Origin of the sequence: Curtobacterium sp. BH-2-1-1 (genome assembly GCF_001806325.1) — a bacterium.
Classification (GTDB): domain Bacteria; phylum Actinomycetota; class Actinomycetes; order Actinomycetales; family Microbacteriaceae; genus Curtobacterium.
The window spans coordinates 1,924,879-1,982,549 of the sequence record NZ_CP017580.1; the positions used below are offsets into that span (position 1 = coordinate 1,924,879).

General features: G+C 70.5%; 48 protein-coding genes (1 of these 48 running past the window's edge). 34 read left to right on the forward strand and 14 right to left on the reverse strand.

What is annotated here, in order from left to right; translation table 11 throughout:
* Window positions 1-180, forward strand: partial view of an NUDIX hydrolase family protein gene (locus BJK06_RS09155; protein ID WP_070417646.1) — the 3' portion only. The gene continues 363 nt to the left of window position 1, outside the view; only the last 180 of its 543 coding nucleotides appear in the window; the start codon falls outside the window, past its left edge; the stop codon is at window positions 178-180.
* An 80-nt stretch (window positions 181-260) separates the two neighbouring features.
* Here BJK06_RS09155 and BJK06_RS09160 read toward each other — a convergent pair whose 3' ends face one another.
* Both BJK06_RS09160 and BJK06_RS09165 read right to left on the reverse strand, forming a co-directional pair.
* Complete coding sequence (locus BJK06_RS09160) at window positions 261-464, reverse strand: CsbD family protein (protein ID WP_070417647.1); 204 nt, start codon at window positions 462-464, stop codon at window positions 261-263.
* 182 nt (window positions 465-646) lie between these two features.
* A complete protein-coding gene (locus BJK06_RS09165; RefSeq protein ID WP_070417648.1) occupies window positions 647-2,254 on the reverse strand; it encodes a DEAD/DEAH box helicase in 1,608 nt (535 codons plus the stop codon).
* A 273-nt stretch (window positions 2,255-2,527) separates the two neighbouring features.
* On the opposite strand from BJK06_RS09165, the gene BJK06_RS09170 reads away from it, so the two are divergent.
* Entirely contained in the window at window positions 2,528-3,352 is an 825-nt protein-coding gene (locus BJK06_RS09170; protein ID WP_070419346.1) for an endo alpha-1,4 polygalactosaminidase, read from the forward strand.
* A gap of 12 nt (window positions 3,353-3,364) precedes the next feature.
* Here BJK06_RS09170 and BJK06_RS19110 read toward each other — a convergent pair whose 3' ends face one another.
* The 4 genes from BJK06_RS19110 to BJK06_RS09190 all read right to left on the reverse strand — a co-directional run bounded on the left by BJK06_RS19110 (window position 3,365) and on the right by BJK06_RS09190 (window position 5,617).
* Window positions 3,365-3,724: a GntR family transcriptional regulator gene (locus BJK06_RS19110; RefSeq protein WP_070419345.1), complete on the reverse strand. Its 360-nt coding sequence runs from the start codon at window positions 3,722-3,724 to the stop codon at window positions 3,365-3,367.
* 10 nt (window positions 3,725-3,734) lie between these two features.
* Window positions 3,735-4,304, reverse strand: a complete 570-nt coding sequence (locus tag BJK06_RS09180) for a DUF1684 domain-containing protein (protein WP_070419347.1) — start codon at window positions 4,302-4,304, stop codon at window positions 3,735-3,737.
* A gap of 118 nt (window positions 4,305-4,422) precedes the next feature.
* A complete protein-coding gene (locus BJK06_RS09185; RefSeq protein WP_070417649.1) occupies window positions 4,423-4,914 on the reverse strand; it encodes a hypothetical protein in 492 nt (163 codons plus the stop codon).
* Between the two features lie 70 nt (window positions 4,915-4,984).
* Window positions 4,985-5,617, reverse strand: a complete 633-nt coding sequence (locus BJK06_RS09190) for a GNAT family N-acetyltransferase (protein ID WP_070417650.1) — start codon at window positions 5,615-5,617, stop codon at window positions 4,985-4,987.
* 96 nt (window positions 5,618-5,713) lie between these two features.
* Here BJK06_RS09190 and BJK06_RS09195 point away from each other — a divergent pair, with 96 nt between their 5' ends.
* Together BJK06_RS09195 and BJK06_RS09200 are read left to right on the forward strand one after the other, a co-directional pair.
* On the forward strand, window positions 5,714-6,322 hold the full coding sequence (locus BJK06_RS09195) for a 2-phosphosulfolactate phosphatase (protein WP_139201898.1): 609 nt from the start codon (window positions 5,714-5,716) through the stop codon (window positions 6,320-6,322).
* Window positions 6,323-6,376: 54 nt separating this feature from the next.
* On the forward strand, window positions 6,377-6,679 hold the full coding sequence (locus tag BJK06_RS09200) for a DUF427 domain-containing protein (protein WP_070417652.1): 303 nt from the start codon (window positions 6,377-6,379) through the stop codon (window positions 6,677-6,679).
* Window positions 6,680-6,694: 15 nt separating this feature from the next.
* Here BJK06_RS09200 and BJK06_RS09205 read toward each other — a convergent pair whose 3' ends face one another.
* From BJK06_RS09205 to BJK06_RS09230, 6 genes are all read right to left on the reverse strand, one after another.
* Entirely contained in the window at window positions 6,695-7,945 is a 1,251-nt protein-coding gene (locus tag BJK06_RS09205) for an Nramp family divalent metal transporter (RefSeq protein WP_070417653.1), read from the reverse strand.
* A gap of 105 nt (window positions 7,946-8,050) precedes the next feature.
* Entirely contained in the window at window positions 8,051-8,746 is a 696-nt protein-coding gene (locus tag BJK06_RS09210) for a CGNR zinc finger domain-containing protein (RefSeq protein ID WP_070417654.1), read from the reverse strand.
* 47 nt (window positions 8,747-8,793) lie between these two features.
* Window positions 8,794-9,270 carry a SprT-like domain-containing protein gene (locus BJK06_RS09215; RefSeq protein ID WP_156794820.1) on the reverse strand — a complete coding sequence of 159 codons (477 nt, stop codon included), beginning with the start codon at window positions 9,268-9,270 and terminating at the stop codon, window positions 8,794-8,796.
* Window positions 9,267-10,109 carry a hypothetical protein gene (locus tag BJK06_RS09220; RefSeq protein ID WP_070417655.1) on the reverse strand — a complete coding sequence of 281 codons (843 nt, stop codon included), beginning with the start codon at window positions 10,107-10,109 and terminating at the stop codon, window positions 9,267-9,269. The genes BJK06_RS09215 and BJK06_RS09220 overlap by 4 nt, the downstream gene beginning before the upstream one ends.
* A gap of 135 nt (window positions 10,110-10,244) precedes the next feature.
* On the reverse strand, window positions 10,245-11,000 hold the full coding sequence (locus BJK06_RS09225; protein ID WP_070417656.1) for a hypothetical protein: 756 nt from the start codon (window positions 10,998-11,000) through the stop codon (window positions 10,245-10,247).
* A gap of 126 nt (window positions 11,001-11,126) precedes the next feature.
* Window positions 11,127-11,969 (reverse strand): spermidine synthase, encoded by an 843-nt coding sequence (locus tag BJK06_RS09230; protein WP_070417657.1) that lies wholly within the window; start codon window positions 11,967-11,969, stop codon window positions 11,127-11,129.
* 133 nt (window positions 11,970-12,102) lie between these two features.
* Between BJK06_RS09230 and BJK06_RS09235 the strand changes: the two genes are divergently transcribed.
* From BJK06_RS09235 to BJK06_RS09265, 7 genes are all read left to right on the forward strand, one after another.
* On the forward strand, window positions 12,103-12,612 hold the full coding sequence (locus tag BJK06_RS09235) for a hypothetical protein (protein ID WP_070417658.1): 510 nt from the start codon (window positions 12,103-12,105) through the stop codon (window positions 12,610-12,612).
* Window positions 12,609-13,814 carry a sensor histidine kinase gene (locus BJK06_RS09240; protein WP_070417659.1) on the forward strand — a complete coding sequence of 402 codons (1,206 nt, stop codon included), beginning with the start codon at window positions 12,609-12,611 and terminating at the stop codon, window positions 13,812-13,814. The genes BJK06_RS09235 and BJK06_RS09240 overlap by 4 nt, the downstream gene beginning before the upstream one ends.
* Window positions 13,811-14,470 carry a response regulator transcription factor gene (locus BJK06_RS09245; protein ID WP_070417660.1) on the forward strand — a complete coding sequence of 220 codons (660 nt, stop codon included), beginning with the start codon at window positions 13,811-13,813 and terminating at the stop codon, window positions 14,468-14,470. The genes BJK06_RS09240 and BJK06_RS09245 overlap by 4 nt, the downstream gene beginning before the upstream one ends.
* Before the next feature lie 349 nt (window positions 14,471-14,819).
* Window positions 14,820-15,347 carry a hypothetical protein gene (locus BJK06_RS09250; RefSeq protein ID WP_070417661.1) on the forward strand — a complete coding sequence of 176 codons (528 nt, stop codon included), beginning with the start codon at window positions 14,820-14,822 and terminating at the stop codon, window positions 15,345-15,347.
* Between the two features lie 390 nt (window positions 15,348-15,737).
* Window positions 15,738-19,226, forward strand: coding sequence for a DNA-directed RNA polymerase subunit beta (gene rpoB, locus BJK06_RS09255; RefSeq protein WP_070417662.1), 3,489 nt, complete (start codon window positions 15,738-15,740; stop codon window positions 19,224-19,226).
* Between the two features lie 42 nt (window positions 19,227-19,268).
* On the forward strand, window positions 19,269-23,150 hold the full coding sequence (rpoC, locus tag BJK06_RS09260) for a DNA-directed RNA polymerase subunit beta' (protein ID WP_070417663.1): 3,882 nt from the start codon (window positions 19,269-19,271) through the stop codon (window positions 23,148-23,150).
* A 127-nt stretch (window positions 23,151-23,277) separates the two neighbouring features.
* Window positions 23,278-23,529 carry a hypothetical protein gene (locus BJK06_RS09265; protein WP_070417664.1) on the forward strand — a complete coding sequence of 84 codons (252 nt, stop codon included), beginning with the start codon at window positions 23,278-23,280 and terminating at the stop codon, window positions 23,527-23,529.
* Between the two features lie 160 nt (window positions 23,530-23,689).
* On the opposite strand, the gene BJK06_RS18580 is transcribed toward BJK06_RS09265, so the two are convergent.
* The gene (locus tag BJK06_RS18580) at window positions 23,690-24,085 is read right to left on the reverse strand and encodes a VOC family protein (protein ID WP_070417665.1); all 396 of its coding nucleotides are present in this window, start codon (window positions 24,083-24,085) and stop codon (window positions 23,690-23,692) included.
* Window positions 24,086-24,164: 79 nt separating this feature from the next.
* On the opposite strand from BJK06_RS18580, the gene BJK06_RS09275 reads away from it, so the two are divergent.
* The 20 genes from BJK06_RS09275 (at window position 24,165) to BJK06_RS09370 (ending at window position 45,864) form a co-directional block, all read left to right on the forward strand.
* Complete coding sequence (locus BJK06_RS09275; protein WP_070417666.1) at window positions 24,165-25,187, forward strand: GNAT family N-acetyltransferase; 1,023 nt, start codon at window positions 24,165-24,167, stop codon at window positions 25,185-25,187.
* Between the two features lie 208 nt (window positions 25,188-25,395).
* On the forward strand, window positions 25,396-27,066 hold the full coding sequence (locus BJK06_RS09280) for a GspE/PulE family protein (RefSeq protein WP_070417667.1): 1,671 nt from the start codon (window positions 25,396-25,398) through the stop codon (window positions 27,064-27,066).
* 16 nt (window positions 27,067-27,082) lie between these two features.
* Entirely contained in the window at window positions 27,083-28,753 is a 1,671-nt protein-coding gene (locus BJK06_RS18240; protein WP_083295162.1) for a PilT/PilU family type 4a pilus ATPase, read from the forward strand.
* On the forward strand, window positions 28,753-29,976 hold the full coding sequence (locus BJK06_RS09290; protein ID WP_083295163.1) for a type II secretion system F family protein: 1,224 nt from the start codon (window positions 28,753-28,755) through the stop codon (window positions 29,974-29,976). Before BJK06_RS18240 ends, BJK06_RS09290 begins: the two co-directional genes overlap by 1 nt.
* Before the next feature lie 192 nt (window positions 29,977-30,168).
* Window positions 30,169-30,600, forward strand: a complete 432-nt coding sequence (locus BJK06_RS19115; RefSeq protein WP_070417668.1) for a type II secretion system protein — start codon at window positions 30,169-30,171, stop codon at window positions 30,598-30,600.
* Between the two features lie 80 nt (window positions 30,601-30,680).
* On the forward strand, window positions 30,681-32,144 hold the full coding sequence (locus BJK06_RS09300; RefSeq protein WP_156794821.1) for a prepilin-type N-terminal cleavage/methylation domain-containing protein: 1,464 nt from the start codon (window positions 30,681-30,683) through the stop codon (window positions 32,142-32,144).
* Window positions 32,141-32,845 carry a type II secretion system protein J gene (locus tag BJK06_RS09305; protein WP_070417670.1) on the forward strand — a complete coding sequence of 235 codons (705 nt, stop codon included), beginning with the start codon at window positions 32,141-32,143 and terminating at the stop codon, window positions 32,843-32,845. Before BJK06_RS09300 ends, BJK06_RS09305 begins: the two co-directional genes overlap by 4 nt.
* 47 nt (window positions 32,846-32,892) lie before the next feature.
* On the forward strand, window positions 32,893-34,722 hold the full coding sequence (locus BJK06_RS09310; RefSeq protein WP_156794822.1) for a hypothetical protein: 1,830 nt from the start codon (window positions 32,893-32,895) through the stop codon (window positions 34,720-34,722).
* Window positions 34,689-35,564 (forward strand): A24 family peptidase, encoded by an 876-nt coding sequence (locus BJK06_RS09315; RefSeq protein WP_258027609.1) that lies wholly within the window; start codon window positions 34,689-34,691, stop codon window positions 35,562-35,564. Before BJK06_RS09310 ends, BJK06_RS09315 begins: the two co-directional genes overlap by 34 nt.
* A 39-nt stretch (window positions 35,565-35,603) precedes the next feature.
* Entirely contained in the window at window positions 35,604-36,656 is a 1,053-nt protein-coding gene (gene pilM, locus BJK06_RS09320) for a type IV pilus assembly protein PilM (RefSeq protein ID WP_070417672.1), read from the forward strand.
* Window positions 36,653-37,390, forward strand: coding sequence for a hypothetical protein (locus BJK06_RS18830; protein WP_083295164.1), 738 nt, complete (start codon window positions 36,653-36,655; stop codon window positions 37,388-37,390). Before pilM ends, BJK06_RS18830 begins: the two co-directional genes overlap by 4 nt.
* Window positions 37,387-38,079 (forward strand): type 4a pilus biogenesis protein PilO, encoded by a 693-nt coding sequence (gene pilO / locus BJK06_RS18835; protein ID WP_070417673.1) that lies wholly within the window; start codon window positions 37,387-37,389, stop codon window positions 38,077-38,079. Before BJK06_RS18830 ends, pilO begins: the two co-directional genes overlap by 4 nt.
* A gap of 176 nt (window positions 38,080-38,255) precedes the next feature.
* Window positions 38,256-38,987: a hypothetical protein gene (locus tag BJK06_RS18840; protein ID WP_181015085.1), complete on the forward strand. Its 732-nt coding sequence runs from the start codon at window positions 38,256-38,258 to the stop codon at window positions 38,985-38,987.
* 25 nt (window positions 38,988-39,012) lie between these two features.
* Complete coding sequence (locus tag BJK06_RS09340; protein WP_070417675.1) at window positions 39,013-39,471, forward strand: DUF6121 family protein; 459 nt, start codon at window positions 39,013-39,015, stop codon at window positions 39,469-39,471.
* A 34-nt stretch (window positions 39,472-39,505) separates the two neighbouring features.
* A complete protein-coding gene (locus BJK06_RS09345; RefSeq protein ID WP_070417676.1) occupies window positions 39,506-40,642 on the forward strand; it encodes a hypothetical protein in 1,137 nt (378 codons plus the stop codon).
* A 419-nt stretch (window positions 40,643-41,061) separates the two neighbouring features.
* Window positions 41,062-41,430 (forward strand): 30S ribosomal protein S12, encoded by a 369-nt coding sequence (gene rpsL / locus BJK06_RS09350; protein WP_017885540.1) that lies wholly within the window; start codon window positions 41,062-41,064, stop codon window positions 41,428-41,430.
* Between the two features lie 4 nt (window positions 41,431-41,434).
* The gene (gene rpsG, locus BJK06_RS09355; protein ID WP_022903294.1) at window positions 41,435-41,905 is read left to right on the forward strand and encodes a 30S ribosomal protein S7; all 471 of its coding nucleotides are present in this window, start codon (window positions 41,435-41,437) and stop codon (window positions 41,903-41,905) included.
* Window positions 41,906-41,992: 87 nt separating this feature from the next.
* Window positions 41,993-44,107: an elongation factor G gene (gene fusA / locus BJK06_RS09360; RefSeq protein WP_070417677.1), complete on the forward strand. Its 2,115-nt coding sequence runs from the start codon at window positions 41,993-41,995 to the stop codon at window positions 44,105-44,107.
* 133 nt (window positions 44,108-44,240) lie between these two features.
* The gene (gene tuf, locus BJK06_RS09365; RefSeq protein WP_070417678.1) at window positions 44,241-45,428 is read left to right on the forward strand and encodes an elongation factor Tu; all 1,188 of its coding nucleotides are present in this window, start codon (window positions 44,241-44,243) and stop codon (window positions 45,426-45,428) included.
* 178 nt (window positions 45,429-45,606) lie between these two features.
* Window positions 45,607-45,864, forward strand: coding sequence for an Rv0909 family putative TA system antitoxin (locus BJK06_RS09370; RefSeq protein WP_070417679.1), 258 nt, complete (start codon window positions 45,607-45,609; stop codon window positions 45,862-45,864).
* An 81-nt stretch (window positions 45,865-45,945) separates the two neighbouring features.
* Here BJK06_RS09370 and BJK06_RS09375 read toward each other — a convergent pair whose 3' ends face one another.
* Window positions 45,946-46,512 carry a GNAT family N-acetyltransferase gene (locus tag BJK06_RS09375; protein ID WP_070417680.1) on the reverse strand — a complete coding sequence of 189 codons (567 nt, stop codon included), beginning with the start codon at window positions 46,510-46,512 and terminating at the stop codon, window positions 45,946-45,948.
* A gap of 253 nt (window positions 46,513-46,765) precedes the next feature.
* Here BJK06_RS09375 and BJK06_RS09380 point away from each other — a divergent pair, with 253 nt between their 5' ends.
* From BJK06_RS09380 to BJK06_RS09390, 3 genes are all read left to right on the forward strand, one after another.
* Entirely contained in the window at window positions 46,766-55,372 is an 8,607-nt protein-coding gene (locus BJK06_RS09380; RefSeq protein WP_070417681.1) for an isopeptide-forming domain-containing fimbrial protein, read from the forward strand.
* A gap of 155 nt (window positions 55,373-55,527) precedes the next feature.
* Window positions 55,528-56,505, forward strand: coding sequence for a DNA topoisomerase IB (locus BJK06_RS09385; RefSeq protein WP_070417682.1), 978 nt, complete (start codon window positions 55,528-55,530; stop codon window positions 56,503-56,505).
* Window positions 56,506-56,585: 80 nt separating this feature from the next.
* The gene (locus BJK06_RS09390) at window positions 56,586-57,398 is read left to right on the forward strand and encodes a DarT ssDNA thymidine ADP-ribosyltransferase family protein (RefSeq protein ID WP_070417683.1); all 813 of its coding nucleotides are present in this window, start codon (window positions 56,586-56,588) and stop codon (window positions 57,396-57,398) included.
* Window positions 57,399-57,671: the final 273 nt, after the last annotated feature.

Consider the following 57,671-nt stretch of genomic DNA (forward strand, 5'->3'; position numbering starts at 1 on the left):
GCGATCTCCCTCGCGTACGTCGTCCCCGTGACCGGCACGTGCGAGCCCCGGCAGGACGCCCTCGAGCTGACCTGGATGAGCCCGATGGAGGCAGCTTCCGACGCCGTCGCCGACGAGATGGAGGGCGGTCGCGGAGCGCTCCTCCGCGCCGGACTCGCATCGGTCGGCGCCCTCATGTAGCAGCCGACGCCACCCGCACACGACGAAGCCCCCGGATCCGAATCGGACCCGGGGGCTTCGCAGCGCGGTACTGGACCGGCTTACTTGTTGTCGTTCTTGAGGCTGTCGGCCACGCCTGAAGCGGCGTCCTTGACGTTCGTACCTGCCTGCTTGGTGTCGGCCTTGACCTGATCGGTCTTGCCTTCAGCCTTGAGGCGGTCGTTGTCCGTCACGTTCCCGACGGCTTCCTTGGCCTTGCCAGCTGCCTTCGCAGCGGCGTTCTTGACGTCTTCGATCCCAGCCATAGGCTCTCCTTCCGACAGCGGACAGTTCCCCGTCAGCCGCTCGCGCGGCATCCGGTGAAGGAGAACCTACGCCCGTGGAGTGCGTCCGTGCTCAGGCGGCGTGGAGGTTCCCCACGCCGACAGGATCAGCGCGCGGAACCCGCCGGACCGCGGTTGGTCGACGCTGTGCGCGGCGCGAGCCGTCAGCGCGCGGATCCGGCGGGACGGGAGGCGCGGCGCGAGCCACCACGACGGTTGCCGCCCGACTCGGTGCCGGACCCACGACCGGCGGCGTAGCCGCCCTCCGAGGACCAGACCGGAGCGGACCCGCCGCGGACGGTGTCGCTCGACGCACGACGGCTGCCACCACTGCGGCGACCGCCGGACGCGGCACCCGAGCGCTGCCCACCGGCGGAGCCGGTCGACGCGCCGGCGCCGGCCTCGGCGGGACGACCGCCGCGACGCCCTGCACCGGACGACCCGGAAGCCGAGCCGGTACGCGCGGGCTGCGCCGCGCCTCCGGTACGACCGCCGCGACCACGGCGACGACCGCCGCCCGCGTTGTCGGACTCGGCGGTGCGCTGCTTGGGCTGGCGCTGCTGCTGTGCCGGCTGCTCCGGGGCGACGTGGCGGACCGGAGCGACCTCGCCGACGAGCTCCGTGACGGCGGGGGAGTTCGCCGTGACCTGCTGCGGCGTGACCTTGATCGCGGCCGCACGCATCATCTGCGCGACGTCGCGACGCTCGGCGGGCATCGTCACGGTGACGACGTCGCCGGACGAACCGGCGCGGGCGGTGCGGCCCGAGCGGTGCAGGTACGCCTTGTGCTCGGTCGGCGGGTCGACGTGGACGACGAGCTCGACGTGGTCGACGTGCACACCGCGGGCGGCGACGTCGGTGGCGACGAGCACGAGGGCCTCGCCGGAGGAGAACTTCGCGAGGTTCCGCTCACGGGCACCCTGCGACAGGTTGCCCTGCAGGTCGACGGCCGGGATGCCCTGGCTGCTGAGCTGCTTGGCGAGGCGCTTGGCGTGGTGCTTCGTGCGCATGAAGAGGATGCGACGACCGGTGCCGCTCGCGAGCGTCCGGACGAGGTCCTTCTTCGCGTCGGCGTCGGCGACCTCGAACAGGTGGTGGGTCATCGCCTCGACGGGGCTGTTCGCCTCGTCGACCGAGTGCATGACCGGGTTGTGCAGGAACTTCTTGACGAGCTTGTCCACGCCGTTGTCGAGCGTGGCGGAGAACAGCAGACGCTGCCCCTGCTCGGGCGTGGCCTGCATGATCTTGGTCACACCGGGGAGGAAGCCCATGTCGGCCATGTGGTCGGCCTCGTCGAGGACCGTCACCTCGATGTCGCCGAGGTTGACGTGGCCCTGCTGCATGAGGTCGGCGAGACGGCCGGGGCACGCCACGACCACGTCGACGCCGCCGCGCAGGGCGTCGACCTGACGACCCTGCCCGACGCCGCCGAAGACGGTCGTGGTGTTCAGGCCCATGGCCTTGGCGAGCGGGGCGAGGGCGACGTCGATCTGGGTCGCGAGCTCACGGGTGGGGGCGAGCACCAGGGCACGGGGCCGGCCGGCGCGGCGCTTGCGGCCACTCGCGGCGAGGCGGGCGACGAGCGGGATCGCGAACGCGATCGTCTTGCCGGAGCCGGTGCGGCCACGGCCGAGCACGTCCTTGCCCTGCAGGGAGTCGGGGAGCGTGTCCTCCTGGATGGGGAACGCGGTCTCCTTGCCCTGGTCGGCGAGGACGGCGACCATCGGCGCGGGGACGCCGAGGTCGGAGAAACGGATGTCTTCGTTGGTCATGGTGACCTTTCCAACCGGAGTGCTCCGGCTGTGGTCGCGCTTGCGAGGCAGCGCGCGGGCGGGATGCGCGCCAACGGGTGTGGCTGGCGCAGTCGCCGCAGCAGAGAAGCCTGGCACCTTCGGGAGGTGCTCGATCATCGGTCCGTGGACCGGGAGTTCGGGGGCGTCCGTACGACGCACGAGGCGATCGGCGCCTCGAGTACGTCCAGCATAGCGTGCGCGGGTCGGATCCCCCAGGCCGAGGTGTCCGCCGGCTCGTGCGAGGATGCACCGGTGCGCACCAGAACCGTCCTGCTGACCGTCGCGACGGCCCTCGTCGCCGTCCTGGGGACGGCGTCCTGCGCCGCCGCGGTGCCCACCGCGTCGTACCGGAACCTGCCCACCTCGGGCGTCCCCGACTACCAGCTGGGCGGCTCGTACGCGCCGCCGGCAGGTGTCACGATCGTCGAGCGCGACAGCACCGCACGACCAGCGGCGGGGAAGTACTCGATCTGCTACGTCAACGGCTTCCAGACCCAGCCGGAGGACGCCGCGATGTGGAAGCGGGACCACCCGACGGCGATCCTCCGCGACCGATCGGGCAAGCCGGTGTCCGACCCGGGCTGGCCGGACGAGATGTTGCTCGACACGACGACCGCTGCGAAGCGCGCGACGATCGTGCGGGTCCTCACGAAGTCCGTCGCCCGGTGCGCCGATCGCGGGTTCGACGCCGTCGAGTTCGACAACCTCGATTCGTGGACGCGCTCGAAGGGGAAGCTGACGCGGTCCGGGAACCTCGCCCTCGCCGCCGCGCTCGTCCGTCTCGGGCACGGCGAGGGGCTCGCGGTCGGGCAGAAGAACACGCCGCAGCTCGGGGCGTCCGGGCGGAAGCAGACCGGCTTCGACTTCGTGGTCGCCGAGGAGTGCTTCGTCTACCAGGAGTGCGGCGAGTACACGAAGGCGTACGGGAAGCGGGTGATCGACGTCGAGTACTCGGACAACAGCGAGCAGCCGTGGTCGTCGGTGTGCGCCTCGGCGAAGCGGCCGGCGATGACGATCCTGCGCGACCGGGACCTCGTGACGCCGGCGGCCGACGACTACGTGTTCGAGCGCTGCTGACGCGCGCCCGCGTCAGGCGGGCCAGGCGTCCCGCAGCGCGCCAGCGGCCTGGTCGGCGGACAGCCCCGCGGCCCGTGCGGCGGCAGCGAGGGCACGGGCGGCATCGGTCACCGTCGACGGCACCTCGGCCGGTCGGATCACCCGGGTTCCGGCGCCGCGTGCGGTCTGCACGAGCCCGGCCTCTTCGAGCAACTGGTACGCCCGCGCCACCGTCCCGGCGGCGAGCCCGAGCTCGTCCGCGAGTCCACGGACGCTCGGCAGCCGTTCACCGTCCACGAGGTACCCGGCGCTGATCTGCGCGGCGATCTGGGACCGGACCTGCTCGAACGGCGGGATGCGCCCTCCGGCGTCGATCGCGACGAGACCCGACATGTGCTCCACCCTAGAAGTCGTACTGCTCGCCGACGGGGATCGGGACCGCGACGGTGTTGCCCGGAGGCGCGAGCGGGCACGCCCACGCCGGGTCGTACGCGCACGACGGGTTGTAAGCGAAGTTGAAGTCGAGGACGAGCTCGCCGTCGTCGCCCCCGAGGTCCGCGCCCTTGATCGTGTCGACGAGGTAGCGTCCGCCGCCGTAGGTCCCGCGGGCCTTGCCGGCGCTCGAGTCCTTGACGGGGATGAACACGCCGCCCGCGTAGCCGCCGTGCGACCACACGTCGAGCGAACCGATGCCGGCCAGGGTCACGACACCGAGCCGGTCGAAGTGCACGATGCCGTCGGTACCCGTCTCGACGTCCATCGCGAGGGGCTCCGCCGGCTCGATCCGGGCCCGGAAGCGCCACGACGGGTCGTAGTCCGGGACGGGCAGGGACTCGAAGTCGGGGGCGTCCTCGTCGAGGAGCGGGCTGGCCGGGTGCTCGCCGAACATCGCGTCACGAGTCTCGCGCCACAGCGCGTGGGCGGTCTCCGGGTCGTTCGTCGCCCGCACCCGTCGGTACAGGTCGAAGGTCATCCGCCGCCAGTCCACGGTGGCGAGCGTGCTGTGCACGCGGTCGTCGGTTGCCGGCTCATGCGTCTGGCTCACGGTACGAGCGTACGCCCTGCCTGGAGGAACGGCGCGGCTCCGGCGGTCAGGCCGCGGCTCGTCGGGCGCGCCGCCAACCGGGCGCGAGGGCGCGCATCCGCAGCGCGCGCCACTGCCAGATCACCCACATCCCCGGCCAGAGCAGGACTCCGAGCACCGCGGGCCGCATCCGGTACGAGAGCCGGTCGACGAGGAGCGTCCGACCGTCCCCGAGGTCGACGGTCGCCATCCGGTGCTGCATCGACATCCGTCCGAACAGCCCGCTCGTGCCACCGCCGTTGTCGCGTTGCACGGGCACACCGCGCACCTCGTACAGGTCGAGGTCGACGTGCGTGTCGCCGCTCGGGACCACGCCGAAGGCGCTCGCGGTGATCGGGTGCGGCTCGCCCGGCACCCAGCGCACCGGGAACCCCTGCGGATCGCGCGACCGGTAGACCAGGAACGGCTTCGTCACGGCGACCATCACCGCCGGGGACAGCAGGGCGTCACGCACGGCCTCGACCGGTGCGTCAAGGGTGATCCGGATGCCCACGTGCATGCCGCGAACGCTACTCGGACCCGGTGGACGAGCGGCGGGCCCGGCGGCAGGCGTGCCGGACGGCACCGGGTCAGGCGTGCCGGGCGGCTCGGCGTCGAGCGCCCTCGGCGCGGTCGTGCCGACGGAGCCGTTCGGCGAGGGACAACCGCACGGTCGGCCACTCCGACGCGATGACGGAGAACACCACGGTGTCCCGCAGCGTGCCGTCACGGCCGATCGAGTGGTTCCGGAGCACCCCGTCCTGCTTCGCACCGAGTGCCGCGATGGCCGTGCGGGACTGGAGGTTGTGCCAGTGGGTCCGGAACTCGACCGCGATGCACTGCCAGACGTCGAACGCGTGCGAGAGCATGAGCAGCTTCGCCTCGGTGTTGATGCCCGTGCGCTGCGTCGACCGCGACAGGAACGTCGCACCGATCTCGACCCGGCGGTTGCCCGTGTCGGGGTTGAGGAACGTCGTCGACCCCACGACCCGGCCGGTCGGGCGGTCGCGCACCGCGAACGGCACCATCCGTCCCGCTGCCTGCTCGGCGAGCCGTCGGTCGATCTCGTCGTCGACCTGTGCCGGAGCGGGGATCGAGGTGTACCAGGTGCGCCACAGATCGCCGTCCGCGACCGCCGCCCGCAGGTCGTCCGCGTGCTCGGAGCCGAGGGGCTCGAGCGTCACGCGGTCGCCGGTCAAGGTGGGTGCGGGGGCGATCTCCATGGCACCAGATCCTACGGTCGCCGACCCTGACGAACCCCGGACGGCGGAGCACCTGTGGAAAGGATCAGGGACCCGCCGACGGCTATCGTGTCGCAGGTGGCAGCACGCACGCAGGAGAAGTACCAGGTCCGCTTCGCATGGGGGACCGGCGGCGCGGCGCGGATCGCCCCGGGGACGCACCTGGTCGTCTGGGTCGACGTCCTCCCGGCGTCCGCGGCGCACGACGGACCCGCCCGCCGACGGGCGCTCCGCGCGGTCGCCGCGCAGGTGCCGGACGGTCCGGAGGTCGTGCTCGGCCACCTCGGCAACGCGACGGCGGTCGCGGAACGCGTGACGCGCCTCCAGGCCGAACGCGGTGACCGCTGCGTCGTCGCGATCGTCGCCGCCGGACGCCACCACGCACCCGGTGACGACGCCGCGGAAGCGGCGGGCGAGGCCGCGGACGTGCCGGACGCACCGGACTTCGCGGTCGAGGACCTGCTCGCGGCCGGCGCCGTGGTCGACGCGCTCGCCGAGGTCGGGATCGACCACACCTCGCCCGAGGCGGCGGCCGCCTGTGCGGCGTACACGGGACTGCGGCGGGCGGTGAAGCACCTGGTCAGCGCCTCCGAGGCGGCCGCGGCGCTCGAGCCCGCCGACGTGCACGCGGCGCTCGCGGTGGACGGCCAGCTGGAGACCCTGCGGGAATCGAGTTCGCGCGCGTAGCGTTCGACCTCCACATCCGGTACCCCGCCGGACCGCAGAGCGAAGGAGCGTGCCGTGAAGGCAGTCGTCGGAGACACCGTGATCGCCGAGGCCCCGCAGGAGGACCTCATCCAGATCGAGGGCAACTGGTACTTCCCGCCGTCGAGCGTGAAGAGCGAGCTGTTCACCGAGAGCCCCACCCAGTACCACTGCCCGTGGAAGGGCGACACGCAGTACTACACGGTGAACGTCGACGGGCAGGCGCTGCAGGACAACGCCTGGTCGTACCCGACGCCCATCCCGTCGTCGTTCGACCGCGTCGGCAAGGACTACTCGGGCTACGTGGCGTTCTGGAAGGGCGTGCGCGTCGTCGACTAACCGGCGCCGACCCGCTCAGCCGGCCAGCGTGAGCACGATGAGCGCCACGTTGAGCGCGACGATCACCAACGCGATGACCCCCGCGACGACGCGGGTGGTCATCGCGTTGACGTCTGCACCCATCACGCTGCGGCGGGACGTGTAGACGACCAGCGGCACGATCGCGAAGGCGATCCCGAAGCTCAGCACGACCTGGCTCACCACGAGCAGCATCGTCGCGTCGGCGTTCACCGCGAGCAGGACGATGGCGGGCACGAGCGTGACCAGCCGTCGGGCCAGCAGTGGGATCCGCACGTGCAGCAGTCCCTTCATGATCTCGGCGCCGGCCATGCAGCCCACCGAGGTCGAGGCGAGTCCCGACGCCAGCAGCCCCACCGCGAAGAGCACGCCCACGACGGGGCCGACGTGCTCGGCGATCGCCCGCTGCGCTCCGGGGATCGAGTCCGTGTCGGCGACCCCGGGCAGCGTCGCCGCCGCGAGGACGAGCATGCAGATGTTCACCCCGCCGGCCACCAGGAGCGCCAGCCCGACGTCCCAGCGCGTCGCGACGAGCACCCGACGGCGCTCCGGGCCCGCCGGGATGTCGCCGTGCCGGTCGCGCGCCAGGGCGGAGTGCAGGTAGACCGCGTGCGGCATCACCGTCGCGCCGAGCATCGAGGCGGCGAGCATCACCGACTCGGACCCCTCGAACCGCGGGACGAGCCCGGAGACGAGCTCGCCCGGTGACACCTGCGCGAACAGCAGCCCGGCGCAGAACCCCACCGTGAGGATCGCGAGCATCGCCGTCACCACGGCCTCGAACGTCCGGGTGCCGCGGTGGCTCTGCAGGGTGAGGATCGCCATCGAGACCACGCCGGTGATCACCCCGCCGGCGACGAGCGGCAGCCCGAAGAGCAGGTGCAGCGCGAGTGCGCCGCCGATGACCTCGGCGATGTCGGTCGCGGCGGCCACGACCTCGGCCTGCGCCCAGAACAGCAGCCGGGGCGTGCGCTTCATCCGCAGGCCGAGGTGCTCCGGCAGGGACTTGCCGGTGACGACGCCGAGCTTGGCGGAGAGGTACTGCACGACGACCGCGCTGGCGTTCGCGGCGACGAGGACCCAGAGCAGCAGGTAGCCGTACTTCGCGCCCGCGGTGAGGTTCGCGGCGACGTTGCCGGGGTCGACGTAGGCGATGGCGGCCACGAACGCGGGGCCGAGCAGGGTCAGGCCGGCCGCGCGCTTCCGAGGCGTCGTCGTCTCGGCGGGACGGGCAGCGGTGTCGGTCATGCAGACAGCATGCCAGAGGATTCGGCGCGCCGAATCCTTGTTTTCGTGTTGCACGTGAATCGGCCCGGGCCGGAGCCACGAGCAGGCCAGGAGGCGCGGGTCGGCTCAGACCGCCGCGCGTCGGGCCCGGTGCGCCCGCACCTTCGCCCGGTTGCCGCACCGCTGCATCGAGCACCACCGGCGTGTGCCCCCGCGCGACGAGTCGTAGAAGACGAGGCCGCAGTCGTCTGCCGAGCACCGGCTCAACCGCGTCGGCTGTCCGTCCGCGGCGACGTCGTCGAAGCCGACCTCGGTGAACAGGGCCACGGCGTCCCGTGCGACGCTCGACAGCGCCTGGGCGAGCCGCACCCGGTTCGCGCCGGCGCGACGACGACCACCGGGGAGGCTCGGCGGCACGTCCGGCAGCGCGGCGAACAGGTTGACCGTGTCGATGTCGTCCGGTGCCGGGCGCGTGCGACCCGTCCCGGCGCGGAGGCCGGCAGCCACCGCGGTCCGTTCCGCCGCGGTCGAGGCCGGACCCGGAGCCGCGGCGACGGCCAGCCGGGCGATCGCTGCGCGGAGGGCACGGGCGTCCTGCAGCTCGCGGGCGGTCGCGCCGACGTCGATCGGCTCGGTGTGGTCGCTCAGCCACTCGTCGAGGTCGGCCGGTGTCGCGAGCAGTTCGCCGAGCTGCGCCCGCGGACGTCGGCCGTCCGGATCGTCGGCGAACCCGCCGGTGTGTGCGAAGTCGAGGGCGATCCGTCCGGCGTCGAAGAACCACGTGGAACCGGTGTCCGTGCGGATGTGCTGCCCCGTGTGCATCCGCCCAGGCTAACGGGTTACCGGCGCGCCTCCGCATGCGATCGGCATCATGCGGTAGCTCGGCTGGCCTCCGCCGCTCGGCGCTCCCACGCGATGACGTTCCGGGGGTCGAACCGGCGGGAGCACTTCGCGCACGCCAGCGGCCGGGTCGGGGTGCGGTAGCGGAAGTGCTCGTGCCCGGCCGGACACGTGCCGATCCACGGTGCGAGTTCGCTCGCCACGGGGCCGTCGTACAGGCGTGAGCCCGTGTAGCCGAGTGCCTTCGCCGTCCGGCGCCACGTGGGTCCGTGGCCGGCGCGGGCCCCGGCCACCGCGTGCGCGATCTCGTGCAGGAGCACCTGGTCGACGTCGTCCTCGGAGAACCGCACGGCGAGGTGGCGGCTCACCGTGATGCGCTTGCGGGCGAAGTCGCACTGGCCCGCCCGGGTCTTGGCGTGGTCGAACCCGAACGACCAGCTGCCCGCCCCGAGGTGTGCCGTCATCAGGTGTTCGGCGCGGGACCGGACGGCCTCGAGCGTCGTCACCGTTCGTCGTCGCCGGGTTCGTCGCGCCCGGCCTGGCCCTTCTGCGCGGCACGAGCGGCGATGCGGCCCCAGAGTTCGTCCGCCTCGGTCCGGGCGGCGTCCGGCGCACCGAGGACCCGGCGGCGCACCGTCGGGGTCTGCTGCACGGGCTCCGGAGCGCGGGGTGCGGCCGGTTCGTCCTCGTCCGCGCGACGTGCGGCGACGTCGCGGGCGGTGCGCGGCTTGTCCTCGGCCGGGGGCTGCGCGACCGAGGCCCGGAGCGCTGCCTCGACCGCCGTGCGGAGCGCCTCGGTGCGCTCCGACGGCGCACCGGCCTGGCGGAACGCCTGGTACGCCCGGGACAGCGCGGCACGGGCCTCGTCGAAGCGGGAGAGCTCGAACAGCGACCAGCCCTCGAGCTCGGCCGCTGCGCCCTCGAGCTCCGGCCACTCCTCGGTCCGGGCGGTGTCCCGCGCCAGGGCCGACTCGGTCGCGGCACGCTCGTACCGCCCCAGGTCGTGCAGGACATGCGCGCGACGGATCCGTGCGGAGACCTTGTCCGAGCGCTCCCCCGTGAACATCGTCAGGCGGAAGACCTCCTCGGCGATGACGAGCGACTCGTCGAGCCGACCGAGCAGGCGGAGGAGCTCGGCACGCTCCGCGAGCGCGTCGGTGCTGCGGCTCTGCCCGAGGTCGCGCAGCCGCTGCTGGACGGCGTCGGCGTCGACCGCGGGGCGCAGGCTGATCGGAGCGAAGGTGCTGCCGGGGCTCACGCCGGCCGTCACGGGCGCCGCATGACGCGGTTCCCGGGCGCGGTCGGTGCGGTCGGGCTGCTGGCGGTCGTCGGGCGGGAGGGACATCGGTTCGAGGGTAACCGCGCCGCCCCGAGAGCGAGCGGTGCCACGCGCACGGGGGTCACGCTCGTGTCGCCCGCGGGGACGAGGACGGCCCGCCGCGCAGGTGCACGACGGGCCGTCCGGGACGATCTGGTCGGGTCAGGACATCCCGCTGGCCGAGACGGCCGAGATGAGGATGGCCACCACGAACGCGATCGCCGCGACGACCGCGAGGATGATCGCGAAGACACCCCAGCCGCGTCCGCGCTTCGTGACCGCGGCGACGATGCCCTGCACGATCGCCCACAGGCCGAGCGCCGAGCCGAGGTAGAACAGCAGCGACCCGGTGACGGCGCTCGACGACGTGGTGAGCGCCATGATGTCGGAGTCGCTCGGGGTCGCCCCGCCGTTCTGCACGGACTCGCGGAAGGCCTCGGAGCCGCCGAAGACGCCGCCGAACAGCGCACCGCCGATGATGCCGACCACGAGCGCGGCGACGGCCACGACGAACGCGATGACGCCGACGGTCTTCTTCTTGGCCTTCGGCTCCTCGTAGCCCTGCCACGAGGGAGCACCGGCGCTCGCCGGAGCCGCCGCGTAGGGCTGCTGGCCGTACTGGGGCTGCCCGTGCTGCGGCTGCCCGTACTGGCCCTGCTGCTCGGCGTACTGGGTCGACCCGTACTGCGGGGTCTCGCCCTGCGGTGCCTGGTACTGCTGGGCCTGTTCGCCCCAGCGCGGCGCGTCGGCCTGTGGGGCCGGCTCGCCGTACTGCGGCGTGGAGGCGGGAGCGGGGTCGACCCGCTCGCCGTAGCGCGGCTCGTCGGCCGAGGGAGCGGGCTGCTGCGGCGCTCCGCCCCAGCTCGGCGCCTGGCCGTCGCCCGTCCGGTCCTCGTTGCTCCGGTCGTCGTTCGTCATCAGGGATCCCCTTGCTCGGTCGCGCACCTGCGCGGTCGTTCAGACCCATCCTGGCAGGCGGACCCTCCGCGTGCGCGGCATCCGCCCGATCGCACGGCGACCGTCGGCCCGGCCCACGGTCGCGCGTCAGCCGCCGAAGACGCTCCGGTTCGGCTCCGGCGACGCCACCGCGGTCTGGTCGGTGACGATCGGCGCCCCGGCGATGAACGCCCGCAGCTCCGCCCCGTGCACGACCTTCGCCGGCATCGGGTCGGAGGAGTACCGACGAGGCATCTCCGCCACGGGCAGGTCCGTCGGCGACCCGAGCAGCACGATGTTCCCGAACCGTCGGCCCTTGAGCATCCCGGTGTCCGCGACGGCCGCCACCGACGGCAGCACCGCCTGCAGCGTCGACGCCTGCCCCCGGGCGAACGCGAGCCCGGCCCCGTCCGCCACGTTCACGGCCACGATGCCGGTGGGCGACAGGAACTCCGCGACCTCGCGGTAGAACTCGATGCTCGTCACGTGCGCGGGGATCTGCGAGCCGCCGAACACGTCCACCACGGCCAGGTCCACCGTGCCGCGCAGTCCGGCGGGGAGCTTGCCGAGGACCTCGCGGGCGTCGCCGTACCGCACCCGGATCGAGGCCCCGCGGGGGAAGGGCAGCGCGTCCCGCACGTGGTCGACGAGGTCCCGCTCCAGCTCGATGACCTGCTGCCGGGAGCCCGGCCGCGTGACCGCGACGTACCGGGGGAGCGTCAGGGCCCCGGCGCCGAGGTGCAGCGCCGTGACCGGGCCGTCCGGGAGCAGGTCGATGGCGTGCCCGATCCGCCGGATGTACTCGAACGCCAGGTGCGTCGGGTCCTCGAGGTCGACGTGCGACTGCGGCGTCCCGTCGACGACGAGTGTGAACGACCCCGGGCGATGCCGGTCCGGCTCGACCACCGCGTACCCCGCACCGATCCGGAACCCGTCGAACGCATCAGCCATGGCACCAATCGAACACCACCACGATCACCACCCGCGTCCCCACCCCTGGTTGGTGTGCCCGCCGACGCCGTCGAACGAGGCTGGTACCACCGGCCGGGAGACGCCCGCCGGACCTCCTCGGAAGGCGGACACCATGTCGGTCCAGCTCCTCGTGAACATCCTCGTCGGCATCGCCCTGGTCGCGTTCCTCGGGTACCGCCAGGCGACCTGGCAGTACCTCGACCCGGCGCGCATCTGGCGCACGCCGCTCATCATGGCGATCGTCGGCGTGGTCGTCCTCGCCCAGACGAAGGCGACGATCACGACCACCGACGTCGTGTTCCTCGGGATCGAGGCGCTCATCACGATCGGGGTCGGCCTGACCATGGGCAGCATCACCCGCTTCCGCACGGTCGGCACCCCGGACGCCAAGGGCCGCACGATCCAGTCCCGCACGGGTGCGCTCGGCGCGGTGCTGTGGATCGTCCTCATCGCCGTCCGTGTCGGCCTCGACGTGCTCGGCGGCCACCTCGGCGCGCACCTGCTCACGTCGACCGGCGCGATCCTGCTCGTCCTCGCACTGAACCGCGCCGCACGCGCCGTCGTCATCGACGGCCGCATCCCCCGCGGCGACCGCCAGCCGCGCGGCATGATGGTCCGGTGACCCTGCTGACCGGCCAGGACGAGACCGACCTCCCCGGAGGCCGGTCCCGTTCCGGCGCCGCCTGGGGGCTCAACGCCCTCGGCATCGCGATCGTCGCGTTCTGGTTCGTGAAGAACGGCATCGCCCTGCAGCACCCCGCGTGGGTGTGGGTGCTCGGCGCGGTGGCGCTCGCCGCGTGGGCGCTCCGCGAGTTCGGCCGCTCACCCCGGCTCCTCGTCGTCGCCGGGGTCCTGATGATCGCCGCGGGCACCCTGACGGTGGTGCCGACGGACTCGCTCATGATCGTCCCCGTGATCGTCGGGATCGTCCTGCTCGGCGCGAACCTCCGCGTCCCGGTCTGGGCGGCATCCGTCGCCGCACTCGCCGCGATCGTGGTCGTCGCGGTGTCCGCCTCGATCGAGCACGCCTCGGTCCAGTTCGTCCTCGGGACGAGCGGCGGCATGCTCCTGGGCGTCCTCATCGGCTTCAGCCGGCGGCAGTTCCGCATCGCGGCGGAACGGGCGCGCGAGGCCGAGCGGGACCAGCAGCGCGCAGAACTCCTCGCGGACCGGTCCCGCGCCGCCCGGGACATCCACGACGTGCTCGCGCACTCCCTCGGCGGCCTGGTGCTCCAGCTCGACGCGGTGGAGGCCCTGCTCGAGGCCGGCCGGGTCGACGACGCCACGAAGCGCGCCGCCGAGGCCCGCGCGCTCGCCGCGGACGGCCTGGCCGAGGCGCGACGTGCGGTGCACGCCCTGCGGGACGACGCCGAGACCGACGCCGAGGCGGACGCGGGCCGGTCCGCGGTCCCGCACCGTGCCTCCCGTCCGACCACCGACCCCGCGACGGGCCTGGCGGCCCTCGTCGACGCGCACCGGTCGTTCGGCGGCGAGATCGTGACGCAGGGCGACACGGCGCTCACCGACCTCGATGCGGCCCACCGCGCCGCCGTGGTCCAGGTGGTCCGGGAGGCGCTCAGCAACGCCCGCAGGCACGCCCCCGGCCGTCCCGTGTCCCTGTCCGTCATCCGGGACGGCGACGCCGTGGACGTCGTGGTCGCGAACCCGCTGTCCGGCGGCGGCCACGGCCTGCTCGGGATGCGCGAACGCTTCGCGGAGCTCGGCAGCGGCGCCGCGGTCGAGGCGGACCGGTCGGACGACGAGTTCGTCGTGGCGATGCACCTGCCGGTCGACGAGCTGGCCGCCGAGGGGGACCGCCCGTGACCATCCGCGTCCTCGTCGTCGACGACCAGGCCATCGTGCGCGACGGGCTGGTGACGGTGCTCTCCCTCGTGGACGACCTCGAGGTCGTCGGTGAGGCGTCGGACGGCGCCGAGGCGGTCGCCGCGGTCGAGCGGGAGTCCCCGGACGTCGTGCTCATGGACCTCCGGATGCCCGGCGTCGACGGCCCGACGGCGACGGCACGCATCACCGAGGGGCACCCCGGGGTCGCCGTGCTCGTCCTCACCACGTTCGCCGACGACGAGTCGATCCTGACCGCGCTGCGGGCCGGCGCGCGCGGGTACCTGACCAAGGACGCCGGCCGTGGCGAGATCGCGACGGCGATCCGTGCGGTGGCGTCGGGGCAGTCGACGTTCGACGCCACCGTGGGCGCCCGGCTCGTCGCCCAGCTGGCCGGCGGCACCGGGCCCGCGCCCGTCGCGACGCCGGACCCGATCGAGTCGCTCCGCGCACGCTTCCCGACGCTCACCCCGCGCGAGGCGGACGTGCTCGGGCGCATCGCCGAGGGTCGGTCGAACCCGCAGATCGCCGCCGAGCTCTTCCTCACCGTGCCCACCGTGAAGTCCTACGTGAACCAGGTGTTCACGAAGCTCGGCGTCCGCACCCGCGCGGAGGCCGTCGCCCTCGTCCTGCGCTGACCCGGGTCCGCGGTCCCGACCGGCCGGTCCACCCGGCGCAGGTGAATGCGTGCACATGCACCACCAGCGGACGCCAAGGGTCGTCGCCTACCGTTCACCGGGTCGTCACCTCGGTGCGTCGATCCGCGCAGTGCCCCACACCTCGCGCGCTTCCGCACCCCGCTCGTGACCGCGGCGCGACCGTCCGGCAACCCCCACTGCCCCTCGTGCGCGCGCCGTCGGCGTGCGCCGGGCTCCCCGCTCTCCTGCGCGCCGCCCGTGGTCCGCCCGCCGCGACCATTGAACACATTGCGTGCGTTATGTAAAATATGAGCACGAACGGACCCGATCCCACGAGGAGTCGACCCGCATGACCGACACCATGAGCGTGCCCACGTACCGCCGCGCCACCGCGAGCCGTCCCGCGGTCGCCACCCGCGCCTCCCGTCCGTCCACCCACACCGAGCGCGAGCACGCGCCGACCTGGATGCGTGCGGTGGGTGCGGTGCTGCTGGTGGGCGGCCTCGGGCTGACCGCAGCGGTGCTCGGCTGGCCGGGCGACGCTCCGGAGACGGCGCTGCTGGTGCCGGCGCTCGTCGGTGTCACGGTCGGGTTCCTGCTCCTCGTCGCCCGATCGGGGTGGACGGTGACGGACACCCACGTCGTCCTGCACTTCCGGCCGCTGCCCGCGCGACGGATCGCCCGCGACCGGATCACCGACGTGCGACTCGTCGAGGCGGACGCGTCGACGTACGGCGGCATCGGGCTCCGGATCGGACGCGGCGTCCGCGCGCTCATCCTCACGCCGGGGCTCGGGATCGAGTTCACCGACGACCGCGGACGTGTCACGTTCGTGCGGACGCGGCGGCCCGAGGCGGCGTTCCGCGCCCTGCGCTGACGGGCGTTGCGCGTCCTGCGCTGGCGGGCGTGGCCGGGCTGCGGAGCAGGGAATACCCACGCTGTCCACCGGCTTATACACGGCACTGCCGAATTCGGTCAAGCCAGGACTGGACATCCGTGACGAGCCCGACCTATGATGGCAGTTCGCGCTCCCTGGCATCCGTGTCGTCATATTGCGGTCGACGCAGCGTTCTTCCAGAACGTGCCCTGGTGGTGCCGGTCCCGTATATGTCGGCGGGTCCCGTCCACCCAGATCATCGCACACGTGCACAGCTCACCGGCCGTCGCGTGATCGCGTGTCTTCGAGGGGTGCGCTGAAGCGTCAATCCACTCACCTACGTGCTGCTCGTCAGTACCGGCCCGACGGGGCCTACCGGAGGTCAAACCCTTGGCTGCTGCGCCCAACGCATCCACCAACCCCAAGAACGGTCGCAACCACTCGCGACTCTCGTTCGCCAAGATCACGGACACCCTCACGGTTCCTGATCTGCTCGCACTCCAGACGGAGAGCTTCGACTGGCTCGTCGGCAACGACGTCTGGAAGGCCCGCCTCGCCGAAGGACAGGAGCAGGGTCGCACCGACCTCGCACTGCACTCCGGGCTCGAGGAGATCTTCGAGGAGATCTCCCCGATCGAGGACCTCGGCGAGACCATGCAGCTCGGCTTCACGTCGCCCGAGCTCGAGGACCCGAAGTACTCGATCGACGAGTGCAAGGAGCGTGGCAAGACCTACGCCGCCCCGCTCTACGTCAACGCCGAGTTCATGAACCACATGACCGGTGAGATCAAGACGCAGACCGTCTTCATGGGCGACTTCCCGCTCATGACCGAGCGCGGCACGTTCATCATCAACGGCACCGAGCGTGTCGTGGTCTCGCAGCTCGTCCGCTCGCCGGGCGTGTACTTCGAGCGTCAGCAGGAGAAGACCTCCGACAAGGACATCTACTCCGCCCGCGTGATCCCGTCGCGTGGTGCCTGGCTCGAGTTCGAGATCGACAAGCGCGACCAGGTGGGCGTGCGCATCGACCGCAAGCGCAAGCAGTCGGTCACCGTGTTCCTCAAGGCGCTCGGCATGACGAGCGAAGAGATCATGGACGAGTTCCAGGGCTTCGCCTCGATCGAGTCGACCCTCGAGAAGGACGCCATCCTCACCAAGGAAGAGGCGCTCAAGGACATCTACCGCAAGCTGCGTCCGGGCGAGCAGGTCGCCGCCGAGGCCGCGCGTGCGCTCCTCGACAACTTCTACTTCAACCCGAAGCGCTACGACCTCGCGAAGGTCGGTCGCTACAAGGTCAACCGCAAGCTCGGCATCGACGCGCCGCTCAGCGACTCGGTCCTGACCGTGCAGGACATCGTCCGCACGATCAAGTACCTGGTCTCGCTGCACGCCGAGAAGACCACGCTCGACGGTGTCCGTGACGGCGAGCCGGTGCAGCTGCGCCTCGACGTGGACGACATCGACCACTTCGGCAACCGTCGCATCCGCGCCGTCGGCGAGCTCATCCAGAACCAGGTCCGCACGGGTCTGTCCCGCATGGAGCGCGTCGTCCGCGAGCGCATGACCACGCAGGACATCGAGGCGATCACCCCGCAGACCCTGATCAACGTGCGCCCCGTCGTCGCCGCGATCAAGGAGTTCTTCGGGACGTCCCAGCTGTCGCAGTTCATGGACCAGAACAACCCGCTCGCGGGCCTGACGCACAAGCGTCGCCTCTCGGCCCTCGGCCCGGGTGGTCTGTCCCGTGAGCGTGCCGGCGTCGAGGTCCGTGACGTCCACCCGTCGCACTACGGCCGCATGTGCCCGATCGAGACCCCGGAAGGCCCGAACATCGGCCTGATCGGCTCGCTCGCTTCGTTCGGTCGGATCAACTCCTTCGGCTTCATCGAGACGCCGTACCGCCGCGTCGTGAACGGTCAGGTCACCACGACCATCGACTACCTCACGGCCTCGGAAGAGGACGACTTCGTCGTCGCGCAGGCGAACGCCCCGCTCACCGACTCCTTCCACTTCCAGGACGACAAGGTGCTCGTCCGGAAGAAGGGCGGCGAGGTCGAGCTCGTCGGCAAGGACGAGGTCGACTACATGGACGTCTCCCCGCGCCAGATGGTGTCGGTCGCGACGTCGCTCATCCCGTTCCTCGAGCACGACGACGCGAACCGCGCCCTCATGGGTGCGAACATGCAGCGTCAGGCAGTCCCGCTGCTCCGCTCCGAGTCGCCGCTCGTCGGCACCGGGATGGAGGGCTACACCGCCATCGACGCCGGCGACGTCGTCACCGCCGACAAGGCCGGTGTCGTCTCCGAGGTCTCGGCCGACGCCGTGACCCTGCAGCTCGACGAGGGCGGCACGCAGACCTACTACCTGCGCAAGTTCGACCGCTCGAACCAGGGCACGAGCTACAACCACCGCGTGGTCGTCTCGGCCGGTGAGCGTGTGGAGCAGGGCGAGGTCATCGCCGACGGCCCCGCGACGGAGAACGGCGAGCTCGCGCTCGGCAAGAACCTCCTCGTCGCGTTCATGCCGTGGGAGGGCTACAACTACGAGGACGCGATGATCCTGTCGCAGAACCTCGTGAAGGACGACACCCTCTCCTCGATCCACATCGAGGAGTACGAGGTCGACGCCCGCGACACGAAGCTCGGCAAGGAAGAGATCACCCGCGACCTCCCGAACGTCAGCCCGGACCTCCTGGCCGACCTCGACGAGCGCGGCATCATCCGCATCGGTGCCGAGGTCCGCCCCGGCGACATCCTGGTCGGCAAGGTCACGCCGAAGGGCGAGACCGAGCTCAGCGCCGAAGAGCGCCTCCTCCGCGCCATCTTCAACGAGAAGTCGCGCGAAGTCCGCGACACCTCGCTCAAGGTGCCCCACGGTGAAGAGGGCACGATCATCGGCGTCAAGGTGTTCGACTCGCAGGACGGCGACGACGAGCTCGGCTCGGGCGTCAACCAGCGCGTGGTCGTGTACATCGCCCAGAAGCGCAAGATCACCGCGGGCGACAAGCTCGCCGGTCGTCACGGCAACAAGGGCGTCATCTCGACCATCCTCCCGGTCGAGGACATGCCGTTCCTCGCCGACGGCACCCCCGTCGACATCGTGCTCAACCCGCTCGGCGTCCCCGGCCGCATGAACTTCGGCCAGGTCCTCGAGATCCACCTCGGGTGGCTCGCGAAGCAGGGCTGGAACGTCGAGGGCATCCAGGAGTGGGCTTCTGCCCTCCCCGAGGCAGCCCGCAGCGCGGAGCCCGGCACGAAGGTCGCCACCCCGGTGTTCGACGGTGCCTACGAGCGCGAGATCGAGGGTCTCCTCGACTCGACCCTCCCGAACCGCGACGGCGAGCGCCTGATCGGTTCGTCCGGCAAGGCGCAGCTCTTCGACGGCCGCTCCGGCGAGCCGTTCCCGGAGCCCGTGTCGGTCGGCTACATGTACATCCTCAAGCTGCACCACCTGGTCGACGACAAGATCCACGCCCGTTCGACCGGTCCGTACTCGATGATCACGCAGCAGCCGCTGGGTGGTAAGGCGCAGTTCGGTGGACAGCGCTTCGGCGAGATGGAGGTGTGGGCGCTCGAGGCATACGGCGCCGCCTACGCCCTCCAGGAGCTCCTGACGATCAAGTCCGACGACATCCTCGGCCGCGTGAAGGTCTACGAGGCGATCGTCAAGGGCGAGAACATCCAGGAGCCGGGTATCCCGGAGTCGTTCAAGGTCCTCATGAAGGAGATGCAGTCGCTCTGCCTGAACGTCGAGGTCCTCTCGGCCGACGGCCAGGCGGTCAGCCTCCGCGACACGGACGACGAGGTCTTCCGTGCCGCTGAAGAGCTCGGCATCAACATCTCCTCGCGGTTCGAGTCGTCGTCCGTCGACGACATCTGATCCCGCCCGTACTCGTAACGAATCCAGCTAGAGAGAAGAACATTGCTCGAAGCAACTTCATTTGACGCACTGCGGATCGGTCTCGCCACGGCCGAGGACATCCGCCAGTGGTCGTACGGCGAGGTCAAGAAGCCGGAGACCATCAACTACCGCACCCTCAAGCCCGAGAAGGACGGTCTGTTCGGCGAGCAGATCTTCGGTCCGTCCCGCGATTGGGAGTGCGCCTGCGGCAAGTACAAGCGTGTCCGGTTCAAGGGCATCGTCTGCGAGCGCTGCGGCGTCGAGGTCACCAAGTCCTCGGTCCGCCGTGAGCGCATGGGCCACATCGAGCTCGCCGCGCCCGTCACGCACATCTGGTACTTCAAGGGCGTCCCGTCGCGCCTCGGTTACCTCCTCGACATGGCGCCGAAGGACCTCGAGAAGGTCATCTACTTCGCGGCGTACATGATCATCGACATCGATGAAGAGGGCCGTCACGCGGACATGCCGGGTCTCGAGAACGAGATGCGCCTCGAGATCAAGAACCTCGAGGGGCAGCGCGACTCGATCATCGCCGACCGCCTCAAGAAGCTCGAGGACGACCTCGCAGCGCTCGAGGAAGAGGGCGCCAAGGCCGACGTCAAGCGCCGCACCAAGGACACCGCCGAGAAGGAGATGTCCCAGGTCCGCAAGTCGTTCGACGAGGACATCACCCGCCTCGAGCGCGTGTGGGAGGACTTCCGCAACCTCAAGGTGGGCGACCTCAAGCCCGAGGACGCCGTGTTCCACGAGCTCCAGGACCGCTTCGGGATCTACTTCGACGCCTACATGGGCGCCGAGGCGATCAAGCTGCGGCTCGAGGCGTTCGACCTGGCCGCCGAGGCCGAGGCACTGCGCCTGCAGATCGCCGAGGGCAAGGGCCAGAAGAAGATCCGCGCGATCAAGCGTCTGCGCGTCGTCAGCTCCTTCCTCGCCACCGGCAACTCGCCGGCCGCGATGGTGCTCGACGTCGTGCCGGTCATCCCGCCGGAGCTGCGCCCGATGGTGCAGCTCGACGGTGGCCGCTTCGCCACGAGTGACCTCAACGACCTCTACCGTCGTGTGATCAACCGCAACAACCGTCTCCGCCGCCTGCTCGACCTCGGTGCCCCCGAGATCATCGTGAACAACGAGAAGCGCATGCTGCAGGAAGCGGTCGACGCGCTGTTCGACAACGGTCGTCGTGGTCGTCCGGTCACGGGTACCGGCAACCGCGCCCTGAAGTCCCTGAGCGACATGCTCAAGGGAAAGCAGGGTCGTTTCCGCCAGAACCTGCTCGGCAAGCGCGTCGACTACTCGGGCCGTTCGGTCATCATCGTCGGCCCGCAGCTGAAGCTGCACCAGTGCGGTCTGCCCAAGCAGATGGCGCTCGAGCTCTTCAAGCCGTTCGTGATCAAGCGCCTGATCGACCTGTCGCACGCGCAGAACATCAAGTCGGCCAAGCGCATGGTCGAGCGTTCGCGTCCGCAGGTGTGGGACGTGCTCGAGGAGATCATCCGCGAGCGCCCCGTGCTGCTGAACCGTGCGCCGACGCTGCACCGTCTGGGCATCCAGGCGTTCGAGCCGCAGCTCGTCGAGGGCAAGGCCATCCAGCTCCACCCGCTCGTGTGTGCTGCGTTCAACGCGGACTTCGACGGTGACCAGATGGCCGTGCACCTGCCGCTGTCGGTCGAGGCCCAGGCCGAGGCCCGCATCCTGATGCTCGCCTCGAACAACATCCTGAAGCCGTCCGACGGCCGTCCGGTGACCCTGCCCGCACAGGACATGATCATCGGTCTGCACCACCTCACGACCGTCCGCGAGGGCGCCGTGGGTGAAGGCCGTGCGTTCTCCTCCGTCGCCGAGGCCATCCTCGCGAAGGACCAGGGCACGCTGCACCTCAACGCGCTCGTGAAGATCCGCATGGCGGACGTCCACTTCGCCGAGGGTGAAGCACCCGAGGGCTACGAGCAGGGCGACACCGTGCTGCTCGAGACGACCCTGGGCCGTGCGCTCTTCAACGAGACCCTCCCGGCGAACTACCCGTTCGTCCAGAAGGTCACCGACAAGGGCGTGCTCTCCGCGATCGTCAACGACCTCGCCGAGCGTTACTCCAAGACCGAGACGGCCGCCGCGCTGGACCGGATCAAGGACGCGGGCTTCTACTGGGGCACGCGCTCCGGTGTGACCGTGGCGCTCTCCGACGTCGTGACGCCTCCTCGCAAGAAGGAGATCATCGCGGGCTACGAGGTCCAGGCCGCCAAGGTGCAGGGCGAGTTCGACAAGGGTCTGATCACCGACGCCGAGCGTCGCGCCGACCTGATCAAGATCTGGACCGAGGCCACGAACGAGATCGCGCAGGAGATGCGCGACAACTTCCCGGTCGACAACACCATCAACCGCATGGTGTCGTCCGGTGCTCGTGGTAACTGGCTCCAGGTCCGCAACATCGCCGGTATGCGTGGTCTGGTGAACAACCCGAAGGGCGAGATCATCGCCCGCCCGATCATCAACTCGTACCGCGAGGGCCTGACCGTGGCGGAGTACTTCATCGCCACGCACGGTGCTCGCAAGGGTCTTGCCGACACCGCGCTCCGTACCGCGGACTCCGGGTACCTCACCCGTCGTCTCGTGGACGTCTCGCAGGACGTCATCATCCGCGAGGACGACTGCGGCACGACCCGGGGCCTCGAGCTCCCGATCGCGACCGTGGGCGCCGACGGCAAGCTCGTGCGCGACCCGCGCGTCGAGAACACCGTGTACTCCCGCACCCTGGCCACCCCGGCCGTGGACGCGAAGGGCACGGTCGTCGCCGAGGCTGGCGAGGACGTCGGTGACGTCCTCATCGACAAGCTGCTCGCGGCCGGTGTCGAGAGCATCAAGGTGCGCTCGGTCCTGACCTGCGAGTCGAGCGTCGGTGTCTGCGCGAAGTGCTACGGCCGTTCGCTCGCCACGGGCAACCTCGTCGACATCGGCGAGGCGGTCGGCATCATCGCCGCCCAGTCCATCGGTGAGCCCGGTACCCAGCTGACGATGCGTACCTTCCACACGGGTGGTTCGGCCTCGGCCGACGACATCACCCAGGGTCTGCCGCGTGTCACGGAGCTCTTCGAGGCGCGTACCCCCAAGGGCGCGTCCCCGATCGCCGAGGCCCCCGGCCGCGCCACGATCGAGGACACCGACAAGGGTCGTCGCATCATCCTCACGCCGGACAACGGTGACGAGCCGTTCATCTACCCGGTGCTGAAGCGTGCGACGCTCCTCATCGAGGACGGCCAGCACGTCGAGCTCGGCGAGCAGTTCATCGCCGGCACCGTCGACCCGAAGGAAGTCCTCCGCGTCAAGGGTGTCCGTGAGGTCCAGAAGCACCTCGTCAACGGTGTGCAGGACGTGTACGGCTCGCAGGGCGTGCCGATCCACGACAAGCACATCGAGGTCATCGTGCGCCAGATGCTCCGCAAGGTCACCGTCGTCGACCACGGCGACACCGACCTGCTCCCGGGCGAGCTCGTGGACCGTTCGCGGTACAACGAGCTCAACCGTGCGGCGCTGCAGGAGGGTCGCAAGACCGCTTCCGCTCGCCAGGAGGTTATGGGCATCACGAAGGCGTCCCTCGCGACCGAGTCGTGGCTGTCCGCCGCGTCCTTCCAGGAGACCACCCGCGTGCTCACGCAGGCGGCCATGGAGGGCAAGCAGGACCACCTCGTCGGCCTCAAGGAGAACGTCATCATCGGTAAGCTCATCCCCGCCGGGACGGGTCTCAGCCGGTACCGCGACGTGGACGTGAACGCGACGGAAGAAGCGAAGGCGGAGCGGTACCCGAACCGCATCTTCGCGGACGACTCGTCGTTCTCGGACGCCGACCTGAGCTTCGTCGACTTCGACAGCTTCTCGTCGGACGACTTCACGCCGGGCACCTACAACTGAGCCTGAGCTCCACCGGAACGGCCCCCGCATCCTCGGATGCGGGGGCCGTTCCCGTTGGCACACCCCACTGTGCGTTCGCTGATATTGTGACATGAAAGACAACGATCGGCGTTCGTGAAGGGGTGCGATGCATCGTTCCGCCCGACTTCGCGTCACGTCAGCCCGTTCGCTCGCGACGCTCTCCGTCGTCGTCGGCTGCGCCTCCGTCATCGCGGTCCTGGTCCACGGGCCCGCGCTGCTCTTCGGTGCGATGTCGCTGGGTTCCGCGACGACCGCGGGGACGATCCACGAGAAGAGTCGGCTCGCGCCCGCGGTGTTCCTGGTCGACCTCGTGCTGGTCGTCGTCGCTGCGGTGCTGTTCTTCGTGTCCGAGGGGTGACCGTGTTCGATCCGGTGGGCGTTTCGAAGTGGTGTGGTCCGGAGCCGACCGCGATCGTGGGTCCTGAACGCGGTCGTGCTCGCGCAACGCCGCTGACGGACTGGAGGCGCGGTGCAGGCCCGCACCGCGCCTCCAGTCCGTCAGGCGCTGGCGTGACGGCTCAGACCGCGCGGTCCGCCCCGTTGTCGCGTCCGGTGCCCCGGCCGGTCTCGTCGACCAGGGAGAACAGGCTCAGGACGTTGCCGTCGGGATCGCGGACGTCGAACCAGTCGACTGCTCCGTCGACGCACTCGACCGGGCCGATGTCGATCCCGAGTGCGCCGATACGTGCGTGCTGGGCGGCGACGTCGTCGACGCCGAAGCGGACGCTCACGGGGTTCTCCTCGGCGTCGGCGTCCTCGTAGAGCTGGATCCAGATGCCGCCGACCTCGTACTCGGCGATGCCCTCGTCGGGCTCGAGGTCCGGTTCGGCACGTTCGAACACGGCGCCGTACCAGAGGCAGGACGCCTCGATGTCGGTGACGGGCAGCCCCACGGTCACGCTCGTGATGTCCATGACTCATCATGTCCCGGAGCAGGGCTGCGCGTCGAGCACTTTCCGCTGCCGCGCCCGTGACCGCTGGCAGGCTGGTCGGATGGCAACGCTGCGCGAACGGATCACCGCCCCGGCCCACCTCGAGCTCCCGGCCCCGATCGCCGGGCTGCCCTTCCGGGCGGCGACCCGGGACGACCTGGCGGCCGTGCACGCCCTCGCCGTGGCGGCTGCCGCGGTGGACGACCCACACGCTCGTCCCTCCACAGCGAGCCTGGAGCGGACGTTCTCCACCGAAGGGCTCGACCTCGCTCGGGACACCCTCGTCGGCGTCGATGCTGAGGGGCATGTGCAGGCGTACGGCATCGTCATCGACGTCCCCTCTCGCGTCACCGCTGCTCGGGTGGTGCTCGAGGGGGCGGTCCACCCCGCGCTGCGCGGCCGGGGCATCGGCCGTCGTGTGCTCGCGTGGCTCATCGGGCGCGCGCGGCAGCGACTCGCCGCGCTCGACCTCGACCTCCCGGCGACGATCGAGGTCGGCGCCGCGCAGGGGACCGGTCCGCTACGTCTGGCGGCCCACTTCGAGTTCGAGCCGGTCCGGCACTGGGTGGACATGCGGGCGGTGCTCGACGAGCGCACCCGGCCCGCGATCCCGCAGTTGCCGGACGGGTACAGCGTGCGTGCGACGACGCCCGACGACATCGAGCCGCTGCGGATCGCGAAGAACGACGCCTTCCGCGACCACTGGGGATCGCAACCGATGGTCGAGTCCGACTGGCGCGGGTTCCTCACCGCGGCGACGGCCCGGCTCGATCTCGGCCGCGTCGTCGTCGACCCCGCGGGCAGGATCGTGGCGTTCGCGCTCGTCGAGGTGGACCCGGACGGCTTCGCCGCTCGCGGCCGGTCGTTCGGGTACGTGCACTGGGTCGGTGTCGTGCGGGCGGCACGTGGGACGGGACTCGCGCCGATCGTCCTCGACGCCGCGCTGCAGGGGATGCGTGCCGAGGGGCTGTCCGCCGCGGTCCTGCACGTCGACGCCGAGAACCCGACCGGCGCCGGACGCATCTACGAGCGGCTCGGGTTCGTCCCGGGGCCGGTGCACGTCACCGCGTCGACGACCCTCTGACGGGGGTCGTCGCGGCCCTCGGCGCGCACGCCGTCGGCGGTGTCGATACCCGCGGGTACCCCTGCACTGGGGCCACCGAACACCCCCTCGCCCCCTCGTTGTGGGACTGCGGTGGCCGTTCCGTGCGGACGTAGCGTGGTCGGGCGTCGAACCCCTGCGGCGCTCGTCCCCACGAACCGCGCGCGACCCGAAGGAGGCTCCGCAGCTCATGGCCACGCTGTCCGAGATCCTCATCCTCAACGGAGCCCTGCCGATCGAGCACCTCGACTCGATGACCGGCGACGAGGAGATCGACGACCGTTCGATCCGCTCGCTCGTCGACCAGGGCCTCGTCAGCGAGGCGCAGTACATCACCGCGCGCGCTGCGTCGAACAACTCCAAGACCGTCCCGCTCACGGACTACCCGGTCGACGGCACCGCGGTGTCGATGCTCCCGGCGGCCCTGTGCCGTCGGCACGGCGTGCTCGGCGTCGGGTTCGAGGGCGACGTCCTCGTCCTCGCGATGGTGAACCCGACGAACGTGCTGGCGATCGACGACGCCCGGACCGCCTCCGGACGCCCCGTGAAGCCGCTGCAGGTCGACGAGCGCGACCTCGCCGCAGCACTCGACCGCTACCTGCGTGCCGACGACGAGCTGAACGACCTGACCTCCTCGCTCGAGGAAGAGGCATCGGCGCAGACCCAGCAGCAGGTCGACCTCACCGACGGCGCGCTCGACGACGTCCCGATCGTCCGGTTCGTCAACCTGCTCGTGTCCCAGGCCATCCAGGACCACGCGTCCGACATCCACATCGAGCCCGGCGAGCACGAGGTCCGGGTGCGCTACCGCATCGACGGCGTGCTGCACGAGATGGCCCCGGCGCCGAAGAACATCCAGAACGGCGTCATCAGCCGGCTCAAGATCATGAGCGACATCGACATCGCCGAGCGTCGGAAGCCGCAGGACGGCCGCATGTCGGTGCGCCACGGTGGCCGGCAGATCGACCTCCGCGTCGCGACGCTCCCCACCGTGTGGGGCGAGAAGGTCGTCATGCGGATCCTCGACAACACGAACACGTCGATGTCCCTCAAGGACCTCAACCTGCTCGAGCAGAACTTCCAGGCGTACCAGCGCTCCTACTCGAAGCCGTACGGCATGATCCTCGTCACCGGTCCCACCGGGTCCGGCAAGTCGACGACGCTCTACACGACCCTCAACGCGGTCGCCCGTCCCGAGATCAACGTCATCACCGTCGAGGACCCGGTCGAGTACCGGATGGCCGGCATCAACCAGGTGCAGGTCAACCCGAAGGCCGGACTCACGTTCGCGTCGGCCCTGCGGTCGATCCTCCGGTCCGACCCCGACGTCGTGCTCCTCGGCGAGATCCGAGACCACGAGACCGCGCAGATCGCGATCGAAGCCTCGCTCACCGGCCACCTCGTGCTGTCCACGCTGCACACGAACGACGCCCCGTCGGCCGTCACGCGACTGACGGAGATGGACATCGAGCCGTTCCTCGTCGGGTCCGCACTCGACTCCGTGGTCGCCCAGCGTCTGGCACGACGGCTCTGCGACCGCTGCAAGGCCCCGGCGCAGTACACGCCGGCGCAGCTCGTGGCGCTCGGCTTCGTGGGCACCGAGGACGCCGCCGTGCCGGAGTTCTTCGGCCCGGTCGGCTGCGCCGTCTGCTCGAACACCGGGTACCGCGGCCGCATCGCCCTGCACGAGGTCATGACCGTGACCGAGGAGATCGAGCGTCTCGCCGTCTCGCGTGCCTCGAGCGCCGAGATCGGCCGCGTCGCCCAGCAGCAGGGCATGCTCACCCTCCGCCAGGACGGGTGGGAGAAGGTCAAGCTCGGCATGACGAGCATCGACGAGATCCTGCGCGTGGTCGCGTAGGCGTGGGAGTGGAACGATGACCGATTCCGTCTACGACATCTCCGTGCCCGGCGACGAGCCGGTCGCGGGGTGGCACCCGGGCCGTCCCGGCCACGAGGTCGGTGGTCGCCGCGCCGCCCGGCGCGCGGCCGCAGCGGCGCAGCAGCCGACGTCGCCGGCCGTGGAGGCGCAGATCGCCCCCGCCTCGGCCGCGCCGGTCTACGACCTGTCGGGTGACACCGCCTGGCCGGCTCCGGCTGCGCCCGTCCCCGGTGCTGCCGCGCCCTCCGCGAACGTCCCGAGCGGGTCCTGGCCGGCGCCGTCCGGCGACCCCGTCGCCGTGCCGGTCGCGCAGCCGCACGCCCGCCCCGCGACGCCGTCCGCAGCCGTCCCGCCGTCGACCGCGTCCTACGGCTACGCCGACGCGGTGACCCAGCACCTGCCGGTCGTGCCTGCGGAACCGACCACGATCCTCCCGACCGTCGCCCACGTCGCGGCCACCCACGTGCCCGCGCCCGCCGGCCACGACGAGATCAACTTCACCCGCCACGCGCGTGAGGTCGCCGACCCCGACCTCATCACCGCGCTCGCCCAGGTCGTCTACCAGGGTGCGTCGGACCTCCACCTCACCGCGGACGCGGCCCCGACCGTGCGCGTCGACGGATCCCTGCGGCCGGCGGTCCCCGGTGGGCCGTGGGCGCGGAACAAGGTGATCGCCGCCCTCAAGACCCTGCTCTCGGTGGAGCAGGCCGGGCAGTTCGACCACGAGCAGGAACTCGACTTCGCGTACTCGCTGTCGCCCGAGTACCGCTTCCGCGTGAACTACTACCAGCAGCGCGGGAACTGGGGCGCGGCCTTCCGCATCATCCCGACCAAGATCAAGACCCTCAAGCAGCTCGGCATCCCCGAGCACGTGGGAGAGTTCGCCAAGCTGCCGCGCGGACTCGTGCTCGTGACCGGGCCGACCGGTTCCGGCAAGTCGACCACGCTCGCCGCGCTCATCGACCTCGTCAACGAGACCCGGGCCGACCACATCGTGACGGTCGAGGACCCGATCGAGTTCATGCACGACCACAAGAAGGCGATCATCAACCAGCGCGAGGTCGGGGCCGACACGCACTCGTTCGCCGCCGCCCTGAAGCACGTGCTGCGCCAGGACCCGGACGTCATCCTGATCGGCGAGCTCCGCGACCTCGAGACGATCTCCGTCGCCCTCACCGCGGCCGAGACCGGCCACCTCGTGTTCGCCACCCTGCACACGCAGAGCGCTCCCGGCACGATCGACCGCGTCATCGACGTCTTCCCGCCGCACCAGCAGGGGCAGATCCGGACGCAGCTCGCCTCGACGCTCGAGGGTGTCGTCTGCCAGACGCTCGTGCCGAAGGCGAACGGTGCCGGCCGGGTCGTCGCCACCGAGATCATGAGGACCACCCCGGCCATCGGGAACCTCGTGCGCGAGGGCAAGACGTACCAGATCACCTCCGCCATGCAGGCCGGACGTGACATGGGGATGCACACGATGGACCAGGACCTCGCCGAGCTCGTCAACGTCGGCACCGTAACGCGGGCTGCCGCGATGGAGAAGGTGCACGACCACGAGGGCTTCGACCGCCTCGTGCAGCGCGTCGAGTCCCCGTCCGACTCTTCGGCCGCCGCGATCGCCGCGTCCGAGATCGACTTCGGCGACAAGTACTCAGGAGGCCACTGATGTCGCTCGCCTACGACTACCGGGGGCGCGACGGCGCCGGGAAGCTCGTCAAGGGACGGCTCGACGCGTCCTCCGAAGGAGCGGTCGTCCAGCGTCTGCGGGGCATGGGCGTCTCGCCGATCGCCATCACCGAGGCGAAGCCCGGCACCGGGTTGCAGACCGAGATCAAGATCCCGGGGTTCGAGAAGGGTGTGGGGCTCAAGGACCTGGCGATCATGTCGCGTCAGGCGTCGACCATGCTGACGTCGGGGCTCTCCCTGCTCCGCGCGCTGTCGATCCTCGCCGACCAGACGGAGAACAAGAAGCTCAAGGTGATCCTCGGCAAGGTCCGGGACGACGTCGAGCGCGGTGTCTCCTTCTCCGACGCCGTGGCGAAGTACCCGGTCGACTTCCCCCCGATCATGATCAACATGATCCGGGCGGGTGAGACCGGCGGCTTCCTCGACCAGGCGATGGACTCCATCGCGACGAACTTCGAGAAGGAGCACAAGCTCCGGTCGACCATCAAGTCGGCGATGACCTACCCGGTCGTCGTGCTGGTGATGTCGCTGCTCGCGGTCGTCATCATGCTCATCTTCATCGTGCCGATCTTCCAGGACATGTTCTCGAGCCTCGGCGGGCAGCTGCCGGTGCCGACGCAGATCCTCGTGACGATGTCCCACGCGATGCGGTGGCTCGGACCCGTGCTGGCCGTCGCGGTCGTCGTCGGGTGGCTCTGGTTCCGCGCCAACAAGAACACCGATCGCTTCCGCGCCGTCCGTGACCCGCTGATGATGCGTCTGCCGGTGTTCGGCCCGCTGACGAAGAAGATCGTCATCGCGCGGTTCGCACGCAATTTCTCGAACATGATCGGGGCTGGCGTCCCCATTCTGCAGGCATTACAGATCGTCGGTGAAGTCTCGAACAATTTCGTCGTGCAGAAAGCACTCGAACGGGTTGCGGAAAGCGTTCGGAAAGGCGAGTCGATATCCGCGCCGCTCGCGAACGAGAAAGTATTCCCGAGCATGGTCTCGCAGATGATGGCGGTCGGTGAGGACGCGGGTTCGCTCGAGGTCATGCTCGAGAAGATCGCGATCTTCTACGACGCCGAGGTCGAGGCGACCACAGAGTCCCTGACTGCCCTCATCGAGCCGTTGCTCATCGCGTTCCTGGGCGTGGTGGTCGGCGGGATGATCGTGGCTCTCTACCTGCCGATCTTCCAGATCACGTCGCTCGTCAAGTAGGAGCGACTTTCCGCTACCCCTCGTGCGGGGGAGGAATTACCCCCACTGCCCCCGGGAGTGGGGGTATTTCGCTCCCCACTTGCCCCCCGTTCTCGGGATTCCGCCCCGAATTGGCCCTGAATACTCTTGTCAGCGGCGGCGAGCACGCCCCGAACAATCTTCCCATCGCATTCCCGAAAGAATGGAAACACCATGTACTTCGCTCTCATGGGCAAGCTCGAGGCTCGCCGCAAGGGACTCCTCGAAGAGGACGAGAAGGGCTTCACGCTCATCGAGCTCCTCGTCGTCGTGATCATCATCGGCATCCTCGCCGCGATCGCCATCCCGGTGTACCTCAACGTGCAGAACAACGCGAAGGACGCCTCGGTGAAGTCGGACCTCGCCAACGCGAAGACCGCGGTGATCGCGTACCAGACCGACAAGAACGGCGCCCTGCCGGCCACGACCGACTTCAACTCGTCGACGCTCGGTCAGTACGGCTGGACGCAGAGCACGGACAACAACCTGGTCTACAAGACCACCGGCTCGGGAACGACCGCTGGCTTCTGCATCAACGGCACCGGCGCGACGAAGAACCCGTTCAACATCACGGACAAGACGTCTGCAGCCACCGGGTCCTGCTGATCCAGTTGATCGCGTGAAGGGCGGTCCGTCGTCGGACGGACCGCCCTTTCGCTCACCCGAACACCGACCAGGAGGTGACCATGATCCAACGACTGCGGAACGCCCTCAGCCCGCGCGACGAGCGCGACGCCGAGGCCGGCTTCTCGATCATCGAGGTCATGGTCGCGATGATGGTGTTCGCGGTGATGTCGGTGGGCATCGCCTACGGCATCGCGAACACCCTGCAGCTCACCCAGACGACCCGTGGCCGAGAGACCGCGGTGGCGCTGGCGTCGCAGGACATCGACACCCTCCGGCAGACCGCCGCGGCGTCGACCGCGGGGATCTTCAAGGTGATCAGCAAGGCGGGGGCCGACAACACGAAGACGGTCGGCAACGTCGAGTACAAGATCGACCGAGCAGTCTCGTGGGTGCAGAGCGACGGTGCGACCGGCGCGTGCGGGTCGTCGACCGGCAAGCTGGCCTACAAGAGCATCGTCGAAACCGTGAGCTGGCCCAGCCCGCGCAGCGGCGGGATGAGCTCCACCTCGGTGACCTCCGCCATCGCGCCGAGCGACGCCGTGACCGACCCCGGGTACGGCACGCTGATCATCTCGGTCGCGACGGCGGCCGGCGCCCCGTACGCGGGCGTCGGCATCACGGTCACGCCGGTCTCCGGCGGCGGTGGCTCCGCGCTCACCACGGCGGTCCAGCCGACCGACGCACAGGGCTGCTCCTACGCGGTCAACGTGGCACCGGGCGACTACACGGTCACCGAGAACACCACCGGTGGGATCGACACGAACCAGGCGCAGCCGTCCTCCCAGTCGCCGATCACCGTCTCCGCCGGTGCGAGCTCACCGGTGCCGTTCGTGTACGACCGCGCGAGCCAGCTGACGCTGCAGTACGCGAAGGGCTACAACGCGACGCTCCCCACGAACATGGTGACGGTGCTCTCCTCGACGGTCGGCGGCCTCGACACGGTCAAGCCGTGGGACGTCACCAGCACCTCGCTCGCCGTCACGTCCGCCTCGACGCCGAGCCTGCCGGTGTTCCCGTTCACCTCGGGCTACACCGTCTACGCGGGTCCGTACTCGAACAGCTCGGCGTCGTCCTCGAGCTGTCTCAGCCCGAACCCGTCGGCATGGTCGACACCGAATCCCTCGGGGGCAGTCGGCTCGGCACCGGGGACGATCGAGACGTCACCGGGGGTGCCGTCCTCGGCGTCCGTGATGATGGGCGTCGCGACGGTGAAGGGGGTCAAGAGCCGCTACGTGACCGCGGTGTCGTCCTCGAACCCCGCTGCCGGTGACCCGGGGTGCTCCGCCGGCATGACGATGAAGTTCCCGCTCTCGTCAGCGGACACGGCGACGATCGCCCTGCCCTTCGGGACCTGGACCCTCTACTCGGGGACGTCCTTCGGCGCGACGACCAAGAACGAGATCGCCTCGAACGCCTCCAACGTGAACGCGGTCACGAGCGGCCGCGTGAACCAGAAGAGCGCGCTCGTGGTCATCAGCTACGACAACACGCTCACGCTCGACCCACGAGGGCAGACGTCGTGACCGGGGCCCTCCGTCGGCTGCACGCCGACCAGTCGGGCGTCACGCTCTCCGAGCTGCTGGTCGCGGTGAGCGTGGCGATGGTCATCCTCGTCGCCGTCGGCGGCTTCTTCACCGCCACGCTCCGGGCCGGTTCGACGAACACGACGTCCGACCAGAACGCACGGTCGGCGTCGATCGTGATGAACTCGCTGACCCGGTACGTCCACGCGGCGAGCCTGTTGCCGAAGGCGGACGGCAGCTACGCCGCGGCGCTGACGGAAGCCGCGCCGACGCGGACGACCTTCTACGCCTACATCAACCTGGACGGCAACAGCACCGACAAGCCCGTCCAGATCCGGTACTCGGTCAACGCTGCGAAGCGGATCGTCCTGGACCAGTGGGACGGCACCGCCAACAACGGCTTCTGGACGTTCCCCGCGACCACGCAGACCCCGACGCGCAGCGTCGTCGTGGGTGGACCAGTCGCGTCCCCCACGGTCGACGGCGACCCGCTGTTCGAGTACCTCGGGGCCAACGGCACGATCGTCCCGACGCAGTCGGACGGCACGCTCGCCGCGACGCAGCTCGGGAACGTCCGTGCCGTGCGCGTGAACCTCGAGCTCGGCTCGTCGACGGCCGGCCTGTCCGGGAACACCCACATCCAGAACACCCTGTACCTCTTCAACGTGGTCTACGGGACGAACACCGGAGGGACCCCGTGAGGCGGATCCACGCACTCCTGGACCGGGCCCAGCGCGACGAGCGGGGCATGATCCTCGCCAACGTGCTCATCTTCGGCACCGTCATGATGCTGCTCGTCGCGACCATGATCGCCGTGTCGATGTCCGGCGCCGTGAAGTCGGCGACCGACCGCAACTTCCAGAACGCGATCGCCGCCGCGTACGCGGGGCTCGCCGACTACCAGTCGAAGCTCTCGAACGACAACGGGTACGCCCTCTACGGCAACGCCGACGCGCAGTTCAGCAAGGACAGCGGGTCGACCTTCAGCGGTCAGAACGGCAACGACGCCTTCTCGAAGTGGGCAGCGGTCGTCGGGTCGACGGACCAGTGGTACCGGTACGAGGTCGACAACTCGAACTACTCGTCGAAGGGCGTCCTGAAGGTCCGCGTGACCGGCAAGTCGGGCGGCAGCGTGCGGTCCCTGGTCGCCAACCTCAAGGGCGACGGCTTCATCAACTACCTCTACTTCACGAACTACGAATCGTCGAACCCGGCGATCTCGGGCAGCTCCTGCACCACCATGTACCAGTGGCAGAGCGGGACGAAGTGCCAGGCGGTGCAGTTCGCCGGGACCGACGTCCTGAACGGTCCCATCCGGACGAACGACGTGTTCACCGCGGCCTGCTCGACGGTGTTCAACGGCACCGTCGAGCAGCACGACACGAGCGTCCGCCCGTCCAGCGGGACGTGCAGCGGCGTGTTCAACGGCGGCGCCGCGACCGCGGTGCCCTACCTCGGGCTCCCCGCGCTGAACTCGAACATGTCGCAGGAGACCCGCACGGACACCCCGACCACGGTCCCTCGTCCCGGCTGCCTCTACACCGGGCCGACGCGGGTGTCGTTCCTCGGCAACGGCAAGATGACCGTCTGGTCGCCGTGGTCCAAGGCGACGCAGATCCAGGTGGTCGCGTCGACCGGTGAGGTCAAGGCGGGGGCCGACCTCGCGAAGTCCGCCGCACTGTGCGGGACCATTTCGGACCTGCAGAGCGCTGCCGGTGCCACCATCACGACCCTCCCGGCGAACCTCATGTACGTCCAGGACGTGCCGACCGCCTCGAACAACGCCAACTCCTGGGCGGCGAACACGTTCCCCTCGAAGTACACGAACACGTACTGCACGACGACGGTCACCGTGCGATCGAACGGGACCACGACGACCACGACGAACCAGCCCTTCAGCAACGGGCAGGGCTTCCCGGCCGCCGGCGAGTGGATCAACGGCGGCACGTCGGGTTCGTACGCACAGACCGGGTCGGCGTCGGACACGTACAGCTGCTCGGCGGGGGACGTGTTCGTCAGCGGCGCGTTCGCCGGTGCCATGACCATCGCGTCGTCCGGCACCATCTGGGTGACGGACGACATCACCTACGTCAGCGCGACGAACGACATCCTCGGACTGGTCGGGCAGAACGCCGTCGAGGTCTACAACCCCGCACGCTGCACCTCCTACCCGACCGTCTACCAGTGGGGTGTCGGCAACGTCACCGACACCACACGCTGCAACCAGAGCGGCGTCCGACTCCTCAACCGCTCCGGCGGAGAGTCCCTGACGATCAGTGCGGCGATCGCGAGCAACGCGGGGACGTTCTGGAACCAGAACTACGACATCGGGTCGAAGCTGGGTGTGCTCAAGGTCATCGGCTCCATCGCGCAGAACTGGCGTGGACCCGTCGCGACCACGGGCAGCACGGGGTTCTCGAAGAACTACGTCTACGACCAGCGCCTGCTGACCACTGCGCCGCCGAAGTTCCTCCAACCCGTGTCGACCTCCTACGGCGTGACCACGCAGGTGGAGGTGCAGGCGGCGTTCAAGGCAGACGGCTCGTGCGCGACGACCAGCACGGGGGCGTGCAGGTGACCGGCGCGGGCGAGGTCCTGCCGATCATCGTCGTCCTCGCCGGCGTGCTCGGCCTGCTCGTCGGCTCCTTCCTGAACGTCGTCGTCCACCGCGTCCCCGCCGGCCTCTCGGTGGTGTCGCCACCGAGCTCCTGCCCCGGGTGCGGACACGCCATCCGGCGTCGGGACAACGTGCCGGTGCTCTCCTGGGTGCTCCTGCGCGGACGGTGCCGGGACTGCGCGGAGCCGATCTCGCCTCGGTACCCGATCGTCGAGCTGTCGACCGCACTGCTGTTCGTCGCGGTCGCGGCCGTCGCGGTCTCCGGACCCGTGGTGATCGGACCCGTCCGTGTCCCTGCAGCCCAGGCGGTCCTCCTCGCGGCTCTGCTGTACCTCATGGCGGTCTCCGTCGCCCTCGCGCTGATCGACCTCGAGACGCACACCCTGCCGAACGCGATCGTCTACCCGTCCGCCGTGGTCCTCGCCGTCCTCCTGGTCGTCGTCTCGGTGCTGAGCGGAGACCTCGCGGCCCTCGGCCGGGCCGGGATCGGGGCGGTGGTCCTCGGCGGCGCCTACCTCGCGCTGGCCGTCGCGGTCCCGGGAGGGATGGGGCTCGGCGACGTGAAACTCGCCGTCGTCCTCGGGCTCGTCCTCGCGTACCTCGGATGGGGACCCCTCGCAGTGGGTGCTTTCGGCGCCTTCGTGGTCGGAGGTACCGTCGCGATCGCGCTGGTCACCACACGACGTGCGCGATGGCGCGGTGGCGTGCCGTTCGGGCCGTCGATGCTGATCGGCGCGTGGATCGGCATCGTCTTCGGACACGCTCTCTGGACCGCCTACCTCGGGGTCCTCGGACTCGCCTGACGCCTTCTCCACCGACCACTCCTCGACGAAAGCAGCAACATGGGCAAGAGCATCGTGGGCATCGACATCGCGGGATCCTCGATCCGCGCGGTCGAGGTCGCGAACGCCGACCGCGCACGCCCGACCGTCCTGCGGTTCGCCGAGGTCCCGACCCCGCCGGACGCCGTCAGCCGTGGCGAGGTGCTCGAGCCCAACACGGTCGCGTCGGCACTGCGTTCCCTGTGGTCCATCGGCCGGTTCCGCTCGAAGGACGTCGTGCTCGGCATGGGCAACCAACGCGTGCTCTCCCGCGACCTGACCGTCCCGGCCGCACCGTTGGCGCAGATCCGCGAGAGCCTGCCGTTCCAGGTGCAGGACATGCTCCCCGTTCCCGTCGGCGACGCGATCCTCGACTTCTACCCGACCGCCGAGGCGATGAGCGACAACGGTCCCGTCGTGCACGGCCTGCTCGTCGCGGCGATCAAGGACGCGGTGCTCGCGAACGTCAAGGCCGCGCAGCTCGCTGGCCTCAACCCGGTCGGCGTCGACCTCATCCCGTTCGCCCTGACCCGCGTCCTCGTGGGCCGGCCGGGGCTGCACGGCACCACGGCGCTGGTCCAGCTCGGCGCCGACACGACGACCGTCGTCCTCGTGAGCGACGGCGTCCCCCAGTTCGTCCGCATCATCCCGACGGGCGGGAACGACGTCACCAAGACGCTCGCGGCAGCGCTCGACATCGAGTTCGGACAGGCCGAGGTCGTGAAGCGGCACCTCGGCATCGGTACGGGCGCTCGCACGCCGGACGACGCGCGCGCCGTGTCGGTCATCGCCGACGCCGTCACGGAGCTCATCGCGAGCCTCCGGAACACGATCAGCTACTTCGTCAACACGCGCCCGGGCGACCACGTCGAGCGCATCGTCCTCGTGGGCGGTGGCGCTCGCCTCGTCGGCCTCCCCGAGGCGCTCGCCGCGCACACCCACCTCCCGGTGCAGCGCGGCTCGGCCTTCGCGGGGGTCGACCTCGCGCGGTCGATCCCGGTGCAGGACGTGACGGACCACGAGGACGCGATCGCCGTCGCCTACGGGCTGGCAGTGGGGAGTCGAGCAGCATGACCGCCACCGACGTCCGGGCCGCAGCGCCCGAGGACACCACCGGACCCGGACGGGGTCGCGCTCCGCGCGGCCCGCGCACGACGGCGTCCACCTCGATCGCGGGGCGTGAGCCGCGCGTCGACCTCCTCCCGCCCGAGGTCCACACGGAGCGCCGCGAACGGGCCATCGCGCGGCGCGCCTGGCTCGGCGTGATCGTCGCCGCCGCGGTCGCGGCCCTGGGCTCCGGCGGCGCGTACGTGCACCAGCTCGACACGGCGCAGTCGTACCTGTCCGCGCAGAACGAGACCACCTCGCTCCTGCAGCAGCAGCAGCGCTACTCGGAGGTCCGTTCGGCCGAGAACGACACGGCCCTGCTCGAGGCCGCCCAGTCCGTCGGCGGCTCCACCGAGATCGACTGGAGCTCGACACTCGCGCAGCTGAAGTCGGTGCTCCCCGCCGGCGTCTCCATCACCGCGATGACGATCGACTCGGCGGACTCCACCGAGTCCTTCGCGCAGTCGACCGTCCCGCTGCAGGGGTCACGAGCAGCGACGATGCAGCTGACGATCCAGAGCCCGAGCATCCCCTCGGTCCCGGACTGGACCGCACGCCTCTCGCAGCTCCGTGGCTACGTCGACTCGACGATCACGTCGGTCGCGCTCGAGGAGGACACGGGGCAGTACTCGGCGACCATCCAGGCGCACCTCGGCGCGAAGGCGTTCGACGGCAAGTACACGAAGGACGGATCGAAGTGAACAAGAACCGTCTGTCCCTCATCATCGCGTTGGCCGCGACGCTGGCCGTCCTCGCGGGCGGATGGTTCCTCGGCGCACAGCCGCAACTCGCACAGGCGTCCGACAACAGCGCCCAGCAGGCCGACATCGACGCGACGAACGCCCGGAACCGCGCCGAGCTCCACCGACTCGAGGAGGCGTACACGTCGCTCGACGCGACGAAGGCCGAGCTGGCTGCCCTGCGGGCCTCGGTCCCGTCCTCGACCGACACCGCCTCGCTGCTGAACCAGTTGAACGGCGCCGGCGCTGCCAGCGGCGTCACGGTCACGTCGATCACCATCGGTGACCCCAAGGCGTACGCCCCAGTGGCCGCGGCGGAACCGGCCCCGTCCGCGAGTGCGTCCCCGTCGTCGACGGCGTCCGCGTCGGCAGCGCCGACAGCCGCAGCGACGCCCGAGGCGCCGGCCCCGCACAGCGACGCCCAGATCACGAGCGCGAACTTCGTGGTCGTGCCCGTGACGGCGGCCGTCAAGGGGTCGTACGACCAGGCACTCGCCTTCACGAAGAACGTGCAGAACGGTCAGCGGCTGTTCCTCGTGAACGGGGTCGCGGCGACGAGTTCCGACTCGGGCGGCGACCCGATGGCCGACCAGTCGTGGTCGCTCTCCGGGTACGTCTACGTGCTCGCGGACCCCTCCACGAACGGCTGATCCGACCCCCACCAACTGGGGTCCGACGCGCCACGCCGCACCCTCTTCCGCACGGCCTCCCGCTGTGCTTACGATGCTCCTGAGCCCGCGCTCGCGGCTGCTCGTCCCTCTCTCGAACGGTCGCTCGAAACGGCCGTTCCTCGTCGTGCCCGGAGTCGCGCGTGTTGGCTGGAATCGTGGAGTTCCTCGGTTGGTTCGGAGCGGTAACCGTCCTTGCTGGTTACTTGCTCTTCTCGATGGGCAAGCTCCCGAACGGCCCCATTTACCAGCTGTTCAACCTCGTGGGCGGGCTCGCCGTGGCGATCAACGTCGCGGCGCACCACGCCGTCCCGTCGACGATCGTGAACGGCATCTGGGCGATCGTCGCGGTCGTCGTGCTCGTCAAGATGGCGAAGGCCCGTCGTGCGGCGAAGCGGGGTGCCCCGTCGACCGAGACGCCGGTCCTCCACGCCGAGCCCCCGGCGACCACGGCGGTCCTGCCGATCGTCGGACCGGCGCTGCGCGACCACGAGGCGGAGGCGACGTTCACCGCGGCACCCGCGCCGCGCCTCCAGGGCCCGGACGCCGACGGCGACGCGACCACCACGCCCGACGCGACGCACGCGACCGACGCGACCAGCACGCCCGACGCGAACAGCACGACCGACGCCCCGACCGCAGCCGCGCCGATGACCGAGTCCATCCCGGTCATCACGGCCACGATCGCCCTCGCGCTCGTCGCCGCAGCGCAGGAGCACGCCGACCAGCAGGAGCTCGCAGCGCAGGAGCACGCCGACCAGGCGACCCACGCCGACCCGATCCACGCCGACCAGGCCCACGCCGACCAGGCGACCCACGCCGACCCGACCCACGCCGACCAGCAGACGCACGCGAACGAGCCGCAGCGCGCAGACGCCACCCCCGCCTGAGCCCCGCCAGCGATACGATCACCGCATGTCCCGGTGGTTGATCGCGACGATGACGTCGATCCTGTTCATCGCGCTCGTCATCGCGGTGACCGGCTTCGAGGCCCTCCTCGCCGACGTCGAGGTCATCTCCCAGCCCGACGCCACCCCGTACCTCGGCCCCGCGATGGTGCTCGGCGGTGCCGTGGTGGTGTTCCTCGCGACCGCGGTCGGCTCCCGCGAGGGCAACCCCGGCGTCACCGGCCTCGTCGCCGCGGCGACCTGCTACCTGGTGATGCTCGGCGTCGGGGCGGTCGGCTACAGCCTGGTCCGCAGCGACCTCACCGAGCTGCTCGTGTTCCCGGCCGGCTACGCACTCGGGCCGTTCGTCGTCGGTTCGGTGGTCGTCGCACTCCTGTGCGTCGTCGGCGGGATCGCCGCGGCACGGCACCAGTCGCGCGCGTCGGGGGTGCGCCCGGAGCCCGGCGATGACGGTGCCCGCCGGTAGTCTTCCTGCAGCACCACAGGACGACGGGGGACCGATGACCGACCAGCACCAGGCCGACGGATGGGGATCCGTCCCGGCCGTGGACTCGATCCGCGGCACGCGGGACGCACCACCGGCGGGGGCGTCCGGACCGCAGCCCCGGCCCCGTCGTCGACTCGGTCGCGGTCGGCTCCTCAGCATCGTCGCGGGTGGCGCGGCCGTCGTGCTGCTCCTGGTCACGGGCGTGGTCGGCTACTCGGTCGGCACCTCGACGCACGCTGCCGATCGTCCGGTCCGTGCCTTCCTCGACGACCTCACGGCGGGTCGGGTGGGCGCCGCGCTCGACGTGGCGGGCATCGAGCACGACGAACGCGACCTGCTCCTCACCAAGGCCGCCTACGCGAAGGCGAAGGACCGCGTCACGGGGTACCGGATCGCCGCCACGCGTACGGACGGCGACACCGCCACGGTGACGGCGTACCTGCGGCAGGCGGGGCGCGACGTCTCGTCCACCTTCACCCTCGACAAGACGGGCACCGACTGGGGCGTGTTCCCGGTCTGGCAGCTCGAGGCACCGCGGCTCGGTGCGGTGGACGTCAGCCTGCGCGGCCCCACGGGCACGAAGGTGTCGGTGGCCGGGCAGTCCGTGGTCACGTCGAAGGACGGCACGGCGACGCTCACGGCCCTCCCCGGCACGTACGACGTGGCGGTGGACGGTGGCGAGTGGTACTCCGCCAAGGCCGCGACGGCGACGGTCACCGGGTTCGGGGGCACCGCCTCGAGCCCCGTCTCGATGACGACGGAGCTCACCGCAGCGGGCAAGCGGTCCGCCCAGGCGGCGGTGGACGCGTGGGTCGACGGCTGCATCGCCTCGACCGAGGCGGCACCGGCCGGGTGCAGCTTCTACGCCTACGGGCAGGACGCCGCGTACACGTACACGAACCAGAAGTGGACGCTGGACACCCGCCCAACCGTGTCGATCGGCGGGTGGGTGTCGAACGGCTGGCTCGTCACGACGACGTCCTTCGGGCGTGCCACGTTCACGGCGGACATCTCCGGCCCGGGCGGGGTGGGCACGGCGTCCGCCGGGCCGATGAACGTCAACGCCAGCGGGTACGTCACGGAGTTCACGGACGCGGGGGCGACGTTCCGCTCGGCGGTGGGCAACGGCTCGTCCGACACGGGCTCCTGACGCCGCGCACGACGGCGCCCCGGTGCGTCCAGGAGGCACGGTGCCGGCCCGCCACGTCCGTCCAGCGGCCGTGGGTCCGGTCCACCGCGCCCGGCCGGCGGCCGTGTGTCCGGTCCACCGCGCCCGGCCGGGCGGAGCGCCCCGCGCCCCGCGTGACCACCCACGCGACGCCTGTTCGCCCAGGGCACTCGTCACGCGCCTCCAGGGCGACGCGCCCGGATTGATTTCGCCGGGTTACGCGGGTAATCTCTTCCGGGTGTGCGCCTTCGGGCGTGCCCGAAAAGTCCGGTCCGACCAACGGTCGGCCGGAACACTCCGTCCCCCACTCGTCATCCGCCGTCAGGCGGTGATCAGCGTGGGACGAGGAAGTCGGCGGACCGCGCCGGCCGGAGAACACGAGCGAAGAACCAGGAGAACAGTTGCCTACTATTCAGCAGCTGGTTCGCAAGGGTCGTACGCCGAAGGTCACCAAGACCAAGGCGCCCGCCCTGAAGGCGAACCCCCAGCAGCGTGGTGTGTGCACCCGCGTCTACACCACCACCCCGAAGAAGCCGAACTCGGCACTGCGCAAGGTCGCTCGTGTCAAGCTCTCGAACGGCACCGAGGTCACGGCCTACATCCCCGGTGAGGGCCACAACCTCCAGGAGCACTCGATGGTGCTCGTGCGCGGCGGTCGTGTGAAGGACCTCCCCGGTGTCCGCTACAAGATCATCCGCGGTGCGCTCGACACGCAGGCCGTGAAGAACCGTAAGCAGGCACGTAGCCGCTACGGCGCGAAGAAGGGTTGAGCCAATGCCTCGTAAGGGTCCCGCCCCCAAGCGTCCCGTCGTCGCAGACCCGGTCTACGGCGCACCGATCGTCTCGCAGCTCGTGAACAAGATCCTGCTCGACGGCAAGAAGGGCCTCGCCGAGCGCATCGTCTACGGTGCCCTCGAAGGCGTTTCCGCCAAGAACCAGCAGGACGCCGTCGCGACGCTCAAGAAGGCGCTCGACAACGTCCGTCCCACCCTCGAGGTCCGTAGCCGCCGCGTCGGTGGCTCGACCTACCAGGTCCCGGTCGAGGTCAAGCCGCACCGCGCGAACACCCTCGCGCTCCGCTGGCTGACCTCGTACGCCAAGGCCCGTCGCGAGAAGACGATGACCGAGCGTCTCATGAACGAGATCCTCGACGCGTCGAACGGTCTCGGTGCCGCGGTCAAGCGCCGTGAGGACACGCACAAGATGGCCGAGTCGAACAAGGCCTTCGCCCACTACCGCTGGTAGTCCCGGCACCGTCCGGGCGCCGGTGGTCATGAACCCCGGCGCCCGCACGGACGCCAACCTCTCCTACAACTCTTCCGGAGGAACCCTGTGGCACAGGACGTGCTCACCGACCTGAACAAGGTCCGCAACATCGGCATCATGGCGCACATCGATGCCGGCAAGACCACGACGACCGAGCGCATCCTGTTCTACACGGGCATCACGCACAAGATCGGTGAGGTCCACGACGGCGCTGCCACGATGGACTGGATGGCGCAGGAGCAGGAGCGCGGCATCACGATCACGTCGGCCGCGACGACCTGCTTCTGGGACAACAACCAGATCAACATCATCGACACCCCCGGTCACGTGGACTTCACGGTCGAGGTGGAGCGTTCGCTCCGCGTGCTCGACGGTGCGGTCGCCGTCTTCGACGGCAAGGAGGGCGTCGAGCCCCAGTCCGAGACCGTCTGGCGTCAGGCCGACAAGTACGACGTCCCGCGCATCTGCTTCGTCAACAAGATGGACAAGCTGGGCGCCGACTTCTACTTCACGGTCGACACCATCATCAACCGCCTCGGCGCGGAGCCTCTCGTGCTCCAGCTCCCGATCGGCGCCGAGAACGACTTCGTCGGGATCGTCGACCTCATCGAGATGCACGCCAAGGTCTGGCCGGGCGACTCCAAGGGTGATGTCACCATGGGCGCCCAGTACGAGGTCCAGGAGATCCCCGCGGACCTCAAGGACCGTGCGGACGAGTACCGCGCCAAGCTGATCGAGCGCGTCGCCGAGACCGACGACGCCCTGCTCGAGAAGTACTTCGGCGGCGAGGAGCTCACCAAGGACGAGATCAAGGCTGCGATCCGCAAGCTCACGATCGCGTCCGAGGTCTACCCCGTCCTGTGCGGCTCGGCCTTCAAGAACCGCGGCGTCCAGCCGATGCTCGACGCCGTCATCGACTACCTCCCGTCCCCGCTCGACGTGCCGCCGATGATCGGCCACGACGTCAAGGACGAGGAGAAGGAGATCATCCGCAAGCCCGACGCGTCGGAGCCGTTCTCGGCCCTCGCGTTCAAGGTCGCGGTGCACCCCTTCTTCGGTCGTCTCACCTACGTCCGCGTCTACTCGGGCTCGATCGAGTCGGGTGCCCAGGTCATCAACTCGACCAAGGGCAAGAAGGAGCGCATCGGGAAGATCTTCCAGATGCACTCCAACAAGGAGAACCCGGTCGACAACGTGACCGCCGGCCACATCTACGCGGTCATCGGTCTCAAGGACACCACCACCGGTGACACCCTGTGCGACCCGACCAACCAGGTCGTCCTCGAGTCGATGACGTTCCCGGAGCCGGTCATCGAGGTCGCCATCGAGCCGAACACGAAGGCCGACCAGGAGAAGCTCTCCACGGCCATCCAGAAGCTCGCCGAAGAGGACCCGACGTTCCGCGTCGAGCTCAACGCCGAGACCGGTCAGACGACGATCAAGGGCATGGGCGAGCTCCACCTCGACATCCTCGTCGACCGCATGAAGCGCGAGTTCAAGGTCGAGGCGTCGGTCGGCAAGCCCCAGGTGGCCTACCGCGAGACCCTGACCAAGGTCGTCGAGCGCTACGACTACACGCACAAGAAGCAGACCGGTGGTTCCGGCCAGTTCGCGAAGGTGCAGATCGCCCTCGAGCCGATGGAAGTCACGGCCGAGAAGGTCTACGAGTTCGAGAACGCCGTCACCGGTGGTCGCGTCCCGCGTGAGTACATCCCGTCGGTCGACGCCGGTATCCAGGACGCCATGCAGGTCGGCATCCTGGCCGGGTACCCGACCGTCGGCGTGAAGGCCATCCTCAAGGACGGCGCGGCGCACGACGTCGACTCGTCTGAGATGGCGTTCAAGATCGCCGGTTCGATCGCCTACAAGGAAGCGGCCCGCAAGGCCGGTCCGGCGATCCTCGAGCCGATCATGGCCGTCGAGGTCCGTACTCCGGAGGAGTACATGGGCGACGTCATCGGTGACCTGAACTCCCGTCGTGGCCAGATCGCTTCGATGGAGGACGCCTCGGGCGTCAAGGTGGTCCGCGCGAGCGTGCCGCTGTCCGAGATGTTCGGCTACGTCGGCGACCTGCGGTCGAAGACCTCTGGTCGTGCGGTCTACTCGATGACCTTCGAGACCTACAGCCAGGTCCCGGCCAAGGTCGCCGAGGAGATCATCGCGAAGAACGCGGGGGAGTGACGCTCCAGCGTCTCTCCACAGGCGGGGGTGCCCGGCGACGGGCCCCTCGCCACCAAGTACAGTAAAGACACACACTGCACGCCAACGGTTCACGAACCGGGGCATGCTCTCCGAGTCCTGAGGAGGACCCACAGTGGCCAAGGCCAAGTTCGAGCGGACCAAGCCGCACGTCAACATCGGAACCATCGGTCACGTCGACCACGGCAAGACCACGCTCACGGCGGCGATCACCAAGGTTCTGCACGACCAGTACCCGGACCTCAACGAGGCCCGTGACTTCGCTCAGATCGACAACGCTCCCGAGGAGCGCGAGCGCGGCATCACGATCAACATCTCGCACGTCGAGTACCAGACCGAGAAGCGCCACTACGCGCACGTCGACGCTCCTGGTCACGCTGACTACGTGAAGAACATGATCACGGGTGCGGCGCAGATGGACGGCGCGATCCTCGTGGTCGCCGCCACCGACGGTCCGATGCCCCAGACGCGTGAGCACGTGCTGCTCGCCCGCCAGGTCGGCGTCCCCTACATCGTCGTCGCGCTGAACAAGTCCGACATGGTGGACGACGAGGAGATCCTGGAGCTCGTCGAGCTCGAGGTCCGTGAGCTCCTCGGCTCGCAGGAGTTCGACGAGGACGCCCCCGTCGTGCAGGTCTCGGCGCTCAAGGCGCTCGAGGGCGACGAGAAGTGGGTCAAGTCCGTCCAGGACCTCATGGCCCAGGTCGACGAGCACGTGCCGGACCCGGTGCGCGCCACCGACCAGCCGTTCCTGATGCCGATCGAGGACGTCTTCACGATCACCGGTCGTGGCACGGTCGTCACCGGTCGTGTCGAGCGTGGCACGCTCGACCTCAACTCCGAGGTCGAGATCGTCGGCATCCGCCCGACGCAGAAGACCACGGTCACGGGCATCGAGATGTTCCGCAAGCTGCTCGACAAGGCCGAGGCTGGTGACAACACCGGTCTGCTCATCCGTGGCCTCAAGCGCGAGGACGTGGAGCGCGGCCAGGTCGTCGTGAAGCCGGGTTCGGTCACGCCGCACACCGAGTTCAAGGCGAACGCCTACATCCTGACCAAGGAAGAGGGCGGGCGTCACAACCCGTTCTACGCGAACTACCGTCCGCAGTTCTACTTCCGCACCACGGACGTCACCGGCGTCATCACGCTGCCCGAGGGCACCGAGATGGTCATGCCCGGCGACACCGTGTCGATGGCCGTCGAGCTGATCCAGCCGATCGCCATGGAGCCGGGTCTCCGTTTCGCCATCCGTGAGGGTGGTCGTACGGTCGGCGCCGGTACGGTCGAGGAGATCGTCAAGTAACTCCGGTTACCACGCGTCAGCGGGGTCGGACCTTCGGGTCCGGCCCCGCTTTCCGTTTCCCGGGAGTTCGCTCGCGTTCGGCGGACAGATCGCGGGGATCGGAGCACGATGTGGGCCAAGCGGCCGGATCGACCGGCCATCGAGCGGCCGGGTCACCTCCGGCCGGCAGGGAGGCAGCATGGCCGGCTTCGACGACATCCAGAAGAACGTCTCCGCCAAGGCGGAGGAGGTCACCGACCGCGCGAAGGCGTTCGTGGACGAGAACAAGGACAAGATCGAGGAGGCGCTGCAGACCGACAAGGCGGAGGACGTCTCCGACAAGATCATCCACGGCCTGGCCGACGGCTTCAAGAAGGTCACGGGCGGCAAGTTCGACGAACAGATCGACAAGACCGCGCAGGGCCTGGACGACAAGATCGGCAACAACGGCGAGTAGGTCCGACGCCGAGGACGGACTGGAGGCGCTGCGCACGACGTGCGCAGCGCCTCCAGTGCCGTCACGGGCCCGGCCCGATCGTCAGGCCGGTTCGACCGTCGTGGTGACGACCCAGCGGTGCTTGCCGATCGCGCGCTGGCGCGCGAACCCGAACTGCTCGAACGTCGAGAGCGCGCCGTGGAAGAGGAAGGCGGCCGGCACCGTCCCGGCGGGTTCCGGGTAGCCCTCGACGGTCCCCCCGCCGGCGGCGGCGATGAGGGCGAGCGCACCGCCGAGCGCCTCGGTGGCGACCCCCTGTCGGCGGTACCCGGCGCGGACGTAGGTGCAGCCGATGCGCCAGGCGGGATCCGGACCGACCTGCGTCCGGTCGTACACGCGACGGTTCTTGATGCGGACGACCTCGGAGACCGGCCCGAACTGGCACCAGCCGACGCACCGCTCCCCGTCGAGGACGAGCGCGGCGTGGGTGGTGCCGGCGAGGACGCGGGCGTGCTTGCGCTCCCGGTTGCACGCGGCGTCCCGTGTCGGCCCCTCGTCGTGGAAGCCGATGCAGAAGCAGCCGCTCGGGAAGCCGTCGCTCGTGCGGCAGAGCTCGTCGAAGGCGTCCCACGTGGACGCGTCGAGAGGACGTACGGTGTACGACGCCATGGCGGCAGCGTAGACGTGCCGTCGGCCTTCCGGAAGTCGGCGTAGTTGTCCCCACAAGGTGGGACGCGATGTACCCCACTCGGGGTGTTGTTGCGGTTTCCCGCGACTCGATACCGTGGAGTCGCGAGGCCGATCCGGCCTCTCGTGGTGACCCGAACACCCACGCACGCGCGCCCAGGGATCCCTGCCCGGACGGTGCCGCATCGCTGCGCTGTGCTCGGCGTCGCCCGACGACGACCCGAGAGCACACCCGATGCGTCCTGCCCTGTTCCCCGCCCGTCCGCGCGCCCTGGCGATGCTCGTCGTGACGGCGCTCCTCGCCGGACTCCTCGCGGTCCTGGCGGTCGCGCAGCCCGCGGCGGCGGACTCGGTCGTGACGGTCACCGCGAAGGCGCCCGCCACGGCGCTGAGCGGGGACCCCGTGAACGTCACGCTCACCGCGACGAACAGCACGCCGGCGTCGGGCGGGACACCGCTCTACAACCTCGGGTACTCCTACCTGCTGCCGGCCGGGGTGACCTACGTCGCCGGTTCGGCGAAGGCATCGGGCGTCGCGCTGCCGGACCCGACCACGAGCACCCCGACGGCAGGCGGGCTGCTCCTGGTCTTCTCGAACGTGTCCGACCTCGTCGCGGGTGACGAGAAGTCGATCACCTTCCTGGTCCAGCCCTCGACGACGACCTACCCGGTGGGTTCGTCGTTCGCCGGGACGGTCCAGGTCGCCGGCAGTGGGAACGCGCGGAACGTGCCGACGTTCGACCCGACGACCGGTGCCCCGGCGACCAACGCGACGAACGCCGCCACGGCGAAGTCGACCACGACCGCGATCGCCGCGATCAAGGTCACGAAGGCCGAGGCCAGCCTGGAGAACGAGCTGGTCCGCGGCGTCCACGACCACCCGACGGTCTACACGCTGACGGTGCAGAACACCTCGACCGCACCGAGCAACGGCGTGACCGTCACGGACTACCTGCCGGCGGGCCTCGAGTTCCTGCAGTGCGGAGCGGTCGACAACACGACCTCCGGGCCGGAGTACGCGGGAGCGCCCGACCTCACGGCAGCGACCGCGGCGAAGGCGTCCGGGACCCTGACGCCGGCGAACTGCCTCACGCCCCAGAGCGTCACGACCGTGAACAACGTCCCGGGCAAGGGGACGGCCGTCTTCACGAAGGTGGTCTGGAACCTCGGCCAGCTGACGAACGCGCCCGTGACGATCCAGTACCTCGCCGCCGTGCCGCTGCGCGAGAACACCATGACCTTCGCCACCGGCAGCCAGACGCCCGCCGCTCCGACCACGGCGGCGCTGGCCAGCACGGCGAACCTCGACAACAACACCGGCGCGTCGACCAGGCAGAACACCGCGGACACGACGTCGAACGGCCGCGGCCAGACGAACACGGTCACCGCTGCCGGCACCTACACCGGCAAGGTCGACGGAACGGCGACGTCGGCGCAGAGCTCGACGGCGTCGATGACCGTCGAGGCGATGGACCTCGCGGTGGCGAAGTCCGTGACCACGCCCGTCGACGGGAACGTCTTCGCCGCGGGCCAGCAGGCCACGTACTCGCTCCTGATCCGCACGAGCGAGTACGAGTCGTCCGCCGGCATCACGCTGACCGACACGATCCCGGACGGACTCTGCCCGGCGTTCCCCGCGGGGACGAAGACCACCGGGACCATCCCCGCGGACTGCGACCCGAACACCGTCAGCGCGCTGAACCAGCCGATGACGAACGGGACGGTCGACCAGGTCGCCTACGACGCCGCGGCGGGTACGTTCACGATGACCTTCCACGTCGCGGACCTGCCCACCGATGGTTCGGTCACGGTCTCGTACAAGGCGCTCATGCGGGACAAGTACTCGGTCACCGGCTCGGGCGGCCCGACCGCCGCCGGCGACGACTTCACGAACAAGGTCCGGATCGCGGGGACCTCGACCGGTGTCCACGGTGACACCGGCTCGACGGCGGTCGTCGACGACTCCGCGGCGACGATCGTGTCGAACTCCCCGAGCATCGCGAAGTCCGTGCTGCCGCGCGCTTCGAGCGACGGCGTGCGGAAGTCCGCCGACTGCACCGCGACGACGCGCACCGGGTACCAGACGACGACCCCCACCGCCCCGTTCCAGCTCGGCGACGTCGTCTGCTTCCGACTGCAGGTGGACTTCCCGGCCGGTGTCCAGAGCCGCAACGCGACGATCACCGACATGCTCCCGGTCGGTACCACCGCGGCCGGTGCGACGTGGACGGAGGGCACCGACTGGACCTACGGGTCGGAGAGCTCCGTCCCCGCATCGGACGTCACGCTGAAGTCGTCGAGCGCGACCACGGCGTCGTTCGCGGTCGGTCACACGATGTCCGGCGCGAGTGGCACCTACGTCGACGGTGACGGCCAGGCGGTGCGCCTCGTCCTCTACGTCGCGGCGACCGTCAGCACGCAGGGGTCGAGCAGCACGAAGGTCGACCTCGTCGACAACCTCATGAAGTTCGCGCAGCAGAACACGAAGGGCTCCGTGACGAGCCTGCGGTCCTCGGTCGGCTACACGGTCGCCGGCACCCCGACCGCGACGCTCGCGAAGGACATCGTCAAGGCGGACGGCACCACGGTGTCCAACCCCACCACCACCACCGAGGGCCAGGTGCTCAGCTACCGGCTGAACGTCGGCAACACCCCGGCCACGGGGACGACGTCGGCCATCGGGAGCGTCACCGTCTGGGACGCCCTGCCGTCGAAGGTGACCTGTGCGATGGTCACGAACCTCTCCGACCAAGGCGCCTGCGGTGGGGCGCCCACTGGGGCGGCGACCAAGTTCACGGGTGTGCAGTACCTCACCTGGACGATCCCGTCGATCGCCGCGAGCACGACGAAGAGCCTGACGTACGACGTCCAGACCCCGTCGCCGGGCTACGTCGGGACCACGTTCCCCAACTACTCCTCCGTCGTCTCCTTCACGACCGCGACGGACTCCGGTGCCACGACCACGTGGATCCCGAAGCGCGGGACCAACGCCACCGCGTCCTCCACCCCCGCGGCCGGTCAGGGCACCGCACCGCAGGCCGACGCGAACCGCTCGGTCGCGATCCCCGGTGTCACGGTCGCGAAGTCCGGGGCAGCGGTCGCCGACTCGACGCTGACGAACCTGTCCGGTGACGCGGCCGCCCCCGGTCAGACGCTCGGGTACAAGTACTCGGCGACGATCGCTGACCGCACGAGCGCCGCGAACGCGACCCTGACCGACCCGCTGCCGACGGGCGTCGGCCGGACGGCTGCCACCTCGTGGACCCTCACCTTCCCGGACGCGACGACCATCACGGTGCCGGCGAGTGCACAGGGCACCGACGTCACCGGGACGTACGGCGGGCAGACGTTCACGCTCACCGGGACCGGCAACGCCAACGGTGCGGGCGCCGTCCTCTTCCCGGCCACGTTCGACAACACGACCGGTGCGCCGGTGAAGTTCGAGGTCGTCGTCACCGGGCTCCGCGCGACCGCGGGCGTCGGGACGTACCCGGCGTCGGACGGCACGGGCTTCACGACCGCGGCACCGAAGAACACGGCCACCTTCACCTCGAAGCCCTCCGGCGTCACCGCGTACACCGCGACCGCGTCGAAGACGGTGACCGTGCAGGCCCCGACCGTCGCGATCGACAAGTCCGACGACCTCGGTGGCCGCACGGTCGCCGGTGGCGACACCGTCACGTGGACCCTGAGGACGACGAACACGGCCACGAGCGCGGACGCACGGTCCACCCTCGTCGGCGACTGCTTCCCGGACGCGTTGACGCTCACGTCGAGCTCGGCGGCCGAGACCACCCCGACCTCCGCGCAGCGCGCAGCGTTCGGCAGCTGCCCGACCGGCACCACGCTGCACGTGTGGAACGCGACGAGCGACGGCGTCCTCGCCGCCGGGGCCTCCGCCACCATCACGGTCGTCGCGACGGTCAAGCAGGACGCTCCCGCCGGCCAGACCTACCGGAACACCGCGCGCGTGCTGGCGTCGAGCCTGACGACCGACTACGCGACGGCGAACAGCTCGTACGTGCAGCTCGCGAGCGACACGGACGACGTCACCGTCACCGGTCCCTCCGTCACCAAGCGGCTGACGGCACCGACGTGGAACCCCGGGACGGGGGCGTCGACCGGCACGGCCAGCACGGATCCGTCGGGCACCGCTGCGCTGCAGGTCCGCCCCGGTGACGGCGCGACCTACACGATCACGACCACCATCCCGGCGAACGTCGCGCTCTACGACGCCCGGATCACGGACGTCCTGCCTGCCGGCACCGCCGCGACCGGCACGCCCACCGCGACGAGCTCCGACGACGCCGTGACCGCGACCCCCTCGGTCGACGGTGCCTCCGTCGTGGTCCGGCTGTCGGACATCCCGACCGGCATCGACCACCCGGTGACGATCACGACGTCGATCCCGGTCACGGTCGGCACCGACCAGGTCGCGGGCACGGGGCTCGCGAACACCGCCACCCTCGCGTGGAACCGCACGAGCAAGGGCGCGGCGCCGACCGACGCGTCGGTCACGTCGAACGCTGCGAACGGCAGTGTCGTCGCGCCGTCGCTCGCGATCGCGAAGACCGCGACGGTGGGCTCGCAGACGTCCACGACGATGAACGTCGAGCCGGGCCAGACGATCACCTACCGGGTGACCGTGACGAACTCGGGCTCGCCGGCATACGGCACCCCGGTCACCGACTGCGTGCCGGACGGCATCACGGTCGACCGCGCGTCGCTCACCGCCGACGGCGCGGAGATCGCCGCCGACGCGGACTGCGGCGGCGGGCGGATCACGTGGCCGACTGCGGTCATCGGAGCCGGCGCGACGGTCACCCACACCTACACGGCGAAGCTCGCCGAGGACGCCACCCTCTCCGGCAGCCCGCTGGTGAACACGGCGTCGACCGGCGTCTACCACTCGCTCGCCTCGGGCGGAGCGGACTACGCCGCGGCGCGGGCGACCGCGAGCGTCACGCCGTCGTTCCCCCGCGTGGCCGTGACGAAGTCGAACGACACGATCGGCGGGTTGTCCTACGTGGGCGTCGCCTCGGACTTCAGCGTGACGTTCTCGAACACCGGGAGCGCTGCCGCGTCGGTGCGCGTGCAGGACGTCCTGCCGGCGAACTGGTCGTACGTGTCCGGCAGCGCGACGGTCGCACGTGACGGCGGTGCCGCGTCCGCCGTGGCCGACCCGACGCGCAGCGGCGGGACGACCCTCACGTGGGCGGACCTCGGCGCGCTCGGTGCCGACCGGTCCCTCGTGCTGCACTACCGCGCCGTCCCCGGCACCGGTGCGACGACGGACCCCGGCGCCGGCACCTCGATCGCCCACACGAACCACGTGACGGCGACGGTGACGAGCGCATCGGGCGGCACCGGTTCGGCGAAGGGCTCCTTCGTCTCGTACCCGAACGGCGGTGACGACGCCACCGCGACCGCACGGATCGCGGCGGCCGACCTCGCCCTGACGAAGACCGCCACGACGTCGAAGGTCGTCGCCGGTGCCACCACCGCGAAGGCCTGGACCATCCGGGTGACCAACACGGGCCCCGACGCCGCGCACGGCACGACCGTCGTGGACGCCCCGACGGGCCTGGCCAGCGGTTCGACGCTGGCCTTCACCGGCAGCGGCTGGACCTGCACGCCGGACGACGGCACGTGGTCCTGCGTCAACGGTGCGACCGTCGCGGCGGGCGACTCGTTCCCCGAGCTCGACGTCGCGCTGACGCTGCCGGCCAACGCGCCGCTCACCGCCGTCCGCAACACCGCCACGATCCACCAGGGCACGGGCCAGACCTTCGACCCGGAGAGCGGGAACGACAGCGACACCGCGAGCGTGACCCCGGTCGCGATCGCCGACCTCGCGATCACGAAGACCGGTCCCTCCGGGAAGGTGCAGGCCGGCCGGACGATCTCGTGGAACCTCTCCGTCGAGAACCGCACCGACCCGACGACCCAGAGCGTCTCGGACGCACGGGGCACGGTGACCGTCACGGACACGCTGCCCGACACGGTGACCCTCGTGGGTGCGACCTCGGACGACCCCGCGTGGACCTGCGCCACGGACGACGACACCGTGACCTGCACGCGCGACGGCCTCGCGAACGGCACCACCGCCGGCGCGATCACCGTCACCGCGACCGTGCACCCGGACGTCACCGCCTCGCAGTCGATCGTGAACACCGCGGCCGTCGCGGTCGACCCGACGCGCACGACGGACCCGACCTCGTCGAACGACGACGCGGAGGCGACCACCGGCGTGGACGACACGACCTCGCTGACGATCGCCAAGGCGTTCGGCTCGACGGCGCAGACCGCGCCGGACGCGACCGACCGCGCGGCCCTGGTCGCGGGCGAGTCCGCGGACTGGACCATCCGGGTCGCCAACACCGGCACGGCCGACGCACGCACGGTCCGGGTCTCGGACACGCTCGAGTCCGGCACGCGGCTCAGCGCCGACGGGCCGGTCGACAAGGCGACCGACACGATCACCCAGACGGACGGCGCCTGGACCTGCACCGCACCCGCCGCCGACGGGAACGACGTGACCTGTGTGCTTGACGGCACCCTGGCCGCCGGGAAGAGCACGACGTTCACCATCACGGTGACGACCCCGTCGTCGATGTCCGGCACCCTGCTGAACACGGCCGTGGTGACCGCCGACAACGCAGCGCCCGCCGAGGCGCAGGGCCGCAGCGACGCCACCCAGACCGCCGGCCTGTCGGTGACGAAGACCGCGGACGTCGAGACGGTCGACGCCGGGAAGGACGTCACCTACACGATCGCGGTCGCGAACCCGACCGGCCCGTCCGACCTGCCCGCCGGTGACGGCACCTCGCCGAGCGTCCGCGTCCAGGACACCCTCCCGGCCGGCGTGGAGTTCCGCGGGCTGACCGCGGCGACCCAGCAGCACTGGACGCTCGAGTCGAACGAGGACGGCGTGCTCACCCTGTCGAGCGCCGACGGGATCGCGGCGGGCGCGACCGACCCGAACACGATCGTCCTGACCGTGCACGTGCCGGCGTCCTTCCGCGGATCGTCGATCGTCAACACCGCGACCGCGGCGCCCGTCACGGCCACCGGCCCGACCGCGCACGACGAGGCGACCGTCGACGTCACCACGCACGCCGACCTGTCGATCTTGAAGCAGCGCACGAGCGCCCCGAGCGCCGACGCCGGCACGACCGTCACCTACGACGTCACCGTGACGAACGACGGCCCCTCGGACGCGCAGGACGTCACGTGGACCGACACCCCGCCCGCGGGGATGACGGTCACGAAGGTCACGACGGACGACACGGCCTGGGAGCAGGGCGCGGATCCGAGCACCCGGTCGACCGACGTGGTCGCGAACGGTGCGACCACGGTGTTCCACGTGACCGCCTCGATCGCGTCCGGCACTCCGGCCGGCACGCTCCGAAACACCGCGGTCGTGTCGAGTGCGACGCCCGACACGGACCCGACGAACGACACCGCCGGTGACGACGTCACGGTGACGACGCACGCTGCGCTCCGCCTGACCAAGACCCCGGTCGAGAAGCCCGGGGCGACGACGGCCGCGAAGCGCGTCACCGCCGGCGCCGAGCAGACCTGGTTGCTCCAGGTCAGCAACGAGGGTCCGTCGGACGAGCAGCCCACCACGGTCGTCACCGACCAACTGCCCGAGGGGCTGACGTTCACCGGCGCCTCGAGCGACGGAGCGGTGTGGACCTGCGACGGCACGACCGACCCGACCCTGGTGACGTGCTCGCTCCCGACGACGATCGTCGCCGGGACGGACGCCCCCGGCCTGTGGATCACCACGAAGCTCGCGTCCGGCCACACCGCCAGCACGATCGAGAACCGCGCGGTGATCACCGGCCAGGGCACCAACCCGCCGGTCGGCACGAACGACGAGCCGGTGACGAGCCCCCTCGACGTCGACGAGGTGGCGAACGTGGCCATCACGATCGGGCACGACGGCACCGCGGTGATCGGCAAGGACCTGCCGGAGACGATCCGGGTCCGGAACGTCGGCCTCTCCGACGCCGCGGCGGTCACCGCGACCTACACGCTGCCGAAGGGCCTGACGTACGTCGGGGCCGAGGCTGACCCCGCGTGGACCGTCACGTCCGTCACGAAGAACGCCGACGGCTCGACCACGGTGTCGTTCGCCCTCGCGGGCACGCTGCCGGCGGGCTCGCTCGCACCGGCGATCACGGTGCACCAGACGCCGACGGCCGCCGCCTACCCGGGCGTGCAGCCGAGCGCGACCGTGGCGACGAGCACGACCGAGACGACGCTCGCCGACAACGACGACTCGGACGAGCTGGCCGTCGACCCCGCGTCGAGCCTGGCGGTCACGAAGACGCACACTGGGCAGCTGGTCCGCGGGGAGACCGTCGGGTACACCATCACGGTGCGCAACGACGGCCCCACCGAGGACCCGGGCCCCGTGGTCGTCACGGACCGTCTGCCGGCCGGCCTCACCCTGGTGAGCGTGAACGACGCGAAGGCCGCGAGCTGCACCACCGGGCAGACCGTCACCTGCACCCTGACGGGTCCGCTCGCCGTCGACGGGAAGGTCGCGTTCCAGGTCACGGCGAAGGTCGCGACGGACGCACCGAACCGCATCACGAACGTCGCCACGGTCGAGTCGCCGACGACGCAGGTGGTGCCGGTCGCGGGATCCGCCAGCCCGACGGACCCGATGCGCGCCAGCGACCCGGCCCCGGTGCGCGAAGCACCGGAGTCGGCGAGCGAGCTCGCCTTCACGGGTGCGGCCGGACTCGGCATCGGTGCGCTGATCGCGCTCCTCGCGATGGCGGCCGGTGGCGTCCTGCTGGTGACGCGCCGACGTCGCCGAGCGTGACCACCTGACGGACGGGAGGCGCGGTGCCGGCTGGCACCGTCCCTCCCGTCTCGGCCGTCACCCCGCTGGCGCGGTGCGCCGGAACCGGCGGGTGGGGCCCACCTCCCGTCCGTCGCCGGGCCGGGTCACAGGCGGTGGCGAGTTGAATCGAGAGCGTGACCCGTCTCCGCCGCTCCGCGACCAACGGTCGCGGCTACCACCGCGTCCGCAGCGGGCGTGGCTTCTCCTACCGCGACCCGGACGGCACCACCGTCACCGACGCCGCGGTCCGGCAGCGTCTCGAGGACCTCGTCATCCCGCCCGCGTGGGACGACGTGTGGATCTCGCCGTACGACAACGGGCACGTGCTCGCGACCGGCGTCGACGGCGCCGGTCGGCGGCAGTACATGTACCACCCGTCCTGGCGCGAACGGATGGACCGCATCAAGTACGACCGTGCGCTGGCGCTCGCCGAATCCCTGCCGGTCGCACGACGCGGGGTCACCATGGACCTCCGGCGGCCGGAGCCAGACCGGCAGCGTGCCCTCGCGGCGGCCTTCCGGATGCTCGACCAGGGTTCCCTGCGGGTCGGGTCGGAGCGGTACGCCACCGAGCACGGCAGCCGTGGTCTGTCCACCCTGCTGTGCGCGCACGCCCACGTCTCCGGCGACGACATCGAGCTCGACTTCCCGGGCAAGAGCGGCCAGGAGTGGTCGTCGTCGATCCACGACCCGGACCTCGCGACCGTCATCGCGGGCATGAAGCGACGCGGACCGAACGCCCGGCTGCTCTCGTTCCGTGCACGCCGCGGCGCCGAGTGGGAGCCCCTCTCCGCCGAGGACATCAACGAGTACGTGAAGGAACGTGCCGGTGACGAGTTCACCGCGAAGGACTTCCGCACCCTGCACGGCACCGTCGCCGCCGCGGTCGACCTCGCGGCGACCGGGCCGCAGTCGTCCGCGGCGAAACGGAAGAAGGCGGTGTCGCACGCGGTGAAGGTCGCGAGCGAGGAACTCGGCAACACCCCGACGGTGTGCCGCCAGAGCTACATCGACCCGCGCCTGCTCGACGCCTACGACCACGGCGAGACCATCGACCCCGACCGCACGCACGCGGCCGAGTCGGAGGTCCGCGCACTGCTCTACCGACAGTGACCGGGAAGGGGCCGGGATGACGTACCGTTGGACCTCGTGCCCGAACACCCCCACCCGGGCACGGAAGGACCCCACCAGTCGTGACTGACGAGTGCATCCACGGATTCCCCACCGAACTCTGCGACATCTGCGCGCCACGGCAGCGCGAGGCAGCAGAGCTCCCCACCACCCCGACCCCGCGTCGCACCCGGATCACCACCTCGCTCCGGACCGTGCCCGGCCAGGCGGCGACCCCGGCGTCCTCGCTGCGGTCCCCGGTGCCCGACCTGCCCGAGGCGCGTGACTTCGCCTCGCTCCGCGCGCACCACGTGACGCACGTGGACAACCTCGACGACATCGTGGGGTCCGGTGCGATCCTCGCGTCGGACGCCGTGACGCCGGTCGTCGACGTCGCCTCCGCCGCTGCCCGGGCCGCACGCGCCGAGGCACACGCCCCCGACGGCTCCCCGGTCGCCGCGCACGTGCCGTTCACGCTGTCGCCCGACGCGACCCGCTGGGACGAGCTGCGCACCGGCGCCGAGGGCGAGCGGTGGTCCGACGCGGCCCGCCGGACCCGGGCGACGGAGTACATCATGCTCGTCGTGCCGGTGTCGGCCTTCGGGGCGTCGGTCATCGTCGCCGACCAGGACGCCGACGCCGAGGACGTCCGGTTCGCGGTCGGGCCCGAGGCCGCGACGAACCTCATCCGTCGCACGGACTTCACCGACCCGGAGATGCTCGGCCTCGAGCTGCTCGCCGGCCCGAGCGTGCCGTTCTCCGCCGTCGCGGTCATCGGCGTCCCCAACGACCGCGTCCGCCAGACGGTCAAGGCCGTGCTCAAGGACCACGGCGGACACGCTCCCCGGGTCGCGGTCTTCCCCCCGTGGTTCGTCCCCCCGGTGGTCGCGGAGTAGTCCCGACCGACCCCTGCGACGTGCCCTCCGGACCGGCTCCGGAGGGCACGTCGTGCGTCGGGGGCGACCCGCGCCTCCTGGCCCTCGATCCGCGTGGATCCGGGGAAGCGGGCCGATCCCGACACGCCCGTGATCCGCGACACGCCCGGGTTGCACGGATGCCGTGCCTATGCGAGACTTGTCCGGTTCCGAAATTCCGCGCGCGTTCGCGTGCGCAGGATCACTGCTCTGGCAGTGCACAACCCCCCTGTCCAGCAGGGCTGGGTTGGGCCG

Bases quoted from the DNA above. Each gene is read 5' to 3' on its own strand.
- BJK06_RS09375 (WP_070417680.1), bottom strand. From the start codon at position 46,512: ATGGCGTCGTACACCGTACGTCCTCTCGACGCGTCCACGTGGGACGCC.
- BJK06_RS09265 (WP_070417664.1), top strand. From the start codon at position 23,278: ATGCATCGTTCCGCCCGACTTCGCGTCACGTCAGCCCGTTCGCTCGCG.
- BJK06_RS18830 (WP_083295164.1), top strand. From the start codon at position 36,653: ATGACCGCCACCGACGTCCGGGCCGCAGCGCCCGAGGACACCACCGGA.
- BJK06_RS18580 (WP_070417665.1), bottom strand. From the start codon at position 24,085: ATGGACATCACGAGCGTGACCGTGGGGCTGCCCGTCACCGACATCGAG.
- BJK06_RS09380 (WP_070417681.1), top strand. From the start codon at position 46,766: ATGCGTCCTGCCCTGTTCCCCGCCCGTCCGCGCGCCCTGGCGATGCTC.
- BJK06_RS09205 (WP_070417653.1), bottom strand. From the start codon at position 7,945: ATGACCGACACCGCTGCCCGTCCCGCCGAGACGACGACGCCTCGGAAG.
- BJK06_RS09280 (WP_070417667.1), top strand. From the start codon at position 25,396: ATGGCCACGCTGTCCGAGATCCTCATCCTCAACGGAGCCCTGCCGATC.
- BJK06_RS09190 (WP_070417650.1), bottom strand. From the start codon at position 5,617: ATGGAGATCGCCCCCGCACCCACCTTGACCGGCGACCGCGTGACGCTC.
- BJK06_RS09185 (WP_070417649.1), bottom strand. From the start codon at position 4,914: ATGCACGTGGGCATCCGGATCACCCTTGACGCACCGGTCGAGGCCGTG.
- BJK06_RS09160 (WP_070417647.1), bottom strand. From the start codon at position 464: ATGGCTGGGATCGAAGACGTCAAGAACGCCGCTGCGAAGGCAGCTGGC.
- BJK06_RS09300 (WP_156794821.1), top strand. From the start codon at position 30,681: ATGATCCAACGACTGCGGAACGCCCTCAGCCCGCGCGACGAGCGCGAC.
- BJK06_RS19115 (WP_070417668.1), top strand. From the start codon at position 30,169: ATGTACTTCGCTCTCATGGGCAAGCTCGAGGCTCGCCGCAAGGGACTC.
- BJK06_RS09230 (WP_070417657.1), bottom strand. From the start codon at position 11,969: ATGGCTGATGCGTTCGACGGGTTCCGGATCGGTGCGGGGTACGCGGTG.
- BJK06_RS19110 (WP_070419345.1), bottom strand. From the start codon at position 3,724: ATGTCGGGTCTCGTCGCGATCGACGCCGGAGGGCGCATCCCGCCGTTC.
- BJK06_RS09275 (WP_070417666.1), top strand. From the start codon at position 24,165: ATGGCAACGCTGCGCGAACGGATCACCGCCCCGGCCCACCTCGAGCTC.
- BJK06_RS09345 (WP_070417676.1), top strand. From the start codon at position 39,506: ATGACCGACCAGCACCAGGCCGACGGATGGGGATCCGTCCCGGCCGTG.
- BJK06_RS09180 (WP_070419347.1), bottom strand. From the start codon at position 4,304: ATGACCTTCGACCTGTACCGACGGGTGCGGGCGACGAACGACCCGGAG.
- BJK06_RS09250 (WP_070417661.1), top strand. From the start codon at position 14,820: ATGACCGACACCATGAGCGTGCCCACGTACCGCCGCGCCACCGCGAGC.
- pilM (WP_070417672.1), top strand. From the start codon at position 35,604: ATGGGCAAGAGCATCGTGGGCATCGACATCGCGGGATCCTCGATCCGC.
- BJK06_RS18240 (WP_083295162.1), top strand. From the start codon at position 27,083: ATGACCGATTCCGTCTACGACATCTCCGTGCCCGGCGACGAGCCGGTC.
- BJK06_RS09235 (WP_070417658.1), top strand. From the start codon at position 12,103: ATGTCGGTCCAGCTCCTCGTGAACATCCTCGTCGGCATCGCCCTGGTC.
- BJK06_RS09225 (WP_070417656.1), bottom strand. From the start codon at position 11,000: ATGACGAACGACGACCGGAGCAACGAGGACCGGACGGGCGACGGCCAG.
- BJK06_RS09210 (WP_070417654.1), bottom strand. From the start codon at position 8,746: ATGCACACGGGGCAGCACATCCGCACGGACACCGGTTCCACGTGGTTC.
- rpsG (WP_022903294.1), top strand. From the start codon at position 41,435: ATGCCTCGTAAGGGTCCCGCCCCCAAGCGTCCCGTCGTCGCAGACCCG.
- BJK06_RS09220 (WP_070417655.1), bottom strand. From the start codon at position 10,109: ATGTCCCTCCCGCCCGACGACCGCCAGCAGCCCGACCGCACCGACCGC.
- BJK06_RS09310 (WP_156794822.1), top strand. From the start codon at position 32,893: ATGATCCTCGCCAACGTGCTCATCTTCGGCACCGTCATGATGCTGCTC.
- BJK06_RS09340 (WP_070417675.1), top strand. From the start codon at position 39,013: ATGTCCCGGTGGTTGATCGCGACGATGACGTCGATCCTGTTCATCGCG.
- BJK06_RS09165 (WP_070417648.1), bottom strand. From the start codon at position 2,254: ATGACCAACGAAGACATCCGTTTCTCCGACCTCGGCGTCCCCGCGCCG.
- BJK06_RS09290 (WP_083295163.1), top strand. From the start codon at position 28,753: ATGTCGCTCGCCTACGACTACCGGGGGCGCGACGGCGCCGGGAAGCTC.
- BJK06_RS09370 (WP_070417679.1), top strand. From the start codon at position 45,607: ATGGCCGGCTTCGACGACATCCAGAAGAACGTCTCCGCCAAGGCGGAG.